The organism is Ruegeria sp. CDSB117 (assembly GCF_059611005.1).
In genome coordinates this window covers 1-55307 of record NZ_JBXWOS010000023.1, presented here as the reverse complement: position 1 = coordinate 55307, position 55307 = coordinate 1, and the positions used below count along the sequence as shown (strand labels likewise).

The 55307-nt window shown below is 54.4% G+C and carries 58 protein-coding genes and 3 pseudogenes; 31 read left to right on the top strand and 30 right to left on the bottom strand.

What is annotated here, in order from left to right:
• Window positions 1-48 precede the first annotated feature (48 nt).
• Genes AC2FJC_RS20205 through AC2FJC_RS20190 form a run of 4 tightly spaced genes read right to left on the bottom strand, consistent with a single transcriptional unit; the run spans window position 49 to window position 2850 of the window.
• A complete protein-coding gene (locus AC2FJC_RS20205; protein ID WP_496741123.1) occupies window positions 49-663 on the bottom strand; it encodes a hypothetical protein in 615 nt (204 codons plus the stop codon).
• A gap of 17 nt (window positions 664-680) precedes the next feature.
• On the bottom strand, window positions 681-1109 hold the full coding sequence (locus tag AC2FJC_RS20200) for a VOC family protein (RefSeq protein WP_496741121.1): 429 nt from the start codon (window positions 1107-1109) through the stop codon (window positions 681-683).
• Complete coding sequence (locus tag AC2FJC_RS20195; protein ID WP_496741109.1) at window positions 1109-2104, bottom strand: alpha/beta hydrolase; 996 nt, start codon at window positions 2102-2104, stop codon at window positions 1109-1111. Before AC2FJC_RS20195 ends, AC2FJC_RS20200 begins: the two co-directional genes overlap by 1 nt.
• Window positions 2101-2850 (bottom strand): alpha/beta fold hydrolase, encoded by a 750-nt coding sequence (locus AC2FJC_RS20190; RefSeq protein ID WP_496741119.1) that lies wholly within the window; start codon window positions 2848-2850, stop codon window positions 2101-2103. Before AC2FJC_RS20190 ends, AC2FJC_RS20195 begins: the two co-directional genes overlap by 4 nt.
• Before the next feature lie 416 nt (window positions 2851-3266).
• On the opposite strand from AC2FJC_RS20190, the gene AC2FJC_RS20185 reads away from it, so the two are divergent.
• The 7 genes from AC2FJC_RS20185 to AC2FJC_RS20155 all read left to right on the top strand — a co-directional run bounded on the left by AC2FJC_RS20185 (window position 3267) and on the right by AC2FJC_RS20155 (window position 9274).
• A complete protein-coding gene (locus AC2FJC_RS20185; RefSeq protein WP_170602303.1) occupies window positions 3267-4568 on the top strand; it encodes a tyrosine-type recombinase/integrase in 1302 nt (433 codons plus the stop codon).
• Window positions 4565-5059 (top strand): hypothetical protein, encoded by a 495-nt coding sequence (locus AC2FJC_RS20180; RefSeq protein ID WP_496741107.1) that lies wholly within the window; start codon window positions 4565-4567, stop codon window positions 5057-5059. The genes AC2FJC_RS20185 and AC2FJC_RS20180 overlap by 4 nt, the downstream gene beginning before the upstream one ends.
• 84 nt (window positions 5060-5143) lie before the next feature.
• Window positions 5144-5362 carry a helix-turn-helix domain-containing protein gene (locus AC2FJC_RS20175; RefSeq protein ID WP_170602299.1) on the top strand — a complete coding sequence of 73 codons (219 nt, stop codon included), beginning with the start codon at window positions 5144-5146 and terminating at the stop codon, window positions 5360-5362.
• Window positions 5359-5580, top strand: coding sequence for a helix-turn-helix domain-containing protein (locus AC2FJC_RS20170; RefSeq protein ID WP_171177354.1), 222 nt, complete (start codon window positions 5359-5361; stop codon window positions 5578-5580). Before AC2FJC_RS20175 ends, AC2FJC_RS20170 begins: the two co-directional genes overlap by 4 nt.
• 174 nt (window positions 5581-5754) lie before the next feature.
• The gene (locus AC2FJC_RS20165; protein ID WP_496741104.1) at window positions 5755-7128 is read left to right on the top strand and encodes a hypothetical protein; all 1374 of its coding nucleotides are present in this window, start codon (window positions 5755-5757) and stop codon (window positions 7126-7128) included.
• Window positions 7125-8660, top strand: a complete 1536-nt coding sequence (locus AC2FJC_RS20160; RefSeq protein ID WP_496741102.1) for a primase-helicase family protein — start codon at window positions 7125-7127, stop codon at window positions 8658-8660. The genes AC2FJC_RS20165 and AC2FJC_RS20160 overlap by 4 nt, the downstream gene beginning before the upstream one ends.
• Before the next feature lie 170 nt (window positions 8661-8830).
• A complete protein-coding gene (locus AC2FJC_RS20155; RefSeq protein WP_496741100.1) occupies window positions 8831-9274 on the top strand; it encodes a hypothetical protein in 444 nt (147 codons plus the stop codon).
• A gap of 459 nt (window positions 9275-9733) precedes the next feature.
• On the opposite strand, the gene AC2FJC_RS20150 is transcribed toward AC2FJC_RS20155, so the two are convergent.
• A complete protein-coding gene (locus AC2FJC_RS20150; protein ID WP_496741098.1) occupies window positions 9734-11464 on the bottom strand; it encodes a sulfatase-like hydrolase/transferase in 1731 nt (576 codons plus the stop codon).
• Window positions 11465-11748: 284 nt separating this feature from the next.
• Here AC2FJC_RS20150 and AC2FJC_RS20145 point away from each other — a divergent pair, with 284 nt between their 5' ends.
• Complete coding sequence (locus AC2FJC_RS20145; protein ID WP_496741096.1) at window positions 11749-12702, top strand: helix-turn-helix domain-containing protein; 954 nt, start codon at window positions 11749-11751, stop codon at window positions 12700-12702.
• A gap of 141 nt (window positions 12703-12843) precedes the next feature.
• Here the strand turns inward: AC2FJC_RS20145 and AC2FJC_RS20140 are convergent, their stop codons facing one another.
• The 3 genes and pseudogenes from AC2FJC_RS20140 to AC2FJC_RS20130 form a co-directional block, all read right to left on the bottom strand.
• The gene (locus tag AC2FJC_RS20140; protein WP_496741094.1) at window positions 12844-13551 is read right to left on the bottom strand and encodes an IS6 family transposase; all 708 of its coding nucleotides are present in this window, start codon (window positions 13549-13551) and stop codon (window positions 12844-12846) included.
• A gap of 55 nt (window positions 13552-13606) precedes the next feature.
• Window positions 13607-13774, bottom strand: a pseudogene (locus AC2FJC_RS20135) (IS6 family transposase); the annotation flags it as partial.
• Window positions 13775-13834: 60 nt separating this feature from the next.
• Window positions 13835-13993 (bottom strand): annotated as a pseudogene (locus AC2FJC_RS20130) (IS6 family transposase); the annotation flags it as partial.
• Window positions 13994-14453: 460 nt separating this feature from the next.
• Here AC2FJC_RS20130 and AC2FJC_RS20125 point away from each other — a divergent pair.
• Window positions 14454-15350, top strand: coding sequence for a YegS/Rv2252/BmrU family lipid kinase (locus tag AC2FJC_RS20125; protein WP_282169259.1), 897 nt, complete (start codon window positions 14454-14456; stop codon window positions 15348-15350).
• Window positions 15351-15353: 3 nt separating this feature from the next.
• Here AC2FJC_RS20125 and cls read toward each other — a convergent pair whose 3' ends face one another.
• On the bottom strand, window positions 15354-16763 hold the full coding sequence (cls, locus tag AC2FJC_RS20120) for a cardiolipin synthase (protein WP_282119854.1): 1410 nt from the start codon (window positions 16761-16763) through the stop codon (window positions 15354-15356).
• Between the two features lie 542 nt (window positions 16764-17305).
• Between cls and AC2FJC_RS20115 the strand changes: the two genes are divergently transcribed.
• Window positions 17306-18193: a mechanosensitive ion channel family protein gene (locus tag AC2FJC_RS20115; protein WP_282119855.1), complete on the top strand. Its 888-nt coding sequence runs from the start codon at window positions 17306-17308 to the stop codon at window positions 18191-18193.
• A 35-nt stretch (window positions 18194-18228) separates the two neighbouring features.
• Here the strand turns inward: AC2FJC_RS20115 and AC2FJC_RS20110 are convergent, their stop codons facing one another.
• From AC2FJC_RS20110 to AC2FJC_RS20070, 9 genes are all read right to left on the bottom strand, one after another.
• Complete coding sequence (locus tag AC2FJC_RS20110) at window positions 18229-19446, bottom strand: AI-2E family transporter (protein WP_496741091.1); 1218 nt, start codon at window positions 19444-19446, stop codon at window positions 18229-18231.
• 22 nt (window positions 19447-19468) lie between these two features.
• The gene (locus tag AC2FJC_RS20105) at window positions 19469-19708 is read right to left on the bottom strand and encodes a hypothetical protein (RefSeq protein WP_271946087.1); all 240 of its coding nucleotides are present in this window, start codon (window positions 19706-19708) and stop codon (window positions 19469-19471) included.
• A gap of 110 nt (window positions 19709-19818) precedes the next feature.
• Window positions 19819-20676, bottom strand: a complete 858-nt coding sequence (locus tag AC2FJC_RS20100) for a DUF1269 domain-containing protein (protein WP_496741089.1) — start codon at window positions 20674-20676, stop codon at window positions 19819-19821.
• 72 nt (window positions 20677-20748) lie between these two features.
• The gene (locus tag AC2FJC_RS20095) at window positions 20749-21534 is read right to left on the bottom strand and encodes a hypothetical protein (protein ID WP_496741087.1); all 786 of its coding nucleotides are present in this window, start codon (window positions 21532-21534) and stop codon (window positions 20749-20751) included.
• On the bottom strand, window positions 21531-23249 hold the full coding sequence (locus AC2FJC_RS20090; RefSeq protein WP_496741085.1) for an alkaline phosphatase family protein: 1719 nt from the start codon (window positions 23247-23249) through the stop codon (window positions 21531-21533). The genes AC2FJC_RS20095 and AC2FJC_RS20090 overlap by 4 nt, the downstream gene beginning before the upstream one ends.
• A gap of 71 nt (window positions 23250-23320) precedes the next feature.
• The gene (locus tag AC2FJC_RS20085; RefSeq protein ID WP_496741083.1) at window positions 23321-23917 is read right to left on the bottom strand and encodes an HdeD family acid-resistance protein; all 597 of its coding nucleotides are present in this window, start codon (window positions 23915-23917) and stop codon (window positions 23321-23323) included.
• 65 nt (window positions 23918-23982) lie between these two features.
• The gene (locus AC2FJC_RS20080) at window positions 23983-24336 is read right to left on the bottom strand and encodes a PRC-barrel domain-containing protein (RefSeq protein WP_271946077.1); all 354 of its coding nucleotides are present in this window, start codon (window positions 24334-24336) and stop codon (window positions 23983-23985) included.
• Between the two features lie 138 nt (window positions 24337-24474).
• Window positions 24475-24984, bottom strand: coding sequence for a DUF1269 domain-containing protein (locus AC2FJC_RS20075; protein WP_271946075.1), 510 nt, complete (start codon window positions 24982-24984; stop codon window positions 24475-24477).
• A gap of 155 nt (window positions 24985-25139) precedes the next feature.
• On the bottom strand, window positions 25140-26717 hold the full coding sequence (locus AC2FJC_RS20070) for an arylsulfatase (protein ID WP_496741117.1): 1578 nt from the start codon (window positions 26715-26717) through the stop codon (window positions 25140-25142).
• A 273-nt stretch (window positions 26718-26990) separates the two neighbouring features.
• On the opposite strand from AC2FJC_RS20070, the gene AC2FJC_RS20065 reads away from it, so the two are divergent.
• A complete protein-coding gene (locus tag AC2FJC_RS20065; protein WP_496741081.1) occupies window positions 26991-27980 on the top strand; it encodes an AraC family transcriptional regulator in 990 nt (329 codons plus the stop codon).
• A gap of 75 nt (window positions 27981-28055) precedes the next feature.
• Here AC2FJC_RS20065 and AC2FJC_RS20060 read toward each other — a convergent pair.
• Window positions 28056-28763, bottom strand: a pseudogene (locus AC2FJC_RS20060) (IS6 family transposase).
• An 875-nt stretch (window positions 28764-29638) separates the two neighbouring features.
• Here AC2FJC_RS20060 and AC2FJC_RS20055 point away from each other — a divergent pair.
• The 4 genes from AC2FJC_RS20055 to AC2FJC_RS20040 all read left to right on the top strand — a co-directional run bounded on the left by AC2FJC_RS20055 (window position 29639) and on the right by AC2FJC_RS20040 (window position 32942).
• A complete protein-coding gene (locus AC2FJC_RS20055; RefSeq protein WP_496741079.1) occupies window positions 29639-30301 on the top strand; it encodes a hypothetical protein in 663 nt (220 codons plus the stop codon).
• A 184-nt stretch (window positions 30302-30485) separates the two neighbouring features.
• Entirely contained in the window at window positions 30486-31175 is a 690-nt protein-coding gene (locus AC2FJC_RS20050) for a hypothetical protein (RefSeq protein WP_160116404.1), read from the top strand.
• Window positions 31176-31249: 74 nt separating this feature from the next.
• Complete coding sequence (locus AC2FJC_RS20045) at window positions 31250-31498, top strand: ParB N-terminal domain-containing protein (protein WP_496741077.1); 249 nt, start codon at window positions 31250-31252, stop codon at window positions 31496-31498.
• A 322-nt stretch (window positions 31499-31820) separates the two neighbouring features.
• Window positions 31821-32942 (top strand): linear amide C-N hydrolase, encoded by a 1122-nt coding sequence (locus AC2FJC_RS20040; RefSeq protein WP_496741075.1) that lies wholly within the window; start codon window positions 31821-31823, stop codon window positions 32940-32942.
• A gap of 45 nt (window positions 32943-32987) precedes the next feature.
• Here the strand turns inward: AC2FJC_RS20040 and AC2FJC_RS20035 are convergent, their stop codons facing one another.
• Window positions 32988-33896 (bottom strand): alpha/beta hydrolase, encoded by a 909-nt coding sequence (locus tag AC2FJC_RS20035; RefSeq protein WP_496741073.1) that lies wholly within the window; start codon window positions 33894-33896, stop codon window positions 32988-32990.
• Between the two features lie 326 nt (window positions 33897-34222).
• Entirely contained in the window at window positions 34223-34897 is a 675-nt protein-coding gene (locus tag AC2FJC_RS20030) for an SOS response-associated peptidase (RefSeq protein ID WP_496741071.1), read from the bottom strand.
• Window positions 34898-35249: 352 nt separating this feature from the next.
• On the opposite strand from AC2FJC_RS20030, the gene AC2FJC_RS20025 reads away from it, so the two are divergent.
• The 7 genes from AC2FJC_RS20025 (at window position 35250) to AC2FJC_RS19995 (ending at window position 40973) form a co-directional block, all read left to right on the top strand.
• Window positions 35250-35567, top strand: a complete 318-nt coding sequence (locus AC2FJC_RS20025) for a hypothetical protein (RefSeq protein ID WP_496741069.1) — start codon at window positions 35250-35252, stop codon at window positions 35565-35567.
• 154 nt (window positions 35568-35721) lie between these two features.
• Complete coding sequence (locus AC2FJC_RS20020) at window positions 35722-36102, top strand: hypothetical protein (RefSeq protein ID WP_496741067.1); 381 nt, start codon at window positions 35722-35724, stop codon at window positions 36100-36102.
• A gap of 177 nt (window positions 36103-36279) precedes the next feature.
• Entirely contained in the window at window positions 36280-38238 is a 1959-nt protein-coding gene (thrS, locus tag AC2FJC_RS20015) for a threonine--tRNA ligase (RefSeq protein WP_496741065.1), read from the top strand.
• A 222-nt stretch (window positions 38239-38460) separates the two neighbouring features.
• Window positions 38461-38763 (top strand): BufA1 family periplasmic bufferin-type metallophore, encoded by a 303-nt coding sequence (locus AC2FJC_RS20010; protein ID WP_058275886.1) that lies wholly within the window; start codon window positions 38461-38463, stop codon window positions 38761-38763.
• 70 nt (window positions 38764-38833) lie between these two features.
• Window positions 38834-39691, top strand: coding sequence for an MNIO family bufferin maturase (bufB, locus tag AC2FJC_RS20005; protein ID WP_496741063.1), 858 nt, complete (start codon window positions 38834-38836; stop codon window positions 39689-39691).
• Window positions 39688-40449: an HvfC/BufC family peptide modification chaperone gene (locus AC2FJC_RS20000; protein WP_496741061.1), complete on the top strand. Its 762-nt coding sequence runs from the start codon at window positions 39688-39690 to the stop codon at window positions 40447-40449. The genes bufB and AC2FJC_RS20000 overlap by 4 nt, the downstream gene beginning before the upstream one ends.
• Window positions 40446-40973 (top strand): DoxX family protein, encoded by a 528-nt coding sequence (locus AC2FJC_RS19995; protein WP_058274133.1) that lies wholly within the window; start codon window positions 40446-40448, stop codon window positions 40971-40973. The genes AC2FJC_RS20000 and AC2FJC_RS19995 overlap by 4 nt, the downstream gene beginning before the upstream one ends.
• 1 nt (window position 40974) lies before the next feature.
• Here the strand turns inward: AC2FJC_RS19995 and AC2FJC_RS19990 are convergent, their stop codons facing one another.
• Window positions 40975-41343 (bottom strand): hypothetical protein, encoded by a 369-nt coding sequence (locus AC2FJC_RS19990; protein WP_058275883.1) that lies wholly within the window; start codon window positions 41341-41343, stop codon window positions 40975-40977.
• A 39-nt stretch (window positions 41344-41382) separates the two neighbouring features.
• A complete protein-coding gene (locus AC2FJC_RS19985; protein WP_496741059.1) occupies window positions 41383-41700 on the bottom strand; it encodes an ArsC/Spx/MgsR family protein in 318 nt (105 codons plus the stop codon).
• Window positions 41701-41915: 215 nt separating this feature from the next.
• Here AC2FJC_RS19985 and AC2FJC_RS19980 point away from each other — a divergent pair, with 215 nt between their 5' ends.
• On the top strand, window positions 41916-42122 hold the full coding sequence (locus AC2FJC_RS19980; RefSeq protein WP_010439113.1) for a cold-shock protein: 207 nt from the start codon (window positions 41916-41918) through the stop codon (window positions 42120-42122).
• Window positions 42123-42351: 229 nt separating this feature from the next.
• On the opposite strand, the gene thyX is transcribed toward AC2FJC_RS19980, so the two are convergent.
• A complete protein-coding gene (thyX, locus tag AC2FJC_RS19975; RefSeq protein ID WP_496741057.1) occupies window positions 42352-43263 on the bottom strand; it encodes an FAD-dependent thymidylate synthase in 912 nt (303 codons plus the stop codon).
• Window positions 43264-43438: 175 nt separating this feature from the next.
• Here thyX and AC2FJC_RS19970 point away from each other — a divergent pair, with 175 nt between their 5' ends.
• Genes AC2FJC_RS19970 through AC2FJC_RS19960 form a run of 3 tightly spaced genes read left to right on the top strand, consistent with a single transcriptional unit; the run spans window position 43439 to window position 45287 of the window.
• Window positions 43439-43867 (top strand): VOC family protein, encoded by a 429-nt coding sequence (locus tag AC2FJC_RS19970; protein WP_496741055.1) that lies wholly within the window; start codon window positions 43439-43441, stop codon window positions 43865-43867.
• On the top strand, window positions 43864-44568 hold the full coding sequence (locus AC2FJC_RS19965) for a DUF1194 domain-containing protein (RefSeq protein ID WP_496741053.1): 705 nt from the start codon (window positions 43864-43866) through the stop codon (window positions 44566-44568). The genes AC2FJC_RS19970 and AC2FJC_RS19965 overlap by 4 nt, the downstream gene beginning before the upstream one ends.
• The gene (locus AC2FJC_RS19960) at window positions 44565-45287 is read left to right on the top strand and encodes a DUF1194 domain-containing protein (protein WP_496741051.1); all 723 of its coding nucleotides are present in this window, start codon (window positions 44565-44567) and stop codon (window positions 45285-45287) included. Before AC2FJC_RS19965 ends, AC2FJC_RS19960 begins: the two co-directional genes overlap by 4 nt.
• On the opposite strand, the gene AC2FJC_RS19955 is transcribed toward AC2FJC_RS19960, so the two are convergent.
• The 3 genes from AC2FJC_RS19955 to AC2FJC_RS19945 form a co-directional block, all read right to left on the bottom strand.
• The gene (locus AC2FJC_RS19955) at window positions 45288-45785 is read right to left on the bottom strand and encodes a MarR family winged helix-turn-helix transcriptional regulator (protein ID WP_282169244.1); all 498 of its coding nucleotides are present in this window, start codon (window positions 45783-45785) and stop codon (window positions 45288-45290) included.
• 78 nt (window positions 45786-45863) lie between these two features.
• On the bottom strand, window positions 45864-46082 hold the full coding sequence (locus AC2FJC_RS19950; RefSeq protein WP_108860430.1) for a succinate dehydrogenase assembly factor 2: 219 nt from the start codon (window positions 46080-46082) through the stop codon (window positions 45864-45866).
• Between the two features lie 35 nt (window positions 46083-46117).
• Complete coding sequence (locus tag AC2FJC_RS19945) at window positions 46118-46510, bottom strand: helix-turn-helix domain-containing protein (protein WP_058274142.1); 393 nt, start codon at window positions 46508-46510, stop codon at window positions 46118-46120.
• A 91-nt stretch (window positions 46511-46601) separates the two neighbouring features.
• Here AC2FJC_RS19945 and AC2FJC_RS19940 point away from each other — a divergent pair, with 91 nt between their 5' ends.
• Window positions 46602-47804, top strand: a complete 1203-nt coding sequence (locus tag AC2FJC_RS19940; RefSeq protein ID WP_170417556.1) for a pyridoxal phosphate-dependent aminotransferase — start codon at window positions 46602-46604, stop codon at window positions 47802-47804.
• Between the two features lie 10 nt (window positions 47805-47814).
• Entirely contained in the window at window positions 47815-48216 is a 402-nt protein-coding gene (locus tag AC2FJC_RS19935; protein ID WP_496723639.1) for a hypothetical protein, read from the top strand.
• A gap of 11 nt (window positions 48217-48227) precedes the next feature.
• Here the strand turns inward: AC2FJC_RS19935 and AC2FJC_RS19930 are convergent, their stop codons facing one another.
• Together AC2FJC_RS19930 and ppk2 are read right to left on the bottom strand one after the other, a co-directional pair.
• The gene (locus AC2FJC_RS19930; RefSeq protein WP_496741048.1) at window positions 48228-49580 is read right to left on the bottom strand and encodes an MATE family efflux transporter; all 1353 of its coding nucleotides are present in this window, start codon (window positions 49578-49580) and stop codon (window positions 48228-48230) included.
• Window positions 49581-49697: 117 nt separating this feature from the next.
• Window positions 49698-50621, bottom strand: coding sequence for a polyphosphate kinase 2 (gene ppk2, locus AC2FJC_RS19925; RefSeq protein WP_496741046.1), 924 nt, complete (start codon window positions 50619-50621; stop codon window positions 49698-49700).
• A 126-nt stretch (window positions 50622-50747) separates the two neighbouring features.
• Here ppk2 and AC2FJC_RS19920 point away from each other — a divergent pair, with 126 nt between their 5' ends.
• Entirely contained in the window at window positions 50748-51623 is an 876-nt protein-coding gene (locus AC2FJC_RS19920; protein ID WP_496741044.1) for an alpha/beta fold hydrolase, read from the top strand.
• Between the two features lie 6 nt (window positions 51624-51629).
• Here AC2FJC_RS19920 and AC2FJC_RS19915 read toward each other — a convergent pair whose 3' ends face one another.
• Window positions 51630-52238 carry a carboxymuconolactone decarboxylase family protein gene (locus tag AC2FJC_RS19915; RefSeq protein ID WP_496741043.1) on the bottom strand — a complete coding sequence of 203 codons (609 nt, stop codon included), beginning with the start codon at window positions 52236-52238 and terminating at the stop codon, window positions 51630-51632.
• Between the two features lie 330 nt (window positions 52239-52568).
• On the opposite strand from AC2FJC_RS19915, the gene AC2FJC_RS19910 reads away from it, so the two are divergent.
• Together AC2FJC_RS19910 and parE are read left to right on the top strand one after the other, a co-directional pair.
• Window positions 52569-53150: a 2OG-Fe(II) oxygenase gene (locus tag AC2FJC_RS19910; RefSeq protein WP_496741041.1), complete on the top strand. Its 582-nt coding sequence runs from the start codon at window positions 52569-52571 to the stop codon at window positions 53148-53150.
• A gap of 120 nt (window positions 53151-53270) precedes the next feature.
• Window positions 53271-55229: a DNA topoisomerase IV subunit B gene (parE, locus tag AC2FJC_RS19905; protein ID WP_496741040.1), complete on the top strand. Its 1959-nt coding sequence runs from the start codon at window positions 53271-53273 to the stop codon at window positions 55227-55229.
• Window positions 55230-55307 lie beyond the last annotated feature (78 nt).

Sequence of the window (55307 nt, the reverse complement as noted above, 5' to 3'; positions counted from 1 at the left end):
TGTTTTTTAACAAGATGAGAGGTTTTTTCAGTCTGAGCAAGTCAAACTTCACGGATAGGCAATACCGCGAAACGTGGGAAAATCCGCATAGCGCTTTTGACGAGTCTTCAGGTCTTCGCCCGGATTTTCGCCCGCACGCAACAGGCAGCCGCGCGGGGCGATGTAGCTGTCGATACGCTTGAGGGGAATTGGTCGCCACACCAGATTGAAGGCGCAGAGCTTTGGAAAGAACCAAATCTCGGAATACTCCAGATAGTCGTGCATCCACCACGCAAGATCGCGCCAATCCCGGCCTTCCACGTAGCGATCCGCAAACCACGGGACAACAATCGACGCCCCAGCAATCCGATCATCGCCGGTGCCCCAATCCCAGATATGGCACTCCAGTGGATTATCGTTTCGGGCGCAGTTCAGCCGGTTTTCATTGCCATATTGATTCAACGACGGCGATCGGTAACCGGACCGGACTGCCACGCGTCCGAACGTTTCCTCTAACGGGTCCAGCAACGTCTGGCAAAAGGCTCGGCCGGTTTCGATGGCAAGATCAGGATTGTCGGGAAGATTTTGTTTTTTATGGAAATTTCCAATCTCGGAATACAAGAAATCCCGCATGAAAAAGTGCTTGGACAGGCGCACGCGGCCAAGAGTTTCAAGGCTCCACATGCTGCCCGGCTTACGCATCACCCGTACCCGTTCCAACGAAACGCCCCATCAGGCGCCAGAGGTGAGAACGGGTTGAAAGCGACCTCCCATATCGTCCCCTCGGGCGCGCGGAAGTAACCGTGATGCCCGCCCCAGAACACATCCGAGGCCGATTTAAGAACCTCGGCGCCAGCGGCCTGAACCTTGCTTAAAACCTGCGCGACATCTTCCTTTGACCGGCAGTTATAGCTCAGCGTCAGCGCCCCACGGCCCAAGGTGCCCACGTCAACACCAATCTCATCGGCCATTGCCGGCAGAGGATACAGCCCCAGCGTCTGCCCGATCAGATCAAAGGCAATCACACCGTCCGGGCTGTCGACACGTTTCCAGCCGATCTTTTCGTAGAATGCAGCGGCGGTTTCAGGGTCTTCCACCCCGACAGTTATTAGGCTGACGCGCTGTTCCATCATTCGATCCCCTGCTCTTTCAACCATGCCAGAATACCAGCGACCGCAGCATCCGTCTGTTCCGGAGACATCAAACGTCCGGCAATGACATGGGACGATGGGTCATCGCCCGGCCCCATCGTAACCGTCTGAACACTTGCAGGTCCGCCCCAAGCTTCGGCCACCTTGTGGGTCAAGTCCGGGCGCACAACCTGATCATCGTCAGAAAACCAGAACAGCGCCGGGACACGCGCCTGCGAGAAGTCCATGGCATAAACAGTCTCAACCAAGGCGGTCATAGGCACAACTGCCTCCCACGGATAAACCGACGACCAGTACTTGTTCTTCTCGGGATCCGGCCCCGAGACGTCCCGTTCTTCCCCCATGATCAATGGCAACCAGCTTCGCGCCCATGGAAGGCCCGGTATCCAAGCACCGGGCGTGTTCACACCAAAATTCGGAGAAACAAAGACCAAACCGGCTACGTTTTCTATAAGCGCATCGTCCAATGACGCCGCCGCAGCCAGCGTTCCACCGGTGGAGGTTGAAATCACGACGACCTGTTCGCCCACCGCACGGGCGGCGGCCAACCCTTCGGCCATATCCTGCATCCAGCCCGAGGCGGTGCCTTCGGCCATCGCCTCCCCGCCGCGCCCATGACCCTGCAAGCGGGTGTAGACCAGATTGGCCCCTAGCGCATCGGCGACCATGTCCGGGACAGGGCGAATTTCCTCGGACGAGGCGGAAAACCCATGCAAATACAATATGGAAACCGGGGTGCGCTGTTCCTTGAACCCGTTTTGCCAGACAACCCGTTTCTCAACACCCGGAGTTATGTCATCGAAAGCGGACTCGACGCTTTCGAAATAGACCTGCACCCCTTCGCCAAACTTGCGCGGTTCAAATGTCGGGTTCAGGTTCACTTCTTCGCGCGGACCGAACCAATAGATCAGGGCACCAGCCGCGACCAGCACCAGAAGAACACGCCCGATGGCTTTGCCCACCCCCCGGATCATTGCGCGTCCATCACTTCAAGCACGGCGTTTTCGATGATTTCCAGGCATGGCCCGTCCGAGAACCTGTGGTCTGCATCCTTGACCAAGAGCAGGCGCATATCTGAACCGGTGGCATGTTCCACCAGACGCACAGCGGTTGCAGTGGAAACAGCAGTATCTGCAGTCCCTTGCAGAAAACGCACCGGAAACTGAAGATTAATTGCATCCCGCAGAACCAACTGCTGTCTTCCGTCCTCAATCATGCGTTTCGTGATGATATAAGGCTCCATATAGTCAGAGGGTAATTCGACATACCCTTCGGTTTCCAACACCTGTTTTTGCGTGTCAGAAAACGATGCCCAATACCCGTCTTCAGTGAAATCAGGCGCGGCGGCGATGGTCACCATACCTGCAATCCGATCCGGCATTGCCTTCGCCAGCAAAAGCGCTTGCCAGCCGCCCATCGACGACCCGACCACGATCAGTGGCCCATCGGTCAGCGCAGTCACCGCGGCCAGAGTGTCCTCATGCCAGTCCCCGATGCAGCCATCCTCAAACTTGTCCAAACTTTCACCGTGACCAGAGTAATCAAACCGCAGGAATGCCTGACCGCGCGCCTTGGCCCAGGCCTCGAGATGCACGGCTTTGGTGCCTTCCATGTCAGACTTGAGCCCACCCAGAAAAACAATGGTGGGACCGGTCCCTTCACTCTTGTGATACGCCAACCGCCGCCCCTGCGCCGTGTTCAGAAAATCCGTCGCTGCCATGTTGCCCTCTTTCCTTTTGAGGTTCATCATGCACGGCTGCCCCGTGGCTGCAATTCCCGAATTCGAACCTCCCGCTGCGTCAGACATGGCGTCGTTGGGTGCTTGACAGGTCATGCTGCAACTGCCAAATGGATCGAACACACATAACCCGCAACCGGGCGTTCTCATACCCCGCGCCAGCGAACCCCCTGCAAATTCATGGAAAAATACCTAAAAAACAGGCATTTACTTGTATCACCAAACCGTTTCACTGCCCCTGTCAGACCCACTCAACCCGCGTGGATATCATGCCACAACAGTGACGCATCAGTGACGAAGGGCTGGTAGCGGTGCGATGGCGTTGCTAAATCCAAGGTGTCGGGGGGTGCGCCAACACCCGCCCGACTGACACGACCGAACTGCATAAGGACACGGCCATGACAAAGAACACATCTGACTTTCTGACCTCAGTTGCAAGTCTCGTGGATCAGGACGACCGCGACCCCCGCGAGGTTGTTGCTGACCTGATGCAGGCTGCACTCGACACGGGCATCCGCAAGGAACTGCGCGCCAGTGTTGCGTTTGCCCTCGAACAGGCGAACGGAACCGCTGCCAAGGAATTGACTGATCTGGCCTGCCGCCGCCTGAAACCCGGTCGGCGTCTCTCGGACCCGCAATATGCGGGCCTTACGCTTGTAGCCACCACGCGGGGCAAGCGTTGGATTTACCGCACCCAGAAAGGCAAGCGGCAGCGACAAATCACCCTCGGGCACTACCCCGCCATGAGCCTTGCCGAGGCACGAGAGGCGTGGGCGCAGCCCGTCACCAAGGTCGCCGACAAGCGGTCTGAAACGACGCTGGACGAACTGACCGAGGCTTACATCACAGCCATGCAGACGCGCGGCACAAAGTCGTGGCGGCGGTCAGAGAACATCCTCACCAAGAACGTTCTGCCCAACCATGGCGGCATGCGCCTCGGCGCGCTGGACGTGGAGGCCCTGAACGCGACGTTTACCCACCTGATAGATGACAAGCCCGGTGCGGCGCACAACATCCGCATGGCGATGGCAAGCATGTTCAAGTGGGCCAGCGAGAAGAAAATGATGCCCGCAGGCGTACCGGTCCCGCAGTTGGATAAGACCCCGAAATCACAGATCAAGGACTACCGCCCGTCCATGTCCGAACTGCGCACGATGGTCCGGGGCCTTGACGAACTGCAAGACATCGACCGGGACATCATGCGCCTGCAACTGCTGACGGGCACCCGCATCAGCGAGGCGCTGGGCGCTGAGTGGTCGGAGATTGACCTTGAACATGGACGCTGGACCATTCCCGCCCAGCGCATGAAAGCCAAGAAAGAACATCTGGTCATGCTCTCGGCGCAGGCGGTCGAGTTGCTGCGCAACCAACCCACGCGAGAGGGTCGTGTGTTCGGTCGTCGTGGCCGCAAGACTGTCTCGTTGAATTGGGCGCGGCAGCGCGACGAGTTGAGCCTGCCCACCGACTACACCAGCCACGCCAACCGTAAGGCGCTGCTTAGTTGGGTTGCCGAAAACGGTGGCGGCAAGGACATCCGCGACCGCCTGTCCGCACATAGCCCTGACACCAGCGAGGCGGACGCGCATTATCAGCTATCCGAGTTGAACCAGCCCGCCGCCGAATGGTGGCAGAAATGGGCGGACTTCCTCGACGGGCTCACCGCTGAGAGCGTGGTGCAGTTGTCGGAGGGACGGGCATGACCAACCCGAAACCCAACCCGTTCGCCGACGCCCAGCGCGTCGATACCTCGGCCACGATCATGCGCCGCCTGAAAGTGAGCCGCGAAGAAGCCGAGCGGCTGGCGGCGCTGCCACCGGGTAAAGTGAGTGCGCTGGACTTCATCAAATTGCGCCTGCTGAACCTAGACAGGCCTGACCCCCGAGAGGATCACATAGAGGCAGAATCGGCTTACACGGCAGTGCAAAGTGTCCTGAGCGAGCGCAACAGCGCGCGCGGTAAGAACGCCCGCCCCGGTCGTCGTCCTCACCATGACGAGGTGATTAGGCGAGCGATGGCGATAGCTGAACGCAGCCCAAACATGGCAGGTTCGGCGAAACACCTCGCGGAACGGGTTTATGATGAGATGTCGTTAGAACGGACTGCGGACGAGGTGGCGAAACTACCTTCCGAGGGCAGCATAGCCTGCTGGATACGAGCGGAATTCAAGAAAAATGGACCGCTAAAAAGATAGTTTGCGCGTAACTGAGTTACGAATTCGTCCATCTGGAACACCCCCTGTTAGCCAAGTGTCACGACCTAATTAATGGAGTGACACATGGCTAGAGAGCCTGACCTGACTATCGCCGAGGCATGCACTGAGATGAACGTCTCGCGTAATGCGGTCGGCAAGCTGATAGCGTCCGGGCAATTGTCTACTTACTTCGTAGGCAAGCAAGAGCGCATCACTCGAACCTCACTAGATGAGTACAAGGCGAACAACGCCTACGTGCCCGACCCTGCCCTTTTGGCTAAGGTGGCAGGAGACGCAGCATGAGCGCCCCGGTCCCTACCCCAAATCAATCCTCGGACCTGTCCGTCAAGGAAACCTGTCGCGAGTTGCAGGTGTCGTCCTCGACCGTCTGGCGCTGGCTCAGTAGCGGCGAGTTGACCGGCTACTCGAACGGGCGCGTCACGCGCATCGACCGCGCCAGCATCGACGCCTTCAAGGAACGGAACCGCATCCAGCCAAAGGAGCGAGACGATGCCGCGTGATCTGGACCTGGCGCTCCTGAACCAGCGAGCGTGAGGGAAATAAGTGCTGTTTCGGAGGGGCATCAGTGACGCGAACAGTGACCGCCTCTGCCCGAGCCGCCGAAACACTCAGGAAAACGATGAATTGCTCGCAACACAAGCTTCTGTGGGCACAAGATGAAGGAAAACGGTGAAATGGCGCGTAATCGGAGCACCCCGCCGCTCAGCTACACGCGGATTGAACTGACCAACCCCGAGACGGTTGGCAAGCACTACCGCTGGGGCGCTGACGACGAACTGGTCAAGGAAACCGTTGGTTGGCTCAACGCGGGGCGGGCTTTCGTGGACCAGGCCATCGACATGGCGGATTTCGCCACGGTGCTGAACACGGAGCTACGCGCTGGGCAGGACGTGCTGACCTACGGCGTCCCAACAGTCGACATGCCCGACGATGGTGTACCGCTGGTCACTAAGGGGCGGGTGACACCCGGCACCATCGCCCGCAGCGAAGACTATTTCGCCTGGCCCAAGGGTCCAGCCATCCTTGCCGCCGACTACGACCCACGATCCGACCACGCCGCGCTGAGCCGTGACGAGTTGTGGCGACAGGTTGTGACCGCTGCGCCGGGATATGCCGACCATGACGTGTTGTGGGGCTGCTCATCGTCCTCCTTCATCTTTGACGCCGATTTCGGTGACGAGGTGGTCGGACTGAAAGGACAACGCGTTTACATGGGCGTTGAGGACGGCACGGACATACCCCGCGCCGCCGCTGTTCTGCTCAAGCGCCTCTGGCTGAACGGGTTCGGCTACATCCTCATCTCAGCCAGTGGCACGCAACTGATCCGCGCCACGCTTGATCCGTGCATGTACCAGCCCTCACGACTGGACTACGCCAGTGGGGCCGTATGTGGCGAGGGTTTGGAGCAACGCCGCCCTGACGCCTTCCTGATCAGCGAAGGTTTGGCACTAGCCGATACGCGACGGGTTTTTCCTGACCTGACATCCGATGAGGAGCGTGAATATGCGGAGCGTGTTGCGCGCGAAATGGCGCGGACGCGGAATGCCGCACTCGCCCAGCGCGGGGCCTGGGCAGACGAACGGCTTGAGGTGGAGGCGCGCACGGCGCTGGGCGTCGCGGCTACGCCACGGGCCATCGCCGCGCACGTGACCGACGCCACGCAGCGCGGTCGGCGCAAGGAACTGCTGGATATGCTTGAGACGGAACACACGGTCCTTGAGTCGGATTTCGTGCTGCACCTGTCCAACGGGCAACTCGTGACCGTAGGCGACGTCCTGATGCACCCCAGCGCCTACGAAAAAGCCAAGACCCGCGACCCGCTGGAACCCGATTACCGGGGCGGTGCCATCACCGGAATGATCTTTGCGTATGCCCGACGCCTCACGTCCCACGCACACGGGAAAGTGCGCAAGTACATCCTTGGCACTGACGCGGAATACCGGGACGTGTTCGCCCGCCGTTTCGACGCGCTCAGAACACTCCCGAGACGCGAACAAGACACTCGCGAGGCGCGAATTGCCCGCATGATGGAGACCAGACTGAAATGAACACCAACGACATCAAAAGACACCTCGCGGAAATCGCTGAGATGGACTGGCTCGAACATGACAACGCGCTCGACTCGCTACTCGATGAGTGCGCAAACGCGGGCGTTTCCATGACCAAGAGAAACCTCGAAAGGTCACTCAAGCGGATGATTAAGCATCGAGACGCAGGCGAACGGCAGGACGCCGCACAACAGGCGACAGACATTCTCAACGAAGAATTCTTCGTGTTGATCATCGGCAGCAAATTCCGCGTCGGCCATTGGGTTGAACAGCCGATGCGGCTCAAGAAGAACGCGACCGGCGACATGAAAATGCGCAAGGTTCTTTCGCTGCTCACCAAGACAGATTTCTTGGCTCTGGTCGAAAACATCACCGTTGCGACCCCCGGGGGTTTGGTGCCTGCCGGTCCACTTTGGATGGCATCACCCGACCGACGCCAGTACAGGGGCACGGTCATGAGGCCCACGGGCGAGGTTCCTGACGGCTTCCTGAACCTGTGGATGGGCTGGGGTGTCGAGCCGAAAGAGGGGCCGTGCGACCTAATCCTCGACCACATCCGCGACGTGATCTGCAATGGCGACGACGCGCTGAACGAATACACCCTGAACTTCATCGCCGCCAAAATCCAAGACCCGGCGCGCGTGATGGGCGTTATGCCCGCCTTTCTCGGTGGTCAGGGCACGGGCAAGGGCATCATCTTTGACGACCTGTTGGCACAGCGCATTTTCAACCAACACGCCGTGGTGATCGAGGAAAGCGGTCACCTGCTTGGAAAGTTCAATAAGCACCTTATGAGCGCCTGTTACGTGTTCGCCGATGAGTGCTTCTTTGTCGGCGACAAGAAGGCCAATCAAAAAATGAAACGGCGCATCACGGCCAAGACGATGCTGCTTGAGGCCAAGGGTCTCGACGGCGAGACCACACCCTCATATCTGGGCATCATCGCCGCCACGAACGAAAGTCACGCCGTCCACGTGGAGCATGATGACCGTCGCGTTGTGGTTGGTCGGACTAGCGATGGCCGTAAGCGCGACTATGACTATTTTGAACACCTCTCAGATCATATTGAAGGCGACGGCGCGGCACACTTCCTACAAAAGATGCTGAACCGTGACGTTTCGGACTGGAACCCGGAACGCGACCGCCCCCTGACAGCGGAAACCATCAGCCAGAAAGAACGGTCTCTCAAAGGCGTCCACAGATGGTGGATGGAAGTCGTCCACAGCGGAGAATTCCCCGAAGAAGGGTACGCTTTTGAGGGCGGATTTGGCGGTAAGGTCCCCGATTGGCAGAAGGAACCAATCCGAATTTCTCGGAAAAAGGTCCGAGACGCCTACCAGAAGTGGACCCTGAGCCACGCCGGTGAGCGGTACTCGGACCACGGCTTCAAGGCGTTCTGGAACGCCTTGGCAGAGATAGCGGACTTTGGAGAGCCGGAAGGTTCGAACAGCGACCAAAAGAGCATTTTTTCGGAATTACCAAAACAAATCATAAAGTTAAATGCATTTTTGGGCCTTCCTGACGAGTTTTGAGAGGAAGGAACGGAAGGAATGAATATATATAATCATTTAATACGCGAGAGCGCGCTCCCTCCCGAACTGTATGACAGGGAGGTGTATATACATACAGACGCACCGCGCACGCCATAAATATAAAAAATACCCATTCCTTCCTCACTTTCCTTCCTCTCGGGTCTTTTGACATGAACCGGCACGAGCGCAGGAAGCGCGCCGCACAGGCCCGCAAGCCCGGTGTCGTCACTATTGAGGCGACGCCCCTCATATTCGAATTTCTGGATGGTAATCCCGACGCCGTGGAGGTCGCCACACGGGTGTTCGGTAGCCTCGGCAGGGATATCCATGCCTGTGCGGCCTGTGACATCCGCTGGCACTACGACCTGCAACCTGTTCTCCTAATCCGCATTCGAGAAGGTAAGCGCCGTGACCGGACATATGTCGGGGCAGACTACCACGAGTGTATCCAGCGACATGGCGCAAAGTGCTACTGCGCCGCTGACGTAATGAGAATACGCGCGACATGGCTTGCGTCATCCAACCCGCGAAACCCAAAACCAACGGCGATCGAGGTGCGCAAAGAGATCGACCTAGTACCAGCATGCAGTGAGGCTTCGTCGATCGAACGGTAGGCGTCGGGGTGGGTTTTGTCAGGCCAGGCAAAATCCCGAAAATACCCCCCCACCCCGACAAAAACACGGGGGCCAGTGGAACTGGGCCTCCCCAAATCGCTTCACCCTTCAAAATTTTTTTTTTTCGATTTTTACGTATTGCGTTCTGCCCAAAAATTTTTCGATTTTTCCCGAATACACGACCGCAGACAGCGGCAAGCTAATCGCTCAAGCTACCGGAAGAGCGGCTGCTTTGGGCTCGTTGTGGACGTTCGCAGTATTTTCGTGAGCGTCTGCTTTGCGGACAGAGCGGACATTGGCGGTAAAAAGCCTAATTAGCGCTGTCGGCCCAATCCAGTCAATCACCGCCCTTGTCGCAAACGACCGGTTCAAGGTCAGGTGTGCTTCAAACAAACCGTTTCAGTCGATTGTCGTGAAGTAATAGGAGAACCACCGCCGGGCGGCAATTCTCCGGCATTGTTATTCGCCGTATCCCGGCTCACCCAATTCGTAGGGCAATTGGTCTAGATGCTCTATGAATTCCAACGGGTCAAACGGCAAGCTATCAAAATCTGCTGGCGGGTTTGACAAGGCCAGCGTGGCGGGACGGGCATTGGACAGGTTTGCATACGCTGGTCCGCGGTTGTGTTTGCGGTCCGGATACTTCTGTTTCCACAATTCATGTCGGGCGCGCATTCGCTTAAACGGCTCCTTAAAGTGGAAGCCACCGACGACGATTGGATTGGCTTCACGGTGGTCGTTATATAGATCGTAAACAGCAGTCAGGCCGGACTTGGCCTGCCCCGGATCATCCGATGTCCAGTGGATTTTGAACTGGTCTTTGACTGTGGCCGCTAGGTCAGGCCCCTGGTAAATGAACACGTGATCGCGCCGTCCGTGGGTATCGCCGTTGAGCAGCAGCGCCGTCTGATCGATGCCGTCGATGATGCGGTCGGTGGGAATATGCTGGGTGGCTCCTGCCAGCCTAGCAAATGTCGTGAACAAATCGGTTTCGTGAATCATGTCAGCCGCATAAGTACCTGGCTCGATCACGCCCGGCCAAAGTGCTGCTGCGGGAACCCGGACACCACCTTCAGTAAAGTCGCCCTTGCCACCACGAAACAGGCCTTCACCTAGACCGGCACCGGCAGGCGGATTGTGTGTCATCGGGCCATTGTCGGCCATGGCAACGATCAGTGTGTTTTCTGCAATTCCTAATTCTGCCAGCGTTTCCCGCAAAAGAGCGATGTCGGGTTCAATTACGCGATGATAGCTTTCCCCCACCATGCCGCGCTGCAAGGTCACTTTCTGAGGGTTAGGAATGAAGGACATCCAAAGCGGCCACCATGCGACGTAGAATGGCTTGTCTGCTTCTGCACTTTGACGAATGAAGTTGATTGCACGCTTCCGGCTCTCGATGTCGAAATCATTGTAGTCCTGTACTTCTTGTGAGCCGTTGCGCCATTCGGCGGCTTGTTCGCCTTTCTTGCCTTCCATGTAAAATACAAAACCTTCGTCCAGAACGAATCTATGGTCGCGCTGATAGGGGTTGTCAGCAAGCAACTCCTCTTTCATCCCAACAATCGCGTTGGCACCCTCTCCAGTTGCATTATAAAGGCTCGTGACTTGATTGTAGAGCGCCCAGAACGCGACATCAAAACCTTGGTTGATGGGATAGGATTCCTCGATATCTCCCAGATGCTGTTTTCCGAAAAAACCGGTTGCATAACCCTGGGCCGACAGAACTTCGGCCAAAGTCACATTTTCCGCCGCCAGTCCGGTATACTCAATCGGAAATCCGATTTCCCAGGTGCCTGTGCGGATAGCGTTCTGGCCTGTCAGAACCGCCGCACGGCTGGGCGTGCAGCCCGGCTCAGTATACATGCGTGAAAACTGCATTCCATCGTCGGCAAGCTGGTTCAGATTTGGTGTCGAGTAGCCGCGTATTTGCTGATAAACCGGATCGCCGAAAGCCATCGGTGGCTGGTCGTCCCACATGTAGTGGACGATATTCGGGGGGGCACCGTATTGCTCTCTCAGGGCCGCCAGTTTCTTGTCCAGTTCGCCGTCCTCAACGGCCCAGACCTTCCCGTTCTGCGCTTCCAGAATGTAGTATTCAGCGTCATGAACTATTGCGTTTTCCTGTGCGAGAGCGCTCGTTGCGAATGCCGTAAGGATCGCAATTACTCCCACAGATCGTTTTTGTTTCATGGTTTGGCATCCTTGTTTGAATTCTTTTGGTTCTTCAGGCCATCAGTGATCAGCTGATGGGTGTATGCAGACAGTGATTGAGAAGTAGCGGCAGCCTGCCGGGCCAGTTCCGAACGTTCATCCCGCGTTAGAAGCGTGACGATGCGTTCTGAACGTCGTTCGCACTTTGGGAGCGGCGGGCGTCCCATTGTAGCCGGTTTGCGTTCTCTACCTTCCACGCGGGTCAACTTGCTCAAGCATTCATCCGGAGGTTAACATTACCGGGAAACTAACTGAGGCAGGGAATGAACCACATCAAAAATTCGCCAAACCTGCCCAGGTCCGAACCACTGGTGGTGATGACGTTGCCGGAGCCAAACGACATAAACGGCTTCTCTCCATGGGAAATTGATTTTCGACAGATCGAGGCCGGTGCAATGGAAACCAAGGTAACGCTTCGCGCCGGAAGCATTGTAACACTGTTGAACATTTCAATGTCACGCGCCGTACACCAAACCGGCGTGTCACCCAAAGGGTTGCTTACCTTTGGAGTAATCCGGCGCAACGATGTTCAGGTTTGGCAAGGTCAGGAGACATCGGAATCCGAATTGCTGTCTTTCGGCAGTTCCGACCCTTTTGACGGCGTAAGCGCCACACATTTTTGCGGCACAACTGTTTCTGTCAAAGAGCACGATGTAGAATTCCTGGCTGACGCCTTGGGCCTGAATATCCCGGAGAGCTTACGAACTTCTGCGAAACCGGCAATTTTTGGACAGCACAAACGTCTGGCAGCGATACGGCAACTCTCTGAAAGGCTTACGGGCAGTTACGCACCGCCGATGACCGACGCCATCGAAGAGGAGATTGTTGCTGGCCTTCTGTTAGCGGCAAACTCATACGATCAACACGAAGACAAAAGCACGCCTTTGATCCGGTCTCGGGCCGTTTCGAAAACTACCGAGTTGATGCTAGCCCACCTTGGCGAAAATGTTCCGATCAGCCAAATATGCAGGGAGGTCGGTGTTTCATGGCGCACTTTGGATCGTGCCTTCCTCGAGAAGTTTGGTGTCGGGCCAAAGAAGTATTACCAACGAGTTCGCCTAAATCGGGTTCGATCCGACCTGATCCGTAAAACCAGTCACTACAGCATTTCCGACATCGCTAACCGCTGGGGTTTTTGGCACCTAGGGCAATTCGCTCAAGACTACCACAACATGTTCGGGGAGTTGCCATCACAAACCGGTGCAGGTCAGAAGTGAACACCCGATTTATCTTTCAAGATTGCTGCGGAAACATGTGTCTGGATGTTGACGGCCAATGAGGGAGCATTCGGTCAATCAATCAAATGGTGGTGTCAGACCAATTCGAACCAGTCTCAGTTTATCGCCAATTGCCGGAACTTAGGCGGAACAGAGTTGCCGCCACTCAGTAAGAGCAGCGCTTCGGTTGAGTTTGAAGCTGTCTCGTGAGTAAAGGTGGCGTTCCTGGTTGAAGTGGTTGTGGATCGAAGAATGGACAGCAGCGAATTTTTGCAAACATCGCATTTGCCGGAAGCGCAGCATCGCTCGTTCTCGTCGTCGAAATGGAAGGTGTGAATTTTCCGCTCGGTTGTTAAGCCAACGACCAGTTTCTTGCCGACCAGCGCTGCCAACGACCCTCATTGCAGCGCCGTAGGATCGAAGTTTGTCCGTAACGATTACTTCTGGTTTGCCGTATCGCTTCATTGATTTTCTGAGGAATTTCAACGCTGCTTTACGATCACGCCGCTTCGTAACGTAGGATTCCAACACCTCACCTTCGTGATCAACGGCCCGCCACATGTAATGCATCTCTCCATTAATCTTCACAAAGACCTCATCCAGATGCCACTGCCAGTTTGAGTATGCGCGTATTCGACTAGCGCGGTTTTTACGGATCTCGGATGCAAACATAGGTCCAAATCTGTTCCACCAAAATCGAACCGTCTCGTGGCTGATTTCGATGCCGCGCTCATGCAGAAGGTCTTCCACGTTCCGAAGCGATAGCGGGAACCGGACATACATCATAACCGCTAGGCGAATGATCTCTGGGCTGGTTTTGAAGTAACGGAATGGGGAGCGATTTATCATGCCGCGAAGCTACGAAACCACCCTGCCCGGCTCAAATGGGTTTCTTCTGACAGTGCCGGTTCCACCAATATCGGACAGTTTCGTGGCTCACGTCGATGCCTCGCTCGTGCAGTAAATCTTCGACATTCCGAAGCGAGAGTGGAAACCGAATATACAGCATCACCGCAAGGCGGATAATCTCAGGGCTGGTTTTGAAGTATTTGAATGAGGCAGGTCTGGTAATGAACAAAAGCTACGCAACCGCCCTACCCCTCTCAAGCAAAGTTCTTCTGACAAGACCCCACCAATATCGGACGGTTTCGTGGCTCACCTCAATTCCCCGTTCGTGCAATAGGTCTTCCACGTTTCGAAGCGACAATGGGAACCCAACGTAAAGCATGACTGCCAGACGAATGACCTCTGGACTGGTCTTGAAGTACTTGAATGGCGACTGTTTGATCATGCGCGAAGGCTACGAGAGCACCCTGCTCTGCCTCAACCCAAGTTCTTCTGACAAGACCCAACACGGTTTCTGTGGAGTGAAATCCACTGGTTTTATTTGCGCGGCGCTACGGGAGTAGCAATCTTATTGAATTCGGGGCATAATTTGGCATTGAGTTTTTTTGCTCTCAGGAAGCACCGCGTAGACACCGCTCAGGGCCAATGTGAATTACTTGAGTAATATTGGCCTAGTGGGATGGCAAAACATACCGTCGATCACATGTTTGGTCAGATTTGGAGGGCTAAAAACAATGGCAACCAAAGCCGAATTTTGTATGGCAGCAGCATAAGCCAGAGCTGCCACGGACGCACTAAAGAAAATGGCGCGTGATCCTTTAGGTGCGTTTGACCCTGGGTTGGCCACAACGGTTGCCAAGGCAGTGATCAAGAACCTGAATAAATGAGAGGAAAAGGCCGGCTACATGGATTGTAAAACACTCCTCATCCTCAATCGAAAATCTGCGGCCCGACCTGACGTACGTTCGGCTGTCAGACCTCTGGAAAAGGAGCTTGGTCTGGAGATTGCTATCCCATGGTCAGGTAAACAGTTGCGAAAAACGATACACAAGCACTTGGCCAAGGGGGTGACGCGCTTTGTTGCAGGAGGTGGTGACGGGACACTCAACGCGGTTACCAGCGCCCTATTGCGATGCGATGCGGGACCAACCATTGTTTTGGGGCTTATGCCTTTGGGCACTGCTAACGACTTTGCCAGGTCTTATGGTGATGACGGATCGGATCTTTCTGCATCATTGGTGCAGGCCGCAACCGGAAGAGCCCGGTCGATAGATATTGGTTCCATCAACGGTCGCCCATTCGTGAATGTCGCCAGTGGCGGTTTTGGGGCCATGATTACCGCGACAACTCCCAAAGAAGTTAAGAGGCGGCTAGGAGGGTTAGCCTACACCCTTACCGGATTGGCGCGAGTTTCTGAGCTGAAACCAACGCAGGCCATGATTGCTTTGGATGGGTCAGAGCATAACTGGGCGTCGGTTTCTGCGCTGGTAATTGGCAACAATCGCTTCGCCGGTGGTGGGTTCGAAGTAACTCCAGAGGCTGACATGTTCGACGGGTTGCTCGATCTGGGTGTTTTGACCACGGACGAGTGGCCACCTGCAAACCTGTCTTTTGGGCATTTCCCCGACCTGAGTGACCCGATTGCCGGGCTCGTAAAACGTAGCCGTTTCAAACATGCGGTGTTGGAAACAGAAACACCGTTCCACTTAAACCTTGACGGTGAACCGATGGTGGACACGAGGTTCGAAATTTCGGTTCTTCCGGGTAGATTAAGCTTTGCGCTACCTTCAACTGGGTCTTGATCTCTAAAGAATTGGAGCGAACAGGCGGGCAATCGGGGCGCCAATCCGGATATGCGGGGGCTGTTCAGCAAGCAATTTGTCTAGCCTAAACGACCGTTCGAAATCCTTTTCCAGCATCGCGGCCGTAGCCCCGGCGGCGCGTGCATCGAAGAAAACGGCCATTGCTTCAAAATTTAGCCGGAATGAGCGGTTATCCATGTTCGTTGTCCCTATCGCGGCCAAAGTATCATCAACAACCAATACTTTTTGATGCATGAAACCGGAACTATATCTCAAGACCTGTACTCCGGCTTCGCGGATTTCATCAAAAAAGGCAAAAGCGGCAAGCCAAGGAATCTTATGGTCAATGACGTCCGGAACCAGGATGCGGACATCCACCCCTTGCAACGCAGCGTGTTTTAAGGCTGTGAGCACATCGGTATCGGGTACGAAGTACGGCGAAGCGATCCAAATCCGACGTTTGGCATTCGCGATTGCCGTGAAAAAGAACAAGGCACCGGTTTCCATTTCGTCCCCGGGACCGGTTGGGACGATTAATCCGGACATGTTCTCTTCCATGTGACCAGCCTCCCAGTTCATCTCCGAAATCAGGATTTCTTCAGTTGCCCAATGCCAATCCTCTACAAACACCAGTTGCAATTGCGAGGCGATCGGGCCACGGATTTCGACATGTGTGTCGCGCCAATCACCGAATTTTGGATCGCGCCCCATATATTCGTCTCCAACATTCAATCCGCCGGTAAAGCCGACCGTACCGTCGACGATCACCGTCTTGCGGTGATTGCGTAAATTGAGTTGAAATCGGTTTTTAGCTCCGCGCATCTGCGCGGGTTCAACTACTTGTACACCGGCTGAACGGAGATCATTAAGATAGGAGTTTGGAAGTTTAACGCTCCCAACTGGATCGCACATGAACCGAACTGCAACTGCACGTTTTGCTGCGGTGATCAGATGGTCCCGCAGTTTCCGACCCAGATCATCATCATGAACAATATAAAACTGCACCAGAATGTAATCTTGGGCTGCGTCAATAGCGGCAAAGATTGCATCGAACGTTTCCTGCCCGTTTAATAGGATTCGCATGTTGTTGCCCCGGACCACGGGGAGTTCAGATATCCTTTCCAACGCTTCGGACGGAAACTCTGTAGGCACGTCGGGCGCATTGACCTCGCGAAACGTCTTGATTCCGTCAATTACCTCCTCGCTATCGCGGCGCGCAGTTAAGTATCGGTCGAACTTGTGATGCCCCAAAAAAAGGTAAAGCGGAACGCCAAGATACGGGGCAGTAATCAGAAAAACGACCCAACCCACTGCACCCTGAGAGGTTCGCGCCGATGAGATCGCTCTCCATGCAAACCAAATGGCAGTGGCTTCGAGGGCGATCAGGAGCAAGACCAGAATTGTGGACACCATGTGGGCCTCTTTGGTTCACGGTTGCTGAAAGGGCGTTCCAACACCAGGTGGAGATCCACCAGATTAACCGATACTCGCAGGAAAAGATCGCCTAGGGCAAGCGCGTAGAAACGCAGTTCTTGTTGAGCTCGGGTTGCAATTCGATAGAGAATTCTCATTCGTATGCCGCTTTGACAAATTAGGAGCAATTTATCCCGATACTTCAGAAAAAGCTGGAAGATTCTCCCAGAGTTTCCGATGCTGTCCTCCTGCAAACTTCGGGTGTCGTTTGAGAAGTTTACGACCTACATGATCCAAAAGAGAGGCCAGTTCAGCAATTGGAAGAAACTCAATCTCCGTCGATGAGCGCAGTTGTCGAAATGCAGGAACGTTTCAGCCACTGGCAGGCCGAACTAAATCAAAGCAGCGTAATTCTCTCTTTGATCTTTCTCTTGGCCGTTGTCATCGGCAGGCGGCCACTTGCACGATGGCTTATGGCAATGTTTCGGGCACTTCTCAGACGCTTGTCCATTGAACTTTCGGAAAAGGTAGCTGACGAACTGATGCGGACCACATCTGTTTTGATTGTGACCTTTGCTGTTTTTGTGGTTCTGGAAACATTGAATGTTCCAAACATGCCTGGTGACATTTTTAGGCGCGTTATGGCCTCAATCGCTGTGATCGCAGTATTCTCAGGGTGGTACAACCTGAGCGGGTCTTTTGTATCCCTTCTTCAGAGCGACCGGTTTGGAGAAGTCAGGATGGAGGCCGGATGGATGGAGCGCGTTGCCCGTTTTGGCATCTTGCTGTTTGCCATTACGTCACTGCTAGAAGTTTGGAGGGTCGACATCAGCGGTGCGCTGACCGGTGTTGGAGTACTGGGCGCAGGATTGGCTATCGCGACGCAGGACCTGATCCGCAATCTTGTGGCAGGCATGAATAACATGAGTGAAAAGCGTTTCGCTATTGGGGACTCGATCCAAATCGACGGTTCGTTTGTCGGGACAGTCGAATCCATTGACCTGCGTTCCACCCTAATCCGTGGGTTCGATCAGATCCCACGGCATGTTCCGAACTCCGAGTTATCCAACGCAGTTGTCCTAAACTATTCACACCGCCGACATCGAAGGGTCATGCTTAGCATACCGTTGCTTCTAGACAGTACCGAGGCTCAGGTCCTTCAGGTGCGTGATACGTTACGGGAACATTTGTCGGCCTGTGGAGATTTCGAATTGTCTGAGGAGGCACCGAAACATGTCTATGTCGAAGGGTTGTCAGAAAGCGCCGTAACCATCATTTTTTACGCGTGGACGACTACCCCTGAATACGACAATTTCCTCCGTGTGAATGAAAGTCTTTCGCTCAAAATCCTTGAGACGGTGCGCGCGGCAGGAACAGAACTGGCCTATCCAACACAATCGATCAATCTGCGCGGGTCAGCAATTCCGTGACCTCCTGATGATACCGATCAGTATTTCCCAAGCGTCTAGCTCCGGTTATCTAAGTTTTGCTCAAATTCCTGACGGATTGCTTCTGTTTCGGTATCTAGTTCGGATTTGGATACCGTCAGCTTAGATTTTCGACGTGCAGCTTCAGAGGCTTCGCCCTGTGCTACTTCCCTTACTGGATTGTCTTTTTGACTACCGTCGAACAAGTTACCATCGCCCGACATCAATATTGCGAGTGACTTCGTCGATGGGATGTTGGCTAACACGATCATAGTACAGACGGTAATCGGCACGCTTAGTAGAGCCCCGGGGATACCCCAGATTGCGGTCCAGAACGTCAGTGCGAGGATGACCATCAAAGGCGACAAGTTTAGTGATTTTCCGGTTAGCGAGGGTTCCAGAATATTCCCGATGATGAACTGAACCGCCCCACAGCCCACCAAAATAATTAGAAAAGGCGTGTTAGTATCAAACTGCACAAGAGCAACGAGCGAGGGCAACGCTACCCCGATGATTGAACCAATCGTTGGAATGAAGTTCAGTACGAATGCCAGGATGGCCCAGGTTTCGGCAAAATCCAATCCCACGGGCTTCATGATCGCGTAGCTACCGACACCCGTTAGGAAACTAACGAGTGTTTTGATTCCTACATATCGCTGCACGCTTTCTGAAATGCGTGTCAGCACGCGGTGTAAGTTTTGTGCGGATTCCGCATCTGGCGCTGCCAGTGCGACTTTCAACCTCATGGGCCCCTGTTCCAGCATCATGAAAGGAATATAAAGAAGGATCAGAAAGAAGGCGCTCAAAAAGCTTCCGGCTGAACCGATTGCTCCGCCAGCGAAGCCGGTAAAGTCCATCTCTAAGATCGCTTGTTGCGCTGCCTGATAGTTCTTGTCTCCAACAAGAGTGACCACTCGGGCCAAGATTTCAGAGAATCTTGCTTCATATCTAGGCAACGCATCGGCAACCGCGCCCGCTTGACTGGTCAGAATTGATAGTAATCCGAGCAATCCCAACACTAAAAGAGCAGCGCTAATGACATGGGCCAGCCATCTGGGGATCCGTGTCCCGAGAATTTCAACCTGACAAAACCTGTCGACTGCGGAAGTCAGAAGAATGAAAATCAAGGATGCAATCGACAATGGAACTAGAACATCAGCCGCCAGGACCAGTCCTGCGATAGTAAAAAAGGCGATCACGACAACACGGTGCCAAAACGCCAGACTAAAAACGAGTGTTTGCTGTTGATCTGGCACCGGCTGGGCTACTTCCTGTCTATTACCCTACGGATTTACGAACCTTGTCATATACGGCTTTCATTTTCAAACCAAGTTCCCGCGCAGCTTCGCCGACTTCATCCGCCGACTGATTAAATTGTGATGTAGACAGGAACCTATCCCACTCCGAAACAAGTGAATCCCACTCGTCTTCCGCCTCCATTGTTCCAAGGTTCAACTGAAGTTTAATTTCATCTCTCTTTTGTTGTAGCTCGGCCATCATGGCCTTTAGATCTGGCATTTCTTTCACCTTTTGTAACACGTAATTGCCGAGAGACGGCTCTCCGGTTTATCTGCACTGCCAATATTAAACGGTGCCGGTTGGATGTTTAAACATCTTACTAAAAAGAATTAGGTCAACGCTTCTTTGGCCAGTGACATTGACGCATCTAGCTTGGCCTTTCGTTCTTTGTAGTCTGCCTGAATTTCAGCTTTACGCTTTTCAAACTTGTTCCTTGTATTTTCTTTGGCCACCGCAATTTGCTCGTCAATCGCCTCGAGCCTTGCAGCTGTTTGGCTGTTCAGTTCGGTGATACGTTGCGAGATTTTTTCTTTGGCTATACTTGCCTTTGCCTTGGTTGCGTCGATTTTGTCGTGGATTGCTTGTTTGGTTTCTTCGTTAGATTGCTTCCACTCGTCTTTTAGCTCTGCAATTTCCCGATTAAGTTCCGCCATTTCAGCAGCGTATTGTTCATCGATTGCATCGGCGCGTGGCTTGCGGAAAACCACTCCTCCAGCCTCGGTCATTTTGACATCCAATGGCGATGTCCAAACTTCGTCAACCGAGGCCACCAAGCAAGATTTACCAGGAATAAGTTCGATGCTGATTTCGTCAAGCATCGTAGAATCTATTCCCGCAACCCAAAGATCTCTGTAGACACCAAACAAACCACCTGTCATCGATCCGACAGCCATTCCTGAGGCGGCCACTGATGCTGCTGCGGCAGATCCGGCGACTGCAGCTCCGGATGCGACTGCCACCGGGCCGGCCAAAACACCAACCATTCCGCCGAGAACGAGGCCCAGTGCCGTTCCCAAAGGCCCTTCATCTTCCACCTTCTTAACTTCAACTTTGCCTTCGAGATCTTTCCCAATGACGGCAGCGGCATACACCGCGAGATCTCCTTGGATATGTAGCGCGCGCAGTGCGGTTTCACCCTTGAATGCAGCAGCATCATCCTCGAAAACGACGGCAATAAACTTTTCCATGTTGGTACTCCTGATGGTTGATTTTAGGCGGGAATTTCTTAGTGGACAGGAACTTTTCTAAACACTAAATGCTCATTGAAACTGCATGTTAAGTGCCGCGTAAATTTGCCATTTGGGCAGGCCGATTCCTTTGTCAAAAACCGAGTACTGCGGTTCGACAAAAAAGTTGTAAACGGTATTGCCGCGTTTGGTGACCTTGCCTAGGCGAATGCCCAATGGGACAGAATAGCTGTCATTAACAAAATTGTAGGTCCAGATCGGGGCGCCGCCCGTGTAGTACCCATTGCCCAGTTGGTAAAAAACAAAGGGTTGAAAGGCACCCAAATTGGCACGTTGGCGCCCATTTGTATCCCCAACGCCTCCACGCCATGTCAGAAGATATCCATACTGAAAGACAGGCGAAGTTGCATTGAAATAAACGTTGGCTAACCCAAGCTGCCATTGATCGGCTCCCAAGCGGTCGTCGGAGGCTGTTGGCACGACCACTTGCGGACCAAGCGCAAAACTAATTCCGGGGTTACCCGTATTAAACTGATAGGCCGCAAAAACATCAAAATCTCCGACGCCACTCAAAGTTTGGCCATCTGTTCCCACCGGTAACGAGTTAAATGGCAACGAGGCTCGGATCAGCCAATTGGAGCTGCCTAAAGTGACCGGCTTTGCATAGCGCAGAACAAATTGATTTCCGGTCGCATTATCTGGTCCTGTAAAGTCACCGATATAATAGTTTTGGATATTGAACGCTGTGATATCAGCCAGAGGATTGTTGGCTTGCGCTGCATCAGATTGCGCATAGGCCGGAGTGCTGGCGACGCACAAAACGGAAAATTGAGCTAAGCGCTTAAAGAAGGATTTCATGGGGCTCCCTTTGTCTCGGGCATCGCTTCTGGCAAAGGTACACCCACCGCTCCGGAAGGCGGCTTAGTGCCCAGAAGAGACGCAATCGTAGGCGCGACATCCACAGTTTCGACGCGTCGTGCGACGGTTTGTGGAACAATATTTGAACCTGTAATAATCAGGGGAACGTGTGTGTCGTATGTCCAGGGAGAGCCATGAGCAGACGCAACGTGCAACCCGTCAAAATCAGCCACAAACCAATGCGGTTCGAACACCACATAGATATCTCCCGACCGATCTGGATTAAAGTTAGCCAAGACGGCATCGCTAATCTTAGTTTTTGCAAACGATCCGCGTCGCAAATCTGAACTCCCAACCGCATAGGCAATGCCGGGGAGCTTTTGAAGTTCCTCAGCAACAGCTCGCTCGACGACCAAAGGATCCAAAGAGCGTTTGGAAATAAGATCTTGGTCCAAATAGACGTAGGGGTTGGAAAAGTTCTGAACCAGATCAGCGGATTCACCAAAATCCATTTGAAGACGCACAAATCCTGGTTCTGTATCGACGCGTTCAAAGCTGAACAAACCAGCTTCAATGCCTAGAGTCGCCAGAAACTCCGGGTGTTCCGGTGCGCCGTGATCTGCCGACAAAACGATCAATGTGTTTTCTAGACCAACTACGGCATCCACATGTGTTAATAGGTCAGCGATTTGCCTGTCGAGATGCGCGAAATTGTCTTCGGCTTCTAGGCTTGAAGGGCCGAACAAATGGCCGACATAGTCTGTAGATGACAAGCTGACCGACAGATAATCAGTAACGTCATCTTGCCCCAGTTTTTCTGCATCCAACAGGGCTTTGGCAAAATCTACTGTTATTTCATCCCCAGCCGGGCTGAGGGTTAAGAGCGTTGTGAAGTATTTCCCTTCTGCCGCTCCCCAGTTATGCGGAAATGTCCGGCCAAACCCCTGTATATCGGTTTCCCACGGTTGGTCGTCGCGGTCTGCAAAGGCATACTTCCCGACGTCTCCCAGAAGAGTCCAAGATCGATTGGCATATGATGCGACAAGGCCCTTTGAGTTCCAATCCTCAATCCAACCGGGGTAGGCGTCGCGATAGAACGTGCTTGTAACAAACCGGCCTTCTGACTTTGAGAACCAGTAAGCGTCACCAGCGTGACCTGCCATTGCAATTGCACCGCGATCCTTGACCGACACACCAAACACTTTTGAAGTCGGCCCAAAGTGCAGGCCAATTTCATCGGAGATAGTTGAACTGATGATATTGCGGGGAGATCGACCGTCAGTTGTGGCTGCTCGTTGGGTCGGATCGATTTCGTTCTCCGCATCGACTCCGGAAGCCCCCACCAAAGGATAGTCCGGATCCTGCACGTTATAGAAAGGCTTGCCAGTTTTTCGATCAAACCACAGGTTGGCTACCATACCATGGATAGCAGGGTCCGTGCCGGTTGCGAGCGTCGTGTGCCCGACAATTGTTTCAGTGTTGGCATGGCGGTGATGAGCATTTGTAAAATTGACGCCATGATCCAACAAATAGCGAAAGCCGCCCTCTCCTATGTGGATACTGAATCTGTCGATTAGGTCTCCACGCAACTGATCAACAGTAATTTGAAGAACCAGTCGAGGCTTGACTTGAGCGCTTGAGACAGACGGAACGACCAAGCTGACTCCAACAACCAACCATTTGATTAGCAGGGGAAAAGTTTTTGGTTCGATCACGTATTTCGTCCTTTTTGTAACAGTAGAATCAGTGTCTACCCAACGTTTGCCACAGTTTTGGGTCGTTTTTTTCAGACCGCGACCGACACGTCGTTCCTTAGGCCACGGGCAAAGCGGATATATCCTGCGCCCTCACCGATCAGCGATACGCCTGCAACGATCCCCAACAGCATCACGCTCACTTCGGGGTACTTCGCCAACAGATATCCCGATGTCAGTACGGACACACAACCAACGGAAATGACCCAGCCAGAACCTTGATCCGGTCGCGCCATCACGCCCACTGCAATCCGCACCAAGCCATTCACAAAAATTGCAACAATCAAGACCAACGTAAGCGCCATGAGCCCTTCAAGAGGGCGAAATATCAGCAACAACCCGGCAATCAGATTGAAGCCCCCCAAGATGGAATAGATGAGCCTTGCATTCCAGCCATCTTTGGTGGTGAAAACCTGCACTAGCACCACGAAGCCACCTACAGCGAAAACAAATCCCACAGCAAATTCAATGGCCAATGATACCAAAAAAGGTGCAAAAATTGCGAATACACCCCCGATAGCCAACACAATCCCGAGTCCAAGAAACCAGCCCCAGTATTTTTGCAGATCGTTGTCTGAGTTTCCCATACTCATTGTATCTTTCCCTTGGTCGATTGCATTTTCAAACACTGGCGACTGCTTTTGCGTTTAGGCGCCCTCAAGCAGGTCAAAGCCTGTCGAGTGCGACCTTCCGTTTAGTTTCGAGCGTAGTGAAAGCGCGGCAGGCTTTTCAGATTTTCCTTGGTCGCATTGGGCAAAACCAGATCGCCATCCGCGTTTATCTCGAAGGCGACCGCTGGCAGCGCGATCAACTTTTCACCGATGTTCAGGAAGCCGGCGACGTTGACGATCACAAAGGTCGTATCACCATCCGGCAAGACGAGCGCATCATGGACATATCCCACAAAGTCGCCACCAGCATTGTAAACATCACCGCGTAAAAGCTCGACTACGCTCCAACCGGAAGCGACTAAGGCGACATCAAGATTGTTGTACTCGACAACAACACCGCCAGCCACATGAGGTGTGGACTGTGCGAGCGCATACATTGGGTCTCCAATTGCGAAAGCACACAAGAGAGCCGTTGTTCTCAGAACTTTTTTCATATTACTGATCCCGTCTCGACAATGTGAAAATTGAATTCAGGTCGCCGGGTGATCAAGCAGCCCGCCCCCAAAACAAACTGGTCAGTTTCCGGACAAAGCGGCACGAAGCTCTTTTTCATCACTGACAGACAATGATGTCTCGATAACCTCGCCCTTCATGCCCTCCAATTCGCCCAACAACTTCGTAGGTCGGTTTGACCACCCGATAACGGCCAGAGCCGATGAGTCAGGGCCCATCTTTGAGCCGACGCGAGCTGCCAATGCGTCCTCTTCGTCTGCTTGATCCAGCATTCCTGCAAGTGTCCCAGAGCCAGCACCAACAGCCGAACCTGCAATAAACCCGGCAGCAGGGTTACCGACCATGGCACCGATCAAAGTGCCGGTCAGTGCTCCAAGAGAAGTGCCTCCGACGAAACCCGTTGCTGTAAGAGTATCGGAATTCCGGGTCCGCACTACGCCGTTCTTATCGCGGGTCATTACCACGACCTCGTCGAGATCGACTTCCCAATCCAGGCTCATTTTTTGCAGACGCAAAAGTGCTTCGTCTGCTGTATGACGGCCCTCGAAGACAATAATGACCAAATCACTCATCGTTTCTCTCCCTAGTTGAAAATTGTTTTTTGCAGCGCAGTGACACACAAAAGAATGTACGTCCTGACGCTATCCCGTGACGATGTTTCATCTCTGAACTCCATGCGCGGTTCTCTCCCAACACCGCGCATGAATTAAGTTTAGCAAGCTCGAAACTACTTACTTCCGTTATTTGCCGCCATCAGTTCCATGACCTGATCAATTGAAAAGCTGGCTGGCTTCTGACGCGGTGGGAACTCCTGGAATGTAGCCAGGAACTGGCCTACATACTTTTGTGCGGGCACCAGGAAATAGATCCGATCAATCATCCAGTCGTAGTAAGTATTGGATGTTAGATGCGCCTGTTCGAATGGATCACGCCGCAGGTTGGTGATCAAAGGGACGCGAAGTGGGGTCCAAGGTTCGATCCACGCACGCAATGTCGAAACAGCTTTTTGCTCAAGGAAAATCAGTTTCCAATCGTCATAGCGCAAGGCTGTTAATTCTCCGGTATCCGCGAAATAGAAAATCTCATGTCGCGGGCCGTTTTTTGTTTCACCAGTAAGAACGGGCAAGAAGTTGTAGCCATCTAGATGCACTTTATATTCGCGACCAATGGCTTGAACGCCACCTGCTTTCAAATCTTCCTTGATGGTCTCATTGCCCGCTGCTGCCAACAACGTCGGCAACCAATCCATGTGGTGCATGATTTCGTTTGAAACAGAGTCAGGTTCTATTTTCCCAGGCCAACGCACGAGCGAGGGTACCCGCCATCCACCTTCCCAGTTGGTGTTCTTTTCACTGTAGAACGGGTTGGTGCCAGCATCTGGCCATGTATTCTTGTGGGGGCCATTATCAGTCGAATAATGAACAATGGTGTTGTCAGCAATGCCCAGTTCGTCAAGCACATCCAATAGCTGACCGACGTGCATGTCATGTTCGACCATGCCATCGCCATACTCATCTTGTCCCGAGATCCCGAACAATTCGTCTTTCACATGTGTACGGAAGTGCATCCGTGTGCCGTTCCACCAAACGTAGAAAGGTTTGCCTTGTTCGTGCGCATTTTTGATAAAGTCGACGGCAGCTGCAACGGTTTCATCGTCGACTGTCTCCATCCGTTTTTTGGTCAATGGTCCCGTGTCTTCAACAAGCCCATCAGCCGAAGACTTGATAACGCCACGAGGGCCAAATGCCTCGCGGAAGGTCTGGCCGTCCGCCAAAACCGCGTCGCCGGGATAGTCGCGATTTTCTGGCTCTTCTTCCGCATTCAAATGGTACAGGTTTCCGAAAAACTCATCAAAACCATGGTTTGTGGGAAGCATGCTGTCCTGATCACCAAGGTGATTTTTCCCAAACTGACCGGTCATGTATCCTAAAGGCTTCAGAAGGCCCGCAATCGTGGGATCTTCTTCCTTCATACCCAAGTCTGCGCCCGGGAGGCCTACCTTGGACAAGCCGGTTCTATAGACAGACTGTCCCATAATGTAAGAAGCCCGACCAGCTGTACAGGACTGCTCCCCATAGTAGTCGGTGAACATCATGCCTTCATCAGCAACCCGGTCGATATTGGGCGTTTCGTAGCCCATTAATCCCCTAGTGTAAGCGGATATGTTGGATTGCCCAATATCGTCTCCCCAAATCACTAGAATGTTTGGTTTGTCTTGTGCAGAAACTGGTGTGCCAACCACGAGGACAGCGACCGACAAAGCACCCAATATCGCTGACTTTGTTATGCCCAAATTATGTTTCATGTGCTCTCCTGAAAAATTCGAAACCAACGCATCAATCGACAGACTGGTGACATCGCGATCAAAGTTCATTCCCACGATGACCCCATTGGTTAGCGGTGTTTGCCCTTCAATCTGTCGGCAAATACGAATCAAGGCTGCAAGAGCAACATTTATATTCACGAAAAACGTGTGTTAGCCTGCCAACGACAGGAAGCATTCATGTATAAGAAGTTATATGAGGAGATTCGCTAAACTCGCCGAAGCACATAATGAATCACTGTCCGAGCACAGTGTATGAGTGAAAAGGTCAACGAATTCACGATTAGAGCGGGCTCATTCCATGGTCCAATCTCCTTGCTTACTGACAACGCTCGGATGTTTCAAAAAACGCTGCATTCTTTCAACCTGCCAACGGAGCCAGAGGAGATTGTTGACGTTTCCAACTACCTAAAGGGCATGAAGGAAATAACTCGGTTCGCTGGCGATGATGATTTCTTTGCCCGAGCAGGCTATGTTCAGAAAGTGGAAGATTTGGGCGTTTTTGGTCGCGCAATCGTTTCCGCTGATACCTTGTGGGACGCTTTGCAGATCGCCAAGTCTGCGCTGTTGTACTATCAGAGCGATTCAGAGTTAGTAATCAGAACCTACAAAAAGCGTTGCCATATCTGGTATTTCAATCCTTTTGAAGCTTTTGAAGGCGCCAAAGATGTTCAATACACAATAACTCTATTGGCCAACGTTGTCTGCCTTGCAAACAATCGCACCGATCCGGACATTGATGTTTCCTACCCTAATGGCTGTTCGACGCACGTTCTGTTCAACTCCGCTATCAGTCGCGTTAGGGCTTCCACCCAAGGGTACATTTCGTTCGACGAAGAAGCACTCAAGTCGCAGATGTCCAAAATGGATGCACTGAGAGCCGAAGTGTTTTCGCGCTATTTGGCCGATGAATCCATAAAGGCTTGCGAAAAACCACTGACGAAGGACATTGTCGCCGGCCTAGTTCGTGCTTCATTCGGAGTTGCGCCATGGTCTCTAGTCAACACCTGTGGAGCACTGCAATTACACGAGCGGACGCTTCAACTTCGTTTGAAGTCTGAAGGAACTTCTTTTCGTGCAATCGTTCAGACTGAGCGGCACCTTGCATCAAAGCGCCTCCTAGTGGCTGGAAAAGACATAGTTGAAACTGCCGAAATACTTGGCTTCGAGCATCGGCAGAGTTTTTCAGAGGCATTCTCAAGGTGGGAAGGCCTTTCTCCGTCGGCCTTCACAAGTAGGGTTTAGGTACTGTCAGACGAATTCGAACGGTGCTGTCAGACCAATTCGAACCAGTCTCTGTTTACCCCTAAATGCCGGAACTTATGCTGAACAAAGTTGTCGCCACTCGGAGAGAGCAGCGGCGCGGTTGAGCTTGAAATTGTCTCTGCTGTAGAGGGCGCGTTCCTGATTGAAATGGTTGTGGACGGAAGAATGAACTGCGGCGAACTTCTGCAAACATCGCATTTGCCTGAAGCGGAGCATCGCACGTTCTCGTCGTCGAAATGGCAGATGGGAATTCTCGGCCCGATTGTTCAGCCAGCGGCCGGTCTCTTGCCGACTACCGTTCCCGACAACTCTCATCGCCGCACCATTAGACCGCAGTTTGTCCGTCACGATGGATTCAGGTTGACCTTAGCGTTTCATTGATTTTCTGAGGAATTTCAACGCAGCTTTGCGGTCACGGCGCTTGGTCACATAACTTTCCAGCACCTCGCCTTCGTGATCCACAGCCCGCCATAGGTAGTGCGTCTCGCCATTGATCTTCACGAAGACCTCGTCCAGATGCCACTGCCAGTTCGAATAAGATCGCATCCGATTGACCCTGTTTCTGCGGATCTCTGCCGCGAATATCGGGCCAAATCTGTTCCACCAATAACGCACAGTTTCGTGGCTGATCTCGATGCCGCGCTCGTGCAAAAGATCTTCAACATTGCGAAGCGAAAGCGGAAACCGAACATACATCATGACGGCCAGACAAATGATCTCGGGGCTCGTCTTGAAGTAGCGAAAAGGGCTGCGTTTTGTCATCCTGCGACGCTAAGTGCTCGCCCTGCCCGCCTCAATAAGTTTCTTCTGACAGTGCCGTTATTGTCTCCGAGGTCGGTCGGACTGTTGACATAGTCAATCCAGGAAGCGGTATTTTCTCTGACGAGATTTCCGACAAACCAGCCGAAAGACCCTTTTTAATCGCAATGTTATGCGTGCTTCGGTAAAGCGAGCTGCAAACGAAGAAACCTGGTCCCACTTCAGACGGCGGACTAGGTCCGTCCGCGGAAATTTGCAAATTTTGCTTTTTTGCGCCTAGCAGCATTTGTCGTTTAGGGCGGAAAGCAGGCTTTCGCTGCCGAGCCTATCAAAGGCTGCTAGGCGGACTTTTCGGACATCCGCTTTTTCGCTCCGGAAGGCCGCAGCCAGACCAAATCAGACATGGCTGCAAGGTTGCTAGACGACGATGGCTGACTTTCATATTAGGGCACCCAACGAACAGAGAGGGCGCTAAGCCGTCGCTCGCCACTTCTACAGCCTAGGCATCAATCTGCGCATGCTTTTGCGCATAATGTGGACTTAGCGACAAAGGATACTTCCTTGACTCTATGCCTGATAAGAACCACAAGAATGTGTTGGAGAAATTTATTCGTCGTCGCAATGCTGCCGACTTCGATGATCCAACCGCCTTCCTAAAACCTGTAGCATGTGCCCCAGCTTAGGAACGGGTTCCGCTAGGGTGCTCGGAACGAACTCGTTACTCGCAAACTTTTGCAATTGTTTCCTGATATTTGTCAGACGGCGAACGACACATGAAAGCAGGCGGTACATGAACAATATATGGCTCATCAACAGCGTGTCTGATGCCCGATAGGTCCGGCCCCAGACACCACACTAACCAGACTTCAATCATATATATGCGCGATATTTCGTGTTTGATCTTGACATTAATCGTGTTGATTTCGGGAACGAAGCTCTCAGCTCAGTTAGCGCCTGAAAACACATATTTGACAGGCAGTTCCTATGGACGTGGCTGGGAATGCAATCACGGATTCCAGCGTATTGGGGATATTTGTGAGGAAATAGCAATTCCTGAAAATGCCTTCCTCGCGTCAACGGGAGATCGGTGGACCTGCAATCGATTGTTTCGACGTATTGGTGAAGAGTGTGAGGAAGTAATTGCACCGGAAAACGGGTTCGTTGATACCCGATTTGGTGTGCAAGAAATACATTGCAACTGGGGATTTCGCAAAGAGGGCCGGAACTGTGTTGCTATCGAAGTCCCTCTGAACGGTCGCCTGACCGAAAAGAACAGCGGAGATGGTTGGGTATGCCTGAGAGGTTTCATTGCTTCAGAAAGTGGCTGCGAACCTGTAGCCATTCCTGATCACGCATACCTCACATCTGACCCCTATGCCGGATGGAAATGCGAGCGTGGTTTCCGCACAATCAAAGGCAAATGCATGGCAATCATCGTCCCATCAAACGCTCATATAAACCGACGAGGCGATAGTTGGGAATGCAATCAACCCTTCAATCGCCAGAACGACAAATGCGTTGAAAAACTGTCGCGACATTAGGCTGTTGTAAGCCACCGCCGCCACGAAAGAGCCGGAAGGATCAAACTGTGACTCTAGATTCGATTGACGAAAAACTGGGCAAAAAGCTCAAAGCCGAAAGGGCTCGCCGCCTAACTTACGGAATCAAATTATTTATCGCGTCAGTGGTGCTCGTAGCGGCGGTTGTTGTGGTGGTGTTCCTCTGATGCGCAATAGAGCCCCTCAAGTCAGTCTTCAAAACGCAAAAGCGTCAGTTCTTGGTCGGGAACAGCGAGAATTTCAGGACCGAAGTGTTCGAAAATCGCGAAATGCTGACGTATCTGGAGTTATTGAAGAAGAGTTCGGAAGGTACTTAATAAAAGCGGGTATTTTGAGCGGCAACAGCGTTGCGCGGGCGTTCCCCAAGCCACCCGCCAAGACACAAGCCATGATTGCCGACGCTATTGGTGAGACTCCGGCAATGGCTATTGAGGCGTTGAAAGAAATTCTTGAAGAACGTGATAAGAAGCGCTGTGATCAACGTCGTTTGGAAGGAAATTCTGGCACGCTTGTTCCCAGCGAACGGGAATACACAGAAGCCTTGCGCCAAGTCAGGTTTACACCGGCTCAGATCACTATGCTCAGAGCACTCTCAATCGCTGGGAAGAAAGGCCTGACTGTTGGTCAACTATCTCAGGCTGCTGGTTACAAATCGCGCGAGACATCCATCAAGGCCTTCAAAAAAGCAGGGCTGTTGATCGCGGAGTATCTGGACCTCGATCTTCCCGAAACCGTATCGGAACAGAATGATAGTGCTGCACAAATCGTGGCCCTCTCTCATATCGAAAGTGACGATAAGCCAGCGACTTGGATCATGCATGAGGAACTGCACTATGCCGTTCGTTCGGTACTTTGATGTACGTACCAGCGCGCGCTTTCAAAGGGAAACCCGAACGGGACCAAATGCACGAAAGGTTGCACGGGTAGCTTATGCTGGTGAAAAGACCATACCCGCTCGAATTGATCTACGTACCTGTAAAGCGTGCAAAAACACTTGATCAAAACAAAGTTCTGACGCTTGCCAAGGATATATTGAAGAACGGCCAGAGTACTCCGATCCAATTGCGCGCCGACAACAAGAGGCTCGGGCTGATCGAAGGTCTCCACCGATTGGAGGCCATTCGCGCCCTCGGTGGTGACACAATTGAAGCCTACCTAGTACGTGCCAGGCTACACTGACAGTTCTTTGGAACCGGCAGCCTCCCGGCCCAAACCATCCGTGTGCGGTTGCAGCAATCCAATGTCTACTGAACGGCGGCTAAGGGCTCAAAACAGTCATTCGCTGCAGCTTGCGTGAATGTCCGCTCTGCGGACGAAGCCGTCATTGTCACCAGCAGGTATCAAATGCTCCAGCGATTACATTCCAAACGAATTTGCTGCAAACCAAGGTCCATCGCAGCTGTCTGATGCAAGCTGGTTTTCGCTATGCCGCCGGACGTTGTCGCATTAGCATCACTCATGTAGAAATGTTATTCTTGGCTCAAAAGCTTAGGAGTGAGAAATGAATTTGATCGACGCTTTGAAGGCTACAGGTCGAGCGTGCATTGCGCTTGTTGCATCCGTTTCCATCGCGTGGGGATGCACGGGTATCATGCTTTCAGGAGCGGACGGCAGCATCATTCGTGCACGCACGGCAGAATGGGGTCCTTTCGACCTTGAAACCAAAATCAACATCATCCCAAGAGAGTTCACCTACAATGCTGGAGCGATGCCGGATGGTGCACAGGGTGCGACTTGGACAGGGCGCTTTGGCATGGTTGGCATCAGTATGCTTGACCACGGAGCGCCAGCAGATGGGATCAACGAAGCTGGTCTTACAGCAGGGCTTTTCTACTTACCAGGATATACAGAGTATCAAGAATACCTGCCCGAACTTGCGGACAATACTATACCCGGTGACCTGCTGGCTTCATACGTACTATCTCAATTTGAAACTGTCGAAGAAGCGCAAACCGGGCTGGAAAATGTGCGTGTCGTTGGCGTCGTGGATGAGACACTGGGCTTTCCATTCCCCTTTCATATGCTCGTGGCGGACCGTTTTGGCGGGCGGATCGTCGTCGAATACATCGATGGTGAACTTACCGTCTTTGATGCGCCGCTTGGCGTGATTACCAATTCACCGAACTACGATTGGCACATGACCAACCTCAACAACTATGTGAACCTTTCCGCCCTTGGTTTGCCGGAAGTCGAAGCAAGTGGCGTCACTTTTGCACCGCTGGGCGCAGGTAGCGGCATGATTGGTCTTCCAGGAGATTTCACACCCCCGTCACGATTTGTAAGGGCGGTTGCCTTCTCGCAAACTGCACGTGAGACTACCGGCGGCTACGACACTGTGCGCGAAGCGTTTCGTATCCTCGATAACTTCAACATCCCTGCTGATGCGGCCGAGGGTGCTCAAGATGATGTTCAATCAAACGATTTACTCTACAGCGCCACGCAGATCACGACCGCAAGCGATAGTCAGAACCTCGTTTACTACTATCACACCATGTATGACCGCACCGTTCACATGGTTGACATGAAGCAGATTGATTTCGCAGGCATGGGCGAAGAAATGATCGTGTTTGAAACGAGTGGAGACCGCGAACCAACCATTGTGGACATGACGCCAAACAACTAAGCGGCCAGATTAGGCAACCCTCTCTCGTAGCTACTAAGCTACGCGCTAAGACCCTTTGCCGATAACGCGTTCGAGGAACTCGGCAATCCGACCTTCCACAGACTTGCTCACCGCGTCGGAACCTAAACTGGCTGCTCCAGCAGGATAGAAATGGCCAAAGCCCGGCACCCATGCGAACTCGTAATCCACGCCAACTTTTTTGTAGTAAGCGATGAGCTGTGGAACGGAAGACAATGCGCCTGCGAGATCATACTGTCCCATGAACATGAGTATCGGTGGTCTATTGGACGAGGCAGTAACCGCCTTGTTCACGTCAAATCCGGCATCTGTTCCAGACAAGAGAAAGACGCCTGAGACAGGAACGCCCATGCCGTGCGCTACATTCCAAGATGTTACTGCACCCGCTGAAAATCCGCCGAGCGCGATACGGTTTGGATCGATCTCGTATCGGTCCGCCAACTCGCGGATATGAAGCACCGCTTTACGCAAGTCTTCGGCAGCAGAGATGACACCGTCAACCATTGTCTTCTCTTGTTCGGGGATGCTGAAATCTAGCGGCGGAAGGTCCATAGTCTCCCGAATATAGTTGGCCTGAGGCAGAAGCGGCAACAGACTGTCGGGTTTGATCCAGTCTGTTTGATAACCTTCCGCTGACGGCACAGGACCTTCGGGTGTTAGCCGATAGTCGATTGCAAAGCACGTGTAGCCCCGCGCGGCGAACCGACGGCAGTAGTTGCCCATGGAGGTATCTTGAGCACCACCGGATTGAAACGTAAGCCTTGGACTGCCGCGATGGAATGCTCCACCAAAGGTGAGAATTACGGCCGGCCGCGGCGTGGCTGCAGTTTCGGTCGGATGATAGACATCCATCCATAAATCCCGCGATACCGCTTTACCTTCTATTGTCACAAGTCCCTCTCCATAAACCACGCCTGCTTCAAGCGAATAGGTCACCGGGGCTGCCTCCTGAGCTTCAAGAGGGATGGCCATCAAAGCATCTGAAAGGAACAACGCGGCTACAACGCTAAATCTGGATGTTCTGAGCATAAGCAATTGGTACCTCGCCGAAGTGTCGATAATGGCTCCAAACGAAAGCGATCGAACGATCGCTCGGTTATCGATTTTCAGCGTAACTCTTTGACTGTGAGAAGCTCAACCCTCAGGCCGATTTGACGTCAGCTTTGGGCTCGGTGCAGACATCTGACAAAAACTGTCGGATGTCCAAGGCGAGATGGTAAGCGGACATTCATTGACGTGAACTCTCTCCAACACCGTGCCGTTCAAAGACTAGTGTCAGACTTTTCTCCTACGCCCGATCTGACGATTTCCATCTCATCTGAGTCATAAGGCTTTAGCAGTTCAAAGGCTTGCGCTGCGCTGCCATCCAACCAGACCTCATAGTCACTAGGATGGAGTATGACTGGCATTCTCTGCGGATGTATCGGACGCACAATGTCATTCGCCGAGGTGGTTATCACTGTGTACGCAGGAACCTCTTCTGGGCCCTCTTTGCCTTCGTATCGCGATACTTGCCACATCCCGGCAAACGCAAATGGTGGGCGAGCCCCGGAGCCCTTGAGCGCGAACCAGTGGTATGTGGCTGGATTGCGCCCTTGCGCCTCGCAGAACGAACTTGCAGGTACGAGACAACGGTGCTCTTCGAAGCTGTTCTTCCACAGCCCGCTCTTCAGGACCTTGTCGTCCCGCGCATTGTTCCAGGCATGAGGTTGCAGGATGGCGCCAGTCTTTTTTGATTTCTTGGTCGTTCGAAACCCCCAGGACAGAGACACGAGTTCACGCGCCCCGTCTTCGTCTTTCATGACGATGGGCGCCATGTGCTTTGGGTAGATTGCTGGAAGCGGTTCCGCATTTCCGAGCCTGTCTTTTTCTACAGCGACGTCGAATAGCTGCCGCATAGCATCTGCCGGGGTCGTATTCGAATAGAGGTTACACATCAGTCTGCCTCACTTACCCCAGCCTCTCGGAAAAATAGGTGGCGAACAACAGTTCAGCCCACGATGCCGGAAGCCACGGCTACGCTAATCTTGAATGCATTTGTACAGCATCCCCAGGAAATTTGAGAGAGAGACAAAAATGCGGGCACCTGTACGACCTTGCCTGGTGCATCTATCGAATGCGCAAATGATCGCAATTTGGCATCCATTATGCTATATAAAATAGATACTTATCACTTGTCGCCTTCACTTTCTGAGAACAGAGGAGTCCACTGTGCCAACACCTCTCTTTAAGCCTGGTCATTCCGGTAATCCGGGTGGGCGACCCAAGCTGGACCCCGAGACAAGAAAGTTGATCCAGTCGAACGGCGAGATCGCTGTGAAACGCATGAACGATCTTTTGTCGATGGACGAACTCTTCAATCGCCGAGATGAGAACGGTGAATTTGTAGCAGGAAAACTTTCGGGAAAAGAACAAATTGCCTTGCTGGCCTTAGCTCAGGACCGAGCATTTGGACGCGCTGATGGCGTTAGCATCACCCATACCCACAGCGGAACTGTAGGCATGAGCGTCAATCCAACACAGCGGCTCAAAGAGATCAGCGACCGCCTTCCAGAGAGATTGGCTCAACAGAAGGTGATTGAGGCAAAACTGAATGACGCCGAGTAGTCTCCAACCATCACGTAGCTATTGCCAGGTTTAGAGGTTTGGGTTTGTGCCTACAGGCCATGCGCCCGCGCACGTAAGCTCCCCCGATTTGACGACCTTGCATAACATCTGATAGCTACTGCCCCCCTTTCCAAAAAATTAGGGGGACCTGCAGATGTGGGTAGCATTCTCGACGCCCGAGGGTTCAGGCTTTTTCTCAGCTGTAGCAAAGGATGAGGACGGCAAGACCAGCGGGCCGCACATGGGGTCTCGCGTCTGTCTGCGGTTCCGCCGCGCTCAGGACGCCGAACTTCTGCGCGATTATGGTATGGACGGCGAGGTGATCGAAACACCGGACGGCAACTATCGTTTCCGGGCGTTCATCCCACACAACCACCTCGTGACCGTGCTGATGAACTTGGGCAATCACATGTCCTACCCCAATTTCAAGAACAGCATTCCCGAGGATGACATACTACTAGCAAACGCCTGCCACGAGGCATGGGCAGTGTTCGGCGACTTACAGGAGGGCGGGCCATACGGTGCAGGTCAGTGATTGCACCGCCCTGACAATCGCTATATGAGACGCCTCGTGGCTTTATTGTCGCCAAAAGCCACAAAACAGTGACGAGTGACGCCGAAACGTCCAGAAAAATTACTGTTTTCAGAACCTTAAATGGCGATACCCGCAACCGGGCGTTCAGTGGGCGCCAAACCGACGAGGAGAGCCGATATGGCCCTAGACTCACAGTCAGTCTCTCTTACTTTTCCCGACGGCAATTCCCGATCCTTTGACGCAGGCGTGACGCCCGCGCAGGTGGCTGCCGACATCTCGACCTCACTGGCCAAAAAGGCCATCTCGGCCACCGTGAACGGCCAGCACTGGGACCTGCAGTGGCCCATCGAATCTGACGCGCAGATCGCCATCCACACCATGAAGGATGAAGAGCAGGCCAACGAGCTGATCCGCCACGATCTGGCGCATGTGATGGCGCGTGCAGTGCAGGAAATCTGGCCTGCTACCAAGGTCACCATCGGCCCCGTGATTGACAATGGCTGGTACTACGATTTCGACCGGGAAGAACCGTTCACGCCCGAAGATCTCGGCCTCATCGAGAAAAAGATGAAGGAGATCATCAATAAGCGCGATCCCGTCACCACCGAAATCTGGGACCGTCAGCGCGCAATCGAATTCTACAAGGCCAATAACGAGCCATATAAAGTCGAGCTGATCGAAGCCATTCCGGGTGACGAACCGCTTCGCATGTACTGGCACGGCCACTGGCAGGACCTCTGCCGTGGCCCGCACTTGCAGCACACCGGCCAACTGCCGGGCGACGCCTTCAAGCTGATGAGCATTGCTGGCGCCTATTGGCGTGGCGACAGCGACCGCGCGATGCTGCAGCGCATTTACGGCGTGGCCTTCACCGGCAAGGAAAAGCTGAAAGCGCACCTGCACATGCTGGAAGAGGCCGCCAAACGTGACCACCGCAAGCTGGGTCGCGAGATGAACCTGTTCCACATGCAGGAAGAGGCACCGGGTCAGATTTTCTGGCACCCGAATGGATGGAAAATCTATACCACCCTGCAGGACTATATGCGCCGGATGCAGGAACGAGACGGCTATGTCGAGGTGAACACCCCTCAAGTTGTCGACCGCAAGCTATGGGAAGCTTCGGGCCACTGGGACAAATACCAGGAGAACATGTTCATCGTCGAAGTGGACGAGGAGCACGCCCGCGAAAAGGCGATCAATGCGCTGAAACCGATGAACTGCCCGTGCCACGTGCAGGTGTTCAATCAGGGCCTGAAGTCCTATCGCGACCTGCCTCTACGCATGGCCGAGTTTGGATCCTGCGCGCGGTATGAACCCTCGGGCGCTTTGCATGGGATCATGCGGGTCCGCGGTTTCACGCAGGACGATGGCCATATCTTCTGCGCCGAGGAACAGATCGAATCTGAGACCGCCAAGTTTATCGCGTTCCTGTCCAAGGTCTATTCCGACTTAGGGTTCCATGACTGGACCATCAAACTGTCGACTCGCCCGGAAAAGCGGATCGGATCAGACGAAAGCTGGGATCTGGTCGAAAAGGCGCTGGGTGATGCCTGTAAGGCAGCGGGCTATGACTATGAAGTCCTAGAAGGCGAAGGCGCGTTTTATGGCCCCAAGCTGGAATTCACTCTGACCGACGCGATCGGCCGGACATGGCAGTGCGGCACCCTGCAAGTTGATCCCAACTTGCCCGAACGTCTGGATGCCAACTTTATCGGAGCCGATGGCGCAAAGCATCGTCCGTTCATGCTGCACCGGGCGACACTGGGCTCGTTCGAACGCTTCATCGGCATCTTGATCGAAGAACACGCCGGCAAGCTTCCGTTCTGGTTGGCGCCACGTCAGGTCGTGGTCGCCTCGATCACATCCGAGGCGGATGACTATGTTCAGGAAGTTGTCGAAACGCTCAGGGCCGCTGGCGTGCGGGCCGAGGCGGATATTCGCAACGAAAAGATCAACTACAAGGTCCGGGAGCACTCGGTCGGCAAGGTGCCGATCATTCTGGCCGTCGGTCACCGCGAAGTTGACGAGCGTACGGTAAGTGTGCGCCGCCTTGGCGAAAAACAGACACAGGTTCAATCGCTTGAGGCTGTAACAAAAGAGTTGTCTTTGGCGGCTACCCCGCCCGACCTTCTGTAACATTCGGCGATAATTTGCACGAAATCCGGCCTCGAATTAGAGGCCGGATTGAAACATTTTCCATTTTTCATTTCAAAAACAGTTTGTTAACCTTCAAGAGGTCATTACGCTCTTTGACGGGGTTGTGAGACACGGGCTCGTGAATTCACCTGCCCCGATTTAGCTACTACCTTTGTCATTGTCACAAGAAGACATACGCAGTCATCAAAAGGGATTACCGAGATGTCGAACACCGCAAAAACCCTGGTTATCGCAAGCGCAGTTGCAGCAGCCGTATCTGGCGTAGCCACAACCGCCTCCGCACAAGCCAAAGAAAAATGCTATGGCGTTTCGCTGGCCGGTCAGAACGACTGTGCCGCTGGCCCCGGCACCACCTGCGCGGGCACCTCGACCGTTGACTATCAGGGCAATGCCTGGACTCTGGTCGACGCTGGAACCTGCGCCGATATCGAACTGCCCAAGTCGGCAGACGGTGCAGCGCGCGAAGGTTCGCTGGAACCGCTGGAGCGCGACCTGCCGGCATAAGCCCAAGCATCTGAGAATCGGAGGGGCGGGCCCTATCGCCCGCCTCTTTTCGTGACCGGAGGATTTGCACATGCTGGATAGTTCACTTCGATCGAACAGGCTGCCCGCGGCACCGGGGGTCGGGTATAAACCCCAGCATTACGACCAGATTCTGGACCATGCGCATCCGGTCAGCTGGCTTGAGATCCATGCCGAAAACTACATGGGTGATGGCGGCAGGCCGCTGGCTCAATTGCGCCACCTCTCTGAAAAATTCCCCATTTCCGTACACGGCGTCGGCCTCTCGATCGGTGGAGAAGGCCCCTTGGATCCCGATCATCTGGCGCGCCTGAAACACTTGGTGGGGTGGCTGAATCCGGCCAGCTTTTCCGAGCATCTGGCCTGGTCGACCCATGACAGTCATTTCCTGAACGATCTTCTGCCCCTGCCCTACACGGACGAAACGCTGGAGCAAATCTGCGCACATATAGACCAGGTTCAGGAAACCGTGGGGCGGCAAATGCTACTGGAAAACCCGTCCAGCTATTTGGCTTTTGAAGAAAGTACATGGTCCGAGCCTGACTTCCTGCGGGAAATCGCACGTCGAACAGGATGTGGTCTTTTGCTGGATGTGAACAATGTCTTCGTGTCGGCCACCAACCTGGACTTCTCGCCGCAGGGCTACATCGACGCCTACCCGCTGGACAACGTCCACGAGATACACCTTGGCGGTCATGACGAAGACGAAGACGATCATGGTCGTCCCTTGCTGATCGACAGCCACGGTCGCGAAGTCGTTGATCCCGTGTGGACGTTGCTGGATTTCGTGTTGGACCGTTCCGGTCCGAAACCCGTACTGATCGAATGGGATACGGACGTACCCGACTGGTCCGTTCTTCGGGCCGAAGCAGATCGGGCGCAGGCGGCACTGGACCGCATCCCAGCATGAGCGTTTCGCAAACCACGTTCCGCGTAGCCCTGCTTGACCCGTCGGCGGCCGTTCCGGACGGTTTGTGGGATGCCACAGAACGCCCTGCCGGGCGGCGGTTCAGCGTTTACCGCAACAACGTGGCTGTCTCGCTGACCGAAGCGATGCATCAAGCCTTTCCCGTGATCGCACGGCTGCTGGGGTCTCAGAACATGGATGGGCTTGCCGGGCTTTTCCTGCGCAAACACCCCCCGTCTTCACCGCTGATGATGTTCTATGGTGAGGAATTTCCGGAGTTCCTCGCCGGGATGGAGCAGTTGTCGCACCTTGGCTACCTTGCCGACGTCGCGCGTCTGGAACTGGCGCTGCGCCGGTCCTACCATTCTGCTGACAGCCAACCTGCACCGCCTGATGCGCTGGCCATTCCACCGGAAGAGATCGTCCTGGCAAAACTGGAATTTGCGCCATCCATGAAGGTTCTTCGGTCAGATTGGCCGCTGTTTTCGATCTGGCGCTTCAATTCAGAAGACGGTGCACCAAAACCTGCACCCGGGTCCGAAGATATCCTGATCACCCGGCCCGAGTTCGACCCGGCCCCGCATTTGCTGCCCAAAGGCGGAGCGGACTGGATCGCGCACGTTCAGGCCGGACTTACCATTGGCGAGGCATTTGAACAAACCTCTGCCGAATTCCCCGAATTTGACCTTGGGGCCATTCTGGCGCTGCTTTTGCAGGGCGGCGCGATTACTTCTGTGTCTATCGAAAGGCTGGCAACATGACTGCCCTGATCTCTTTTCACAATAATACCCTGGGACGGCTGGAAATGACCTCTGGCTGGCTCACGCCAACACTGGCCCGGGTGGTTTTTGCCGCGACGCTGCTTGTCTACTATTGGAACTCAGCAACCACCAAACTTGGCAGTGGCATTTTGGGTTTCCTGTTCCCGTCTGACGGTGCATACGTCCAGATTTTTCCCAAAGCAATGGAAGCCGTCAGCTATGACAGTTCACAACTTGGCTTTTCTTATTGGGTGATCGCAGTAGCCGGCACCTGGGCTGAGTTCCTGCTGCCAGCCTTGATTCTGGTCGGCCTTCTGTCCCGGCTGGCGGCCTTGGGTATGATCGGATTTGTCTGGGTTCAGACAATTGTCGACGTCACCGGGCATGGCGCAGCGCTTGGAAGCTTTTTCACCGCCGCACCAAATGTGCTGGACCAGCGGACGCTCTGGACTTTCGTGCTGCTCGTTATCGTGATCAACGGCGCAGGCCCCTTGTCTGTCGACCGGGCTCTGCACGTGAAATGACCTAGAAATGTGCCTTGGGCTCGTCCGGTTTTCCCGCGGCCAGCCCAAGGATGCCTGCCACGGCGGCAAAGGCCACCGGAAACATCGTGAAGACGTTGAATCCAAAAGCGAAATACATCCCGACGGCTGAGATCAGCAGCAATATCCCACCGATCAGAGCTCGCGCATGAGCCATTGCGCCCCCCGCGATGGCCAGCAAAGGCGCAATAATGGAAGCGGTCTGGATGAACTGTACGTTGTCCACTTGCTCAGCAAGGCCTTCGATCTCGCCGTAATGGTTTATGAATTCGATATAGCCATAGCCAAAAAAGCCAACAATCATTCCGATCAAACCGGCAATGACGCCCAAAATCATTGATGCGTTGCGCATTTAAACCCTCATAATTACGTCAGACACATAAGCGCCCAATCAGGCAACGCCAAGACTTGCCTTGGTTTTTGCGGTCCAGCCCAACAACAACGTACCGTCATCTTCAATCAAGGGGCGCTTCATCAAAGTCGGGTGTTCCTTCAGCAGCTCCAAAGGTGGTCGCGTGCGTTGTTCCGCGTCCAATCCACGCCAAGTTGTTGACCGGGTATTGAGCAAAGCTTCGCCGAACGTATCAAACGCCTCTGTCAGAACAGAATCGGGAACACCTTGCGTCCGAACATCTACAAATTCTATATTTTCAATTTCTTTCAATGCCTTACGGCACGTATCGCAATTTTTCAAGCCATATAGACGCATTTTGGGACCGTTCCTGTACTAGTATGAATTTTGGGCATTTTTGCCTGCTGCTTCCAGTAATTCTTGATTTTTTACTTCACCGTGCAATGTTGAAAAAGACGAAACACACAATTCGGGCCGCGTCGTGTGGGCGAAGCGGTGATGTGTTGTGGTTACGTCAACCACTGCCCCCACCAATTTGTGGGACAACGTGTAAGTAGAAGGAGACACGGGAAATGCCAACTGGCACCGTGAAATGGTTTAATACCACGAAAGGCTATGGGTTTATTGCCCCTGACGAAGGTGGCAAGGACGTTTTTGTTCATATCTCGGCCGTAGAACGGTCCGGTCTGACCGGACTCGCTGACAATCAGAAAGTCTCGTATGAGTTGGAAGACGGACGCGACGGCCGACAAATGGCCTCTGATTTGAAGCCGTTATAAAACACCCCGTCATCTGCGGGTACTAAAAGCAGGCCAACGGCCAATTTCCGGCCGTTGTCCATTCTCAAGGGTTTGAAACCTTACCCTCGCGTCGGTTTGGAATCGGCATGAGTGTTTTCGTTTTCGCCGAACACCACGATTTCCGAGCGTTCACACATAACACTAATGACTGATGTCATGAGCCGCTCGAAATGGCATCATGACATCAGAAGAAAGAGTCTTGTCGGTTTTAACCCTCGCGAATGACTGCCTCGAACTCGCGCCATTCCCGTGCTGTCATGCCCGAGTTTTCCTGCGTCACGGCTTCGCCGGCCAACATGCGACGCAGGCTATCAACCATCTGCGCCGAAAGGTTGACCGCGCCCAAACGGTAATCTTCGAACGCTCTATACGCGAAGGGCACCCAGTCGGCGACGATCTTGCACATCATGTCGGCGTAAACGCGGATTTCGTACTGAGCATGTGGATCGGCCCGCAAGCGCAGGAAATGGAACAGGTTGTGCAGATCCACTTTCCAGTACCACTGCGTGTAGATATTCGCAGGCAGGTTCATGCGCGCCAATTCTCGCGCCAGCCCCTGCTGACCATCCTGGTTGATCATGGCTTCGTAATTGTCATAGCACCGCGCGCTGTCGGCCTTGAGCATTTCCAGAACGCGGGCTGCCTCTTCGCCTTGCAGGGCGTCGCCGCGGCCCTGATTGTTCACTTCGGATTGTGCGGCCACGTGGTCCGGTGCAGGGATATAAAACTCTCGATCCAGAATAGAATACCGCGCAGAATACTCATTCACATTTGCGGTCCGGTGACGAATCCACTGTCGGGCGACAAAGACTGGCAGTTTGACGTGCAGCTTGATCTCGCACATCTCGAACGGGGTCGAGTGCCAGTGCCGCATCAGATAGCGGATCAGCCCCTCGTCATTCTGCACCGATTTGGTGCCTTTGCCGTAAGATACGCGTGCCGCCTGACAAATTGCTGCGTCATCCCCCATGTAGTCAATGACGCGTACAAAGCCGTGATCCAGCACCTGATGCGCGGTATAGAGGTGGTCTTCCATCCCCTCAGCCACAACGCGGCGTGTTGGATGCGATTGCGCCCGTTGCGCTTCGATCTCGGCCAGTTGGTCAGAGGACAGCGGCATGAAAGTTCCTTTCCAGCAATGAGTCGCCCACCACTATATCTCGGCAATTCCCAGACCGGAACCGCGACATGTGCACCAAGCGCCGCAAATTTCAAATTGTGTCCGCCCTGCCCCTCGACACGCTTGGTGCGCGCGCTAAGCTGCAGCGCATCATCTGAATAGAAAGGAAGCCACAATGGGGCTGACATATCTTCACACCATGGTTCGCGTGAAGGATCTGGAGAAGTCGATGGCGTTCTACGAACTGCTGGGCCTGAAGGAAACCCGCCGGTATGACAGCGAACAGGGCCGGTTTTCGCTGATCTTCATGGCCCCCCCGGGGCAAGAGGATCGGCCTATCGAACTAACGCATAACTGGGATGGCGACGATAACCTGCCCAGCGACAGCCGCCATTTCGGGCACTTAGCCTACGGCGTCGATAACATCTACGAAGTTTGTCAGCACCTGCGGGATAACGGCGTCGTTATCAACCGCCCGCCGCGCGATGGTCGCATGGCTTTTGTGCGGTCTCCGGATAATATCTCGGTCGAACTGCTCCAAAACGGCAAAGCGCTGGAACCGGCCGAGCCCTGGGCCAGCATGGAAAGCACCGGCAGCTGGTGATCCGCTGGCTGATAGCGCTGGGTCTGGCCGTTCTGGCCAGCCCCGTTCGGGCCGAGACCTGCCGGCTTGCACTGGCGCTCGCTATGGATATCTCGACTTCCGTGGACGAGAACGAAGACGTTTTGCAACGGCAGGGTCTTGCGGCTGCATTGATCGCACCAGAAGTGGTCGAGGCATTTTTTTCGTCGCCCGCGCCGGTCGCGCTGGCCGTGTATGAGTGGAGCGGCCGCACCACCCAACGCGTTATTCTGAACTGGACCATGATCAACACCGAAGCCGACCTGCTGGTTGCCGCCTCAACGGTGCAGCAATCGGTTCGCTCGGACAGCGCCTCGGCCACGGCAATGGGTTATGCCTTGGCGTTTGGCGCGACTTTGATGCAGCAAGCGCCACCCTGCCTTTTTAACACCATCGATTTGTCCGGCGATGGCTCAAACAATGACGGCTATGGGCCGGACTCGGCATACCGGCACTTTCCTTTTCAAAACGTCGTGGTCAACGGACTGGTGATCAACGCTGCTGATTTTGAAGGAGAGCTGTTCCTCATCCCGTTCTTCGAGAACAACGTTCTGCACGGTCCTGGCGCGTTTCTTGAAATCGCACAAGGATTCGAGGATTTTGAACGCGCGATGCGTCGCAAGCTGGAACGAGAATTGAAAGGATTGCAGATCGGTGCGTTGAAGGAGGGTGCACATCAATGATCCGCCTCTTGGCCGCGATATTTGCCATGTTCGCCAGCGCCGCCGCGTCGGAATGCAGGCAAGCACTGGCGTTGGGGCTGGACGTGTCCGGTTCGGTCGACAGCACCGAGTATAGGATGCAAACCGGAGGTCTAGCGGCGGCCCTGCAACGCCCTGAAGTTGTTCAACTGATCCTGTCCGACATCGGCGCGCCTGTGCGATTGGCGATCTACGAATGGAGCGAGCCCCGCCATCAACGCATGTTGGTAAACTGGACTGAGATCCGCACGGCACAAGATCTTGCACGGATCAGCGACCAATTGAAGACCGTCGCGCGGGGTAACGCACCACAGGGCACGGCTGTTGGGTCGGCAATGCGGTTCGGAGCCAATCTACTGTCGCAGCAACCGAATTGCTGGAAACGCACATTGGATCTGTCAGGGGACGGTAAGCACAATCTGGGCCCTCATCCACGCAGCGTGAAAGCCGAACTGGAAAACACCGGCATCACGATCAACGGGCTCGTGATCGGAGCAGACGATCCCAGTCATGGCGACAAACGCTATGTCCAGGTCGGTGAGCTTTCCGCCTATTACAACACATGGGTTATTCTGGGGCCCGGAGCCTTCGTCGAAGTCGCTTTGGGCTTTGAGGCCTATGAGGACGCGATGACCCGAAAACTGATACGCGAGCTGGAGGGGGTAACCCTGTCCGACGCCACAGATTCTCTGCGCCCCTGATCAATAGATGTACCGGATTTGGTCCGTCCAATACCGCTCGACCCGACGCAGGGATGTGGTGATGTCGTCGATGCCTTCCAGCCCCAACACGCCGCGATTTTGCAACCCCTCAGCGTGGCGCGAAAACAGCTCGGATACGACATCGCGTATTTCGCGACCGCGTGGGGTCAATCGAACCCTTACGGAACGGCGGTCGATCTCGCATCTTTGATGGTGCATGTACCCCATTTCGACCAGTTTCTTCAGGTTGTAGCTGACGTTGCTGCCCTGATAATACCCACGACTTTTCAGTTCGCCCGCGGTGACTTCATGGTCGCCGATATTGAATAAAAGCAAGGCCTGCACGGCGTTGATTTCCAACACGCCAACACGCTCAAACTCATCCTTGATGACGTCCAATAGCAACCGGTGCAGCCGTTCCACCAAGGCAAGTGCCTCAAGATAGCTGGTCATGAACCCTTTGGTTCCCGGCGCGGAGACCTGCATTTCCATACTCATCCGATCCTCCGATTCAGTCGCGCTGTTTCAGGCAGGATGAATGGAAATCCCGAAAAATCGGTTAAGCCGGGTTTTCTTCTATTTTTGAAAGGTCTGCGCGATGTCCGATATCAATTCGGAATAGGTTTCGGGCGGCTGCACCTGCCCTGTGACCCACTGATAAAGATCCTGATCGTTTTCGTGCAGCAACGCATCATAATTATCCAGATCCGACGGCTCCATGGCCGTCAGATTTCGGTCAGCATAGGCCGACAGGATCAGATCCATTTCCTTGATCCCACGCCGCATGGATCGCATCTTCAGCCGCTTTATACGAACGTCCCGTGGTTCGTTCACCGCCCCTGCTCCAGCATCAGACGCACCCTTTTCTCCAGTTTCGCGGCCCGCTCGGCGCTGGCGCGCATTTCACCGCGAATGGAACGCAGCTCAGCCACGACATCCGCAAGCTCGGGTGCGCCCTCTTCCGCTTCAACGGGGGCATCCATGCCTTCGCCTTCACCGGTCAGCAACCACATGATCGACACGTTGACCATGCCTGCCATCATGGAAAGACGGTTCGCGCGCGGCTCGGACAGATCGTTTTCCCAAGCTGCAATTGTCGTCTTTTTCACGCCAAGCCTGCGGGCCATCTGGGCCTGGGTCATACCAGCCGCTTCGCGTGCCCCTGCCAGCCTGTCCCCGAATGTCGCAGAGTCCGGTCCGTACCAGTCATTCTCGTCGTTCATCGGGCTCTCCAATTCCATAATTCATATCGCTTGATCGTCATTCGAGCGCACCCTATGACAGTCAAGCTGAACATACAAATCGAGGCCGACCATGAGTTTCCTTTCTGCGACACTGTCACGCGTGAAGCCATCGCCCACCATTGCGATAACCGCTAAAGCGGCCGAGTTGAAAGCTGCCGGGCGCGATGTCATCGGCCTAAGCGCGGGCGAGCCCGATTTTGACACTCCGCAGAACATCAAGGACGCAGCAGTAGCGGCCATCGCAGCCGGGAAGACCAAATATACTGCGCCTGACGGCATCCCAGAATTGAAACAAGCGGCCTGCGCCAAGATGAAGCGTGACCACGGCTTGGACTATACGCCCGCGCAGATTTCGGTCGGCACCGGCGGCAAGCAAACTTTGTACAACGCCCTGATGGCCACGATGAACGAAGGCGATGAGGTTGTGATACCTGCGCCTTATTGGGTTAGCTATCCGGATATGGTGCTATTGGCCGGAGGCACTCCGGTAATCGCGGAAACTTCGATCCAGACCAACTTCAAACTGACTGCAGATCAGCTTGAGGCTGCGATCACGCCAAAGACCAAGTGGCTTATCTTCAACTCACCGTCGAACCCCACTGGTGCAGGCTATAGCCGTGAAGAGTTGAAAGAACTGACCGATGTTCTGATGCGTCATCCGCATGTCTGGGTCATGTCCGACGACATGTATGAACATCTGGCCTATGACGGGTTCGAATTCTGCACCCCGGCCGAAGTCGAGCCCCGCCTGTATGACCGGACGCTGACCTGCAATGGCGTCTCCAAAGCTTATGCCATGACCGGTTGGCGCATTGGCTACGCAGCAGGACCGGTCGAAATCATCGCCGCAATGCGCAAGATTCAATCGCAATCGACCTCGAACCCCTGCTCGGTCAGCCAATGGGCGGCGGTGGAGGCACTGAACGGCACTCAGTCCTTCCTGGCCCCCAACAACGAAACGTTCAAACGCCGCCGTGATCTTGTTGTGCGCATGTTGAACGATATCGACGGCATCAGTTGCCCGACGCCCGAGGGGGCGTTCTACGTCTATCCATCCATTGCCGGGCTAATTGGCAAAACCACCCCCGCAGGCACTGTGATCGACTCGGATGAGGCTTTTGCCACCGCATTGCTGGAAGAGGTGGACGTGGCCGTCGTGTTCGGTGCGGCCTTTGGCCTGTCGCCAAACTTTCGCGTCAGCTATGCGACCTCGGACGAGGCGCTGACCGAAGCTTGCACCCGCATCCAGCGCTTTTGCGCGTCGTTGACTTGAGTAAGCGCAAATGACGTCGGAACTGCCCGAATATTATTTCCGCGTTCGCGAGAATGGTGCGGCGGTTTTCAGGATCGACACTGAAAACCGCCAGCGCCGGATCGAGATGGATCAGATCGCGGTCATCAACATCCGCAATGGCGAGGTGAAACCGCAAGGCCAACGCACGTTGTCCGACGCCGACAAGGCCGAGATTGCCCGTTGGATGGAGGCGCGAAAAACGTTGCTTGCCCAGCGCGATATCGACGACATTCATCGGGCTGTCGATTATCTGAACCTCACCACGCAATGGGCGCAATCCAAGGCAACACCAGAGCAGCTGGAAGACGTTACCGACCGGTTGCTGCTGGCCATGCATGATCTACGTTCTGTCCTGGTGCGAAAAAAGGCAGACCGCTTCAGCAAAGACTGACCCGCCGAATCTTACTCGGCGGGCACACCGACCTCGCGGACGGACCGCATCCAGAACCGCGCCATCAGCATAACCGCTGCGCAGGCCAGGCCCAGAACAAGGCCCAGCCAGACTCCGATTCCATCCATGCCCAAGACGAAGCCGAAGTAATACGACGACGTGATCCCCACGCCCCAATAGCTGAGTGCGGCCATGACCATCGGGACCTTTGCGTCCTGCAAGCCGCGCAGCAGCCCCAACGCAATGACCTGTGCGCCGTCCACCAATTGGAACAAAGCCGCCATGGCCAGCAGACCTGTACCGATCATCAGAATTTCCGGACGCTGCGGGTCATCCGGTTCCATGAACAGGGAAATCAAAGGCTCGGCATAGGCAAGGAACAGGATAACAGTCACGACCGAGATCACCAAAGACATCCCCGTCACCGCAATCGCGCCGCGTTCCAGATGTGGCCTATCTTTCCGGCCCAACGCATTCCCTGCCCGGATCGTCGCTGCGTTTGACAGCCCCAGATGCACCATGAACGTCGCGGATGCCAAATTAAGTGCAATGCCATGTGCCGCCAGCGGAACCTGACCCAGCCAGCCCATCATGATCGCTGACATTGCGAACAGGCTGACCTCGGACAGGGTCGTCAGGCCAATCGGCACGCCAAGGCGGAGGACGCTAAGGAACATCTCCCAATCTGGGCGCCAGAACCGTTGGAACAGGCTATGTTCGGGTAGAACGCGCATGGCGTAGATCACCACGCACACCAACGATACGATCTGAGTGACAACCGACGCGATGGCAGCGCCCATTACACCCAGTTCAGGGGCTCCCCAATTACCGAAGATCAGGGCATAGTTGGTGATCGCATTGACCACTGCCGCGGCCACGGTGATCCACAAAACGATCTGGGTCCGCTCCAACGCGGCCAGATAGGATTTCAGCACCATCACCAAAAGCGCCGGAATTAGGCCCCACCCAGCAACCCTGAGGTACTGGGACGCGGTTTCAGCGACTTGCGGGTCCTGCTTCAACGCAAGGAAAATAGGGTACGACCACCAGAGCATTGGCATCATAACGGCCGCATAGATAAGCGACAACCACAACCCCATGCGCGTTGTACGGCGAATACTTGTTTCGTCTTCTTCAGCCGCAGCCGTCGCCACCATTGGCATGACGGCCAAACCGAATCCGGCCCCAAACAGGAACAACACAAAGAAATAGCTGCTGGCCAGGGTCACGGCGGCCAGCGCCTCGACACCGTACCAACCCAGCATGACTGTATCCGTCAGCCCAATAGCAAATTGGGCCAGGTGCCCGCCGATCAGCGGCAGGCCCAGTACAGAAATGGCCCGGAAGTGGCCACGATATGTCATCACCCTACTCATCCGAACAGCCTTATGCCCGGCCCGAGGCCGGGACAAGAGGCGAACGACGAAATTTCACCTTGAGACTACACCCGCAGGTTCAAATGTTATCTGAGAGCGTTCTTGTCACACCGTTTCAGGATGCAGTGAATTACCCAGAATATGTTCCGAATGCTGGATCACGTGATGTGCCTGCCCCACGATCAAAGGATCGGGGTTGTCGACGATTTCATGGTTCTTGTCCGGATAATCCAGCGTGGACAGAAAGTGGCGCATGCAGTTCAAGCGCGCGCGCTTTTTGTCGTTCGATTTCACGATGGTCCAAGGGGCGTCGGCGGTATCGGTATAGAAGAACATCGCCTCTTTCGCCTCGGTATAATCGTCCCATTTATCAAGGCTCGCTTTGTCGATCGGTGACAGTTTCCACTGTTTCAGAGGATCGGTTTCGCGGCTTTTGAACCGGCGTTGCTGTTCGGGTTGCGTGACCGAGAACCAGTATTTGTAAAGTTGGATGCCCGAGCGCACCAGCATCCGCTCCAGCTCGGGCGTTTGACGCATGAACTCGAGATATTCGTTGGGCGAACAAAAACCCATCACCCGTTCAACCCCGGCGCGGTTGTACCAGGATCGGTCGTAGAAAACCATTTCACCCACAGTGGGCAATTCCTGAACATAGCGCTGATAGTACCACTGCCCCTTCTCTTCCCAGGTGGGCTTGTTCAGGGCAACGACACGCGCTTGGCGTGGGTTCAGGTGCTCCATAAAGCGTTTGATCGTTCCACCTTTGCCTGCGGCGTCCCTGCCCTCGAACAGCAGGACAAACCGCTGGCCGGTTTCTTGAGCCCAAAGCTGCACCTTTAGCAATTCTGCCTGCAGTTGCGCCTTTTCCGCCTCATAAGCTTTGCGCACCATCTTGCGGTCATAAGGATACTTGCCGCTTTCAAAGGCTTGACGAATTCTCTCGGGGCTAGGCTCGGTCGGTGAGGTTTTGGCTATCGCCGACAGGTTGGCAGGGTCTTGCACATTCTCGATCTGCGTCACTACTTCCATTCAGGTTCTCCTTGTCTCACTGTCCGGGAAAACGCCTAGCAGCCGGGTGAAAAACACGCTTTGATTGGAGTCAAAGTTTTACATCTTTCTGGGCGTGTGCTTCAGGTACAACAAAGGGCTTCGGCTATGGAAAACAAGTTCATTGATCTTAACGGCCAGAGGTTCCTACTGCGCAGCTGGGGGGACCCCGACCTTCCGCCCTTGTTAATGCTTCACGGTTTTCCCGAGTATGGCGGCGCGTGGCAGGACCTGGCCCCGCATTTGTCCTCCGACTTTCATTGCATCGCCCCCGATCAACGCGGTTACGGGCAAAGCTGGGCACCAAATGGCGTTGGCCATTATGCCCTGTCGCGACTGGTCTCGGACATGGTGACGCTGATTGAGGGGTTCGCCCGTCCGGTTTGTGTTCTTGGCCACGATTGGGGAGCGTCCGTGGCCTATGGTTTGGCCATGTTCCGCCCTGATCTGGTGGACCGGTTGATCATCGCCAACGGCGTTCACCCGGTGCCCTTCCAACGGGCCATGGCAGCAGGAGGCGCGCAATCCGAGGCTTCGCAATACATCAATGCCCTGCGCGCACCAGACGCGGCAGAGCGTTTGTCGGCGGACAATTTCGCCAAGCTCGAACAGTTCTTTCGTTTCGGGATGGGTACAGACTGGCTGACGGACCAGCAAATGCAGGTCTATCGTACAGAATGGGCCCGGCCCGGGCGGCTGGAGACTATGCTGAACTGGTACCGGGCGTCACCGCTGGTGGTTGCGAAACCCGGCGCACCGCGCACGGATCTGCCAGAGTTGCCGAAGGACCGGTTGATGGTTCGCTGCCCCCACCTGTTGCTGTGGGGGCGTGAAGACAAGGCGTTGCTGCCAGAATCGACTGAGGGGCTGGAAGACTACGCACCGGACCTGACGCGCATCGACATTCCGAACGCTGATCACTGGCTGCATCACCAACAACCCAAAGCGGTGGCGCAGGCAATCCTTGGTTGGATGGCGCGCTAAATCCGGTTACCGGTGCCCCCAATCCGCCGGGTCATCCGAGTTGTTGGGCGACAGGCCCAATATGTCGCCATCCGTTGAACACCCCAGCCCCAAAACGGTCCGGTTCGCATAAGAAAAATACGCGCAGACCTGATTGATTTCGAGGATCTCACCATCGTCCCATCCGGCCGTGCGCAGGGCTTCCACGTCTTGCTGTTTCAACTCCGACGGGGCCTCGGTCAGTTTGCGCGCATAGTGCATCGCCTCGATCTGGGCCGCATCCAACGGAGCACCCTCCGGTTCGCCTGCCTCAATCGCCGCGCGAATTGCCTGACTACGCTTCGGATCGCCCAACAAGCGCTGCAGGCCGCTGTAATGGTGCTCAACACAATAACTGCATTTGTTCAGTGCGCTGACCCATACGCCCAGCACCTCAAGAAACCACTTCGGGATCGTGTTGGCCGAATGGTGCAGCACGTTCTTGTACATGGCCATGTGACCTTCCATCGAATGTGGCCGCAAGGAATGCACCATCATGATGTTGTCGACGTTGTTGTCCGGGCCAGTAACACGGTCGTAAAGTTTCCTGAGTTTTCCCGTTGCCTCATCAAAAGGGATGGTTCTGATCCAGCTCATTTATGTCTGCCTTGCTGCTAATGGTTTCCGCGTCAACTTGGCCGCGCCTCGAACCGCACGCAAGGCTATACACTTGCCGCATCCGCATGAAAACCTTTGACAATACGGACTAATTACTCGTATCACTCAAGTCCGTCACAAACCCCAAAAGTAAGAAGGAGGTTCGATCAATGATAGATTTGTATCTGACCACAGGTTCCTTCTGTGACCCGCACGCGTTCTTTGCCTGACACTTCAGACTAACCGTGACGCCTTTCGCTGGCGAAATATTTCCCCGTTTTAACTCACTGCCCTCTGCCTTTTTGGCGGGTCAAATTCAAGGTGACTTCCATGCAGATGAACGAACTTCTGAAAGATTATGTATTTGAACTTGAGGGCTTTCTGTCCGCCGATATCTGTGATCGCTGGATTGACGATATCGAAACTTCGGGATTTGAACCCGCTTTGATCAACGGTGTGAACGGAGCCACCCATCGCCCGGACATTCGAAACAATGACCGCCTGATCCGGGACGACGCCGAAACGGCTCACGACTTGTGGCAAAGCGTGTTGCCTTTTGCACCGCAACGCTTTGGCAAGCGAACAGCGGTTGGCCTAAACGAACGCCTCCGTTTTTACCGCTATGGTGTCGGGCAAATGTTTGACTGGCATCAGGATGGCTATTTTGAGCGCCCCAATGGTGAGCGCAGCCTGTACACCCTCATGGTCTATCTGAATGACGGATTCGAAGGTGGCGGCACATCGTTCTGCGACATTTATGCGGGCCGGTCTTTTCCCGATTTCTGTGTTACGCCGAAAAAGGGGGCAGCCTTGCTGTTCTATCACCCTGTCATGCATCGCGGCGATCCGGTTTTGGACGGGCAAAAATATGTAATGCGCACGGACATTATGTACTCGCCGGAGAAGCCTTAAAAAAACGGGTGGGAGGACACCTGTTCGGGTCTCAATTGACCACAACACTTCGCGCGCCCCTTCCCCCGGACCACATCACCTGCCATAATGGGACCAAACCTAAAAACAAGAGCAGCACCCATGCCCGACGATCTGTTGACGCCAGAAGCGACCACAACTTATGACGCCTCCTCAATCGAGGTGCTAGAAGGTCTGGAACCGGTCCGCAAACGCCCCGGCATGTATATTGGCGGCACCGATGAACGTGCTTTGCACCATATGGTGGCCGAAATCCTCGATAACTCGATGGACGAAGCGGTCGCGGGCCATGCCAACCGGATCGAGGTTGAGCTGCACGCCGATTACGCACTGACGGTGCGCGATAATGGGCGCGGTATTCCGATTGATCCACACCCCAAATTCCCCGACAAATCGGCGCTAGAGGTGATCCTGTGTACTTTGCACGCGGGTGGTAAGTTCTCGGGCAAGGCCTATCAGACCTCGGGCGGTCTGCACGGCGTGGGTGCGTCGGTGGTGAACGCGCTGTCGGATTCGATGGTCGTTCAGGTGGCGCGTGACAAACAGCTGTTCGAACAGCGCTTTTCACGCGGCATCCCTTTGGGCCCTGTCGAAAAAGTCGGCGCGGCGCCCAACCGGCGCGGCACCACTGTGACATTCCACGCAGACGAAGAGATCTTTGGCCACCACAAGTTCAAACCGGCGCGGCTGTTCAAATCCATCCGCTCCAAGGCCTACCTGTTCTCGGGCGTCGAAATTCGCTGGAAATCCCATATCGACGACGGCGAAACCCCGACCGAGGCCAGCTTCCACTTTCCCGGCGGTCTATCGGACTACCTGAAGGAAACGATGAACGGCTCGTCCACCTATGCCGAGCAACCTTTTGCAGGCACCGTGGACTTCCGGGAAAAGTTCGGCACCCCCGGCAAGGTCGAATGGGCGATCAACTGGACGCCCTCGCGCGACGGGTTCATCCAGTCCTATTGTAACACCGTCCCCACCCCCGAAGGCGGCACTCATGTGGCAGGCTTCTGGGCTGCGGTCCTCAAGGGAATCAAGGCGTACGGCGAACTGATCAACAACAAGAAGGCCGCGCAGATCACCCGCGACGACCTGATCACAGGTGGCTGTGCGCTGGTGTCCTGTTTCATCAGTGAGCCGGAATTCGTCGGCCAGACCAAAGATCGCCTTGCGACGGTCGAGGCGCAGCGGTTGGTAGAGAATTCGGTCCGCGACCATTTCGATAACTGGCTGGCCGCGGACACGAAATCCGCCGGAGCTATTCTCGATTTCCTCATTCTGAGGTCCGAAGAACGTCTGCGCCGACGCGCCGAGAAAGAAACACAACGTAAGTCCGCCACTAAAAAACTTCGTCTTCCCGGCAAGTTGGTGGACTGTTCTAGTTCAACACGCGACGGAACAGAATTATTCATCGTCGAAGGAGATTCTGCGGGCGGTTCTGCAAAAATGGGCCGAAACCGCAAAACGCAGGCCCTGCTGCCCCTGCGCGGCAAGATCCTGAACGTGCTGGGCGCGGCCAGTTCCAAGCTGGGCACCAATGCCGAGATCAACGATCTGACGCAGGCGCTGGGTGTCGGTCTTGGCACCAAGTTCAATGTCGATGACCTGCGCTATGACAAGATCATCATCATGACCGACGCGGACGTGGACGGCGCGCATATCGCGGCGCTGTTGATGACGTTCTTCTTCACCCAGATGCGGCCAATGATCGACACGGGCCACCTGTACCTCGCCTGCCCGCCTCTGTATCGCCTGACCCAAGGCGCCAAGCGGGTTTATTGCCTTGACGAGGCCGAGCGGGATGAGTGGCTTGAGAAAGGTCTGGGCGGCAAAGGCAAGATCGACGTCTCGCGCTTTAAGGGTCTGGGTGAGATGGACGCCAAAGACCTGAAAGAAACCACGATGGACCCGGCCTCGCGCAAACTGATCCGCGTCACCATCGACGAGGACGAACCCGGCGAGACCGGCGATCTGGTCGAGCGCCTGATGGGTAAAAAGCCCGAACTGCGGTTCCAGTACATTCAGGAGAACGCGCGGTTTGTGGAAGAGTTGGATGTTTGAGTAGGCTCCAGACTCATTGATTTACAACCAGAATAGAACGGTAGCCGCGAGTGCGATGGCTGACAGGAAGACCTTCGG

What these genes read in the sequence shown, in the direction of transcription:
- AC2FJC_RS20045 (WP_496741077.1), top strand. Translation starts at nt 31,250, where the DNA reads ATGCTGGTGAAAAGACCATACCCGCTCGAATTGATCTACGTACCTGTA.
- AC2FJC_RS20170 (WP_171177354.1), top strand. Translation starts at nt 5,359, where the DNA reads ATGAGCGCCCCGGTCCCTACCCCAAATCAATCCTCGGACCTGTCCGTC.
- AC2FJC_RS20185 (WP_170602303.1), top strand. Translation starts at nt 3,267, where the DNA reads ATGACAAAGAACACATCTGACTTTCTGACCTCAGTTGCAAGTCTCGTG.
- thrS (WP_496741065.1), top strand. Translation starts at nt 36,280, where the DNA reads ATGGCCCTAGACTCACAGTCAGTCTCTCTTACTTTTCCCGACGGCAAT.
- parE (WP_496741040.1), top strand. Translation starts at nt 53,271, where the DNA reads ATGCCCGACGATCTGTTGACGCCAGAAGCGACCACAACTTATGACGCC.
- AC2FJC_RS20140 (WP_496741094.1), bottom strand. Translation starts at nt 13,551, where the DNA reads ATGATAAATCGCTCCCCATTCCGTTACTTCAAAACCAGCCCAGAGATC.
- AC2FJC_RS20100 (WP_496741089.1), bottom strand. Translation starts at nt 20,676, where the DNA reads ATGGAAAAGTTTATTGCCGTCGTTTTCGAGGATGATGCTGCTGCATTC.
- AC2FJC_RS20205 (WP_496741123.1), bottom strand. Translation starts at nt 663, where the DNA reads ATGTGGAGCCTTGAAACTCTTGGCCGCGTGCGCCTGTCCAAGCACTTT.
- AC2FJC_RS19940 (WP_170417556.1), top strand. Translation starts at nt 46,602, where the DNA reads ATGAGTTTCCTTTCTGCGACACTGTCACGCGTGAAGCCATCGCCCACC.
- AC2FJC_RS19960 (WP_496741051.1), top strand. Translation starts at nt 44,565, where the DNA reads ATGATCCGCCTCTTGGCCGCGATATTTGCCATGTTCGCCAGCGCCGCC.
- AC2FJC_RS20020 (WP_496741067.1), top strand. Translation starts at nt 35,722, where the DNA reads ATGTGGGTAGCATTCTCGACGCCCGAGGGTTCAGGCTTTTTCTCAGCT.
- AC2FJC_RS19910 (WP_496741041.1), top strand. Translation starts at nt 52,569, where the DNA reads ATGCAGATGAACGAACTTCTGAAAGATTATGTATTTGAACTTGAGGGC.
- AC2FJC_RS20105 (WP_271946087.1), bottom strand. Translation starts at nt 19,708, where the DNA reads ATGCCAGATCTAAAGGCCATGATGGCCGAGCTACAACAAAAGAGAGAT.
- AC2FJC_RS19935 (WP_496723639.1), top strand. Translation starts at nt 47,815, where the DNA reads ATGACGTCGGAACTGCCCGAATATTATTTCCGCGTTCGCGAGAATGGT.
- AC2FJC_RS20030 (WP_496741071.1), bottom strand. Translation starts at nt 34,897, where the DNA reads ATGTGTAACCTCTATTCGAATACGACCCCGGCAGATGCTATGCGGCAG.
- AC2FJC_RS20070 (WP_496741117.1), bottom strand. Translation starts at nt 26,717, where the DNA reads ATGAAACATAATTTGGGCATAACAAAGTCAGCGATATTGGGTGCTTTG.
- AC2FJC_RS20000 (WP_496741061.1), top strand. Translation starts at nt 39,688, where the DNA reads ATGAGCGTTTCGCAAACCACGTTCCGCGTAGCCCTGCTTGACCCGTCG.
- AC2FJC_RS19985 (WP_496741059.1), bottom strand. Translation starts at nt 41,700, where the DNA reads ATGCGTCTATATGGCTTGAAAAATTGCGATACGTGCCGTAAGGCATTG.
- AC2FJC_RS20180 (WP_496741107.1), top strand. Translation starts at nt 4,565, where the DNA reads ATGACCAACCCGAAACCCAACCCGTTCGCCGACGCCCAGCGCGTCGAT.
- AC2FJC_RS19970 (WP_496741055.1), top strand. Translation starts at nt 43,439, where the DNA reads ATGGGGCTGACATATCTTCACACCATGGTTCGCGTGAAGGATCTGGAG.
- AC2FJC_RS19980 (WP_010439113.1), top strand. Translation starts at nt 41,916, where the DNA reads ATGCCAACTGGCACCGTGAAATGGTTTAATACCACGAAAGGCTATGGG.
- AC2FJC_RS20165 (WP_496741104.1), top strand. Translation starts at nt 5,755, where the DNA reads ATGGCGCGTAATCGGAGCACCCCGCCGCTCAGCTACACGCGGATTGAA.
- bufB (WP_496741063.1), top strand. Translation starts at nt 38,834, where the DNA reads ATGCTGGATAGTTCACTTCGATCGAACAGGCTGCCCGCGGCACCGGGG.
- AC2FJC_RS19945 (WP_058274142.1), bottom strand. Translation starts at nt 46,510, where the DNA reads ATGAACGACGAGAATGACTGGTACGGACCGGACTCTGCGACATTCGGG.
- AC2FJC_RS20075 (WP_271946075.1), bottom strand. Translation starts at nt 24,984, where the DNA reads ATGAGTGATTTGGTCATTATTGTCTTCGAGGGCCGTCATACAGCAGAC.
- AC2FJC_RS19955 (WP_282169244.1), bottom strand. Translation starts at nt 45,785, where the DNA reads ATGAGTATGGAAATGCAGGTCTCCGCGCCGGGAACCAAAGGGTTCATG.
- AC2FJC_RS19915 (WP_496741043.1), bottom strand. Translation starts at nt 52,238, where the DNA reads ATGAGCTGGATCAGAACCATCCCTTTTGATGAGGCAACGGGAAAACTC.
- AC2FJC_RS20125 (WP_282169259.1), top strand. Translation starts at nt 14,454, where the DNA reads ATGGATTGTAAAACACTCCTCATCCTCAATCGAAAATCTGCGGCCCGA.
- cls (WP_282119854.1), bottom strand. Translation starts at nt 16,763, where the DNA reads ATGGTGTCCACAATTCTGGTCTTGCTCCTGATCGCCCTCGAAGCCACT.
- AC2FJC_RS20080 (WP_271946077.1), bottom strand. Translation starts at nt 24,336, where the DNA reads ATGTATGCGCTCGCACAGTCCACACCTCATGTGGCTGGCGGTGTTGTT.
- AC2FJC_RS20095 (WP_496741087.1), bottom strand. Translation starts at nt 21,534, where the DNA reads ATGAAATCCTTCTTTAAGCGCTTAGCTCAATTTTCCGTTTTGTGCGTC.
- AC2FJC_RS20175 (WP_170602299.1), top strand. Translation starts at nt 5,144, where the DNA reads ATGGCTAGAGAGCCTGACCTGACTATCGCCGAGGCATGCACTGAGATG.
- AC2FJC_RS19950 (WP_108860430.1), bottom strand. Translation starts at nt 46,082, where the DNA reads ATGCGATCCATGCGGCGTGGGATCAAGGAAATGGATCTGATCCTGTCG.
- AC2FJC_RS20155 (WP_496741100.1), top strand. Translation starts at nt 8,831, where the DNA reads ATGAACCGGCACGAGCGCAGGAAGCGCGCCGCACAGGCCCGCAAGCCC.
- AC2FJC_RS20115 (WP_282119855.1), top strand. Translation starts at nt 17,306, where the DNA reads ATGCGGACCACATCTGTTTTGATTGTGACCTTTGCTGTTTTTGTGGTT.
- AC2FJC_RS20200 (WP_496741121.1), bottom strand. Translation starts at nt 1,109, where the DNA reads ATGGAACAGCGCGTCAGCCTAATAACTGTCGGGGTGGAAGACCCTGAA.
- AC2FJC_RS20160 (WP_496741102.1), top strand. Translation starts at nt 7,125, where the DNA reads ATGAACACCAACGACATCAAAAGACACCTCGCGGAAATCGCTGAGATG.
- AC2FJC_RS20195 (WP_496741109.1), bottom strand. Translation starts at nt 2,104, where the DNA reads ATGATCCGGGGGGTGGGCAAAGCCATCGGGCGTGTTCTTCTGGTGCTG.
- AC2FJC_RS20065 (WP_496741081.1), top strand. Translation starts at nt 26,991, where the DNA reads ATGAGTGAAAAGGTCAACGAATTCACGATTAGAGCGGGCTCATTCCAT.
- AC2FJC_RS20055 (WP_496741079.1), top strand. Translation starts at nt 29,639, where the DNA reads ATGCGCGATATTTCGTGTTTGATCTTGACATTAATCGTGTTGATTTCG.
- ppk2 (WP_496741046.1), bottom strand. Translation starts at nt 50,621, where the DNA reads ATGGAAGTAGTGACGCAGATCGAGAATGTGCAAGACCCTGCCAACCTG.
- AC2FJC_RS20040 (WP_496741075.1), top strand. Translation starts at nt 31,821, where the DNA reads ATGAATTTGATCGACGCTTTGAAGGCTACAGGTCGAGCGTGCATTGCG.
- AC2FJC_RS20050 (WP_160116404.1), top strand. Translation starts at nt 30,486, where the DNA reads ATGCGCAATAGAGCCCCTCAAGTCAGTCTTCAAAACGCAAAAGCGTCA.
- AC2FJC_RS19990 (WP_058275883.1), bottom strand. Translation starts at nt 41,343, where the DNA reads ATGCGCAACGCATCAATGATTTTGGGCGTCATTGCCGGTTTGATCGGA.
- AC2FJC_RS20010 (WP_058275886.1), top strand. Translation starts at nt 38,461, where the DNA reads ATGTCGAACACCGCAAAAACCCTGGTTATCGCAAGCGCAGTTGCAGCA.
- AC2FJC_RS19930 (WP_496741048.1), bottom strand. Translation starts at nt 49,580, where the DNA reads ATGACATATCGTGGCCACTTCCGGGCCATTTCTGTACTGGGCCTGCCG.
- AC2FJC_RS19995 (WP_058274133.1), top strand. Translation starts at nt 40,446, where the DNA reads ATGACTGCCCTGATCTCTTTTCACAATAATACCCTGGGACGGCTGGAA.
- AC2FJC_RS20150 (WP_496741098.1), bottom strand. Translation starts at nt 11,464, where the DNA reads ATGAAACAAAAACGATCTGTGGGAGTAATTGCGATCCTTACGGCATTC.
- AC2FJC_RS20190 (WP_496741119.1), bottom strand. Translation starts at nt 2,850, where the DNA reads ATGGCAGCGACGGATTTTCTGAACACGGCGCAGGGGCGGCGGTTGGCG.
- thyX (WP_496741057.1), bottom strand. Translation starts at nt 43,263, where the DNA reads ATGCCGCTGTCCTCTGACCAACTGGCCGAGATCGAAGCGCAACGGGCG.
- AC2FJC_RS19920 (WP_496741044.1), top strand. Translation starts at nt 50,748, where the DNA reads ATGGAAAACAAGTTCATTGATCTTAACGGCCAGAGGTTCCTACTGCGC.
- AC2FJC_RS20145 (WP_496741096.1), top strand. Translation starts at nt 11,749, where the DNA reads ATGAACCACATCAAAAATTCGCCAAACCTGCCCAGGTCCGAACCACTG.